The sequence below is a fragment of the Pseudogracilibacillus sp. SO30301A genome (genome assembly GCF_037072025.1).
Classification (GTDB): Bacteria; Bacillota; Bacilli; order Bacillales; family Amphibacillaceae; genus Pseudogracilibacillus.
This window is the reverse complement of record NZ_JAXHDD010000018.1, coordinates 1-57671: the sequence shown is the minus strand read 5'-3', so window position 1 is coordinate 57671 and position 57671 is coordinate 1. Positions and strand designations below refer to the sequence as shown.

51 protein-coding genes and 3 pseudogenes are annotated in these 57671 nt (G+C 34.9%); 39 read left to right on the top strand and 15 right to left on the bottom strand.

Translation table 11 applies throughout. From position 1 onward, the window contains the following. Positions 1-669 precede the first annotated feature (669 nt). Positions 670-3021, bottom strand: a complete 2352-nt coding sequence (locus SPD89_RS10785; protein ID WP_336261954.1) for a putative transposase — start codon at positions 3019-3021, stop codon at positions 670-672. Between the two features lie 409 nt (positions 3022-3430). Between SPD89_RS10785 and SPD89_RS10780 the strand changes: the two genes are divergently transcribed. The 14 genes and pseudogenes from SPD89_RS10780 (at position 3431) to fsa (ending at position 19728) form a co-directional block, all read left to right on the top strand. Then, positions 3431-4408, top strand: a complete 978-nt coding sequence (locus SPD89_RS10780; protein ID WP_336261953.1) for a VOC family protein — start codon at positions 3431-3433, stop codon at positions 4406-4408. Between the two features lie 68 nt (positions 4409-4476). Continuing rightward, positions 4477-6039, top strand: a complete 1563-nt coding sequence (gene lsrK / locus SPD89_RS10775; protein ID WP_336261952.1) for an autoinducer-2 kinase — start codon at positions 4477-4479, stop codon at positions 6037-6039. 34 nt (positions 6040-6073) lie between these two features. Further along, positions 6074-7081, top strand: coding sequence for a substrate-binding domain-containing protein (locus SPD89_RS10770; RefSeq protein ID WP_336261951.1), 1008 nt, complete (start codon positions 6074-6076; stop codon positions 7079-7081). A 115-nt stretch (positions 7082-7196) separates the two neighbouring features. Continuing rightward, positions 7197-8684 carry a sugar ABC transporter ATP-binding protein gene (locus SPD89_RS10765; RefSeq protein WP_336261950.1) on the top strand — a complete coding sequence of 496 codons (1488 nt, stop codon included), beginning with the start codon at positions 7197-7199 and terminating at the stop codon, positions 8682-8684. Between the two features lie 13 nt (positions 8685-8697). Beyond that, entirely contained in the window at positions 8698-9693 is a 996-nt protein-coding gene (locus SPD89_RS10760) for an ABC transporter permease (protein ID WP_336261949.1), read from the top strand. Between the two features lie 51 nt (positions 9694-9744). Further along, on the top strand, positions 9745-10389 hold the full coding sequence (locus SPD89_RS10755) for an L-ribulose-5-phosphate 4-epimerase (protein ID WP_336261948.1): 645 nt from the start codon (positions 9745-9747) through the stop codon (positions 10387-10389). 342 nt (positions 10390-10731) lie between these two features. Next, positions 10732-11721 carry a thiamine pyrophosphate-dependent dehydrogenase E1 component subunit alpha gene (locus SPD89_RS10750; RefSeq protein ID WP_336261947.1) on the top strand — a complete coding sequence of 330 codons (990 nt, stop codon included), beginning with the start codon at positions 10732-10734 and terminating at the stop codon, positions 11719-11721. A gap of 13 nt (positions 11722-11734) precedes the next feature. After that, entirely contained in the window at positions 11735-12718 is a 984-nt protein-coding gene (locus SPD89_RS10745) for an alpha-ketoacid dehydrogenase subunit beta (protein ID WP_336261946.1), read from the top strand. 15 nt (positions 12719-12733) lie between these two features. Next, on the top strand, positions 12734-14065 hold the full coding sequence (locus SPD89_RS10740; protein ID WP_336261945.1) for a dihydrolipoamide acetyltransferase family protein: 1332 nt from the start codon (positions 12734-12736) through the stop codon (positions 14063-14065). An 88-nt stretch (positions 14066-14153) separates the two neighbouring features. Beyond that, a complete protein-coding gene (gene lpdA, locus SPD89_RS10735) occupies positions 14154-15533 on the top strand; it encodes a dihydrolipoyl dehydrogenase (RefSeq protein WP_336261944.1) in 1380 nt (459 codons plus the stop codon). A 384-nt stretch (positions 15534-15917) separates the two neighbouring features. Further along, a pseudogene (locus SPD89_RS10730) lies at positions 15918-16870 on the top strand (IS30 family transposase). 288 nt (positions 16871-17158) lie between these two features. Next, the gene (locus SPD89_RS10725) at positions 17159-18106 is read left to right on the top strand and encodes a sugar-binding transcriptional regulator (RefSeq protein WP_336261943.1); all 948 of its coding nucleotides are present in this window, start codon (positions 17159-17161) and stop codon (positions 18104-18106) included. Positions 18107-18819: 713 nt separating this feature from the next. Next, entirely contained in the window at positions 18820-19026 is a 207-nt protein-coding gene (locus tag SPD89_RS10720; RefSeq protein WP_336261942.1) for a phosphogluconate dehydrogenase C-terminal domain-containing protein, read from the top strand. Positions 19027-19045: 19 nt separating this feature from the next. Further along, positions 19046-19728, top strand: a pseudogene (gene fsa / locus SPD89_RS10715) (fructose-6-phosphate aldolase). Here the strand turns inward: fsa and SPD89_RS10710 are convergent. Continuing rightward, a complete protein-coding gene (locus SPD89_RS10710; protein WP_336261941.1) occupies positions 19705-20619 on the bottom strand; it encodes a hypothetical protein in 915 nt (304 codons plus the stop codon). The pseudogene fsa and the gene SPD89_RS10710 sit on opposite strands and share 24 nt — an antisense overlap. A gap of 176 nt (positions 20620-20795) precedes the next feature. Between SPD89_RS10710 and SPD89_RS23055 the strand changes: the two genes are divergently transcribed. The 7 genes and pseudogenes from SPD89_RS23055 (at position 20796) to SPD89_RS10680 (ending at position 25442) form a co-directional block, all read left to right on the top strand. Further along, positions 20796-20939, top strand: a complete 144-nt coding sequence (locus tag SPD89_RS23055) for a hypothetical protein (RefSeq protein WP_442961130.1) — start codon at positions 20796-20798, stop codon at positions 20937-20939. 77 nt (positions 20940-21016) lie between these two features. After that, positions 21017-21351 (top strand): annotated as a pseudogene (locus SPD89_RS23050) (aldehyde dehydrogenase family protein); the annotation flags it as partial. Positions 21352-21444: 93 nt separating this feature from the next. After that, positions 21445-21588 carry a transposase gene (locus tag SPD89_RS23045; RefSeq protein WP_442961129.1) on the top strand — a complete coding sequence of 48 codons (144 nt, stop codon included), beginning with the start codon at positions 21445-21447 and terminating at the stop codon, positions 21586-21588. Positions 21589-22664: 1076 nt separating this feature from the next. Beyond that, entirely contained in the window at positions 22665-23393 is a 729-nt protein-coding gene (locus SPD89_RS10695; protein ID WP_336261938.1) for a GntR family transcriptional regulator, read from the top strand. Between the two features lie 71 nt (positions 23394-23464). Beyond that, positions 23465-23977: an ureidoglycolate lyase gene (locus tag SPD89_RS10690; protein WP_336261937.1), complete on the top strand. Its 513-nt coding sequence runs from the start codon at positions 23465-23467 to the stop codon at positions 23975-23977. A 60-nt stretch (positions 23978-24037) separates the two neighbouring features. Beyond that, the gene (locus SPD89_RS10685) at positions 24038-24619 is read left to right on the top strand and encodes a hypothetical protein (RefSeq protein WP_336261936.1); all 582 of its coding nucleotides are present in this window, start codon (positions 24038-24040) and stop codon (positions 24617-24619) included. A gap of 37 nt (positions 24620-24656) precedes the next feature. Continuing rightward, positions 24657-25442, top strand: a complete 786-nt coding sequence (locus SPD89_RS10680) for an energy-coupling factor transporter transmembrane component T (RefSeq protein ID WP_336261935.1) — start codon at positions 24657-24659, stop codon at positions 25440-25442. A 93-nt stretch (positions 25443-25535) separates the two neighbouring features. On the opposite strand, the gene SPD89_RS10675 is transcribed toward SPD89_RS10680, so the two are convergent. Beyond that, a complete protein-coding gene (locus SPD89_RS10675) occupies positions 25536-26270 on the bottom strand; it encodes a transposase (protein WP_336261934.1) in 735 nt (244 codons plus the stop codon). A gap of 215 nt (positions 26271-26485) precedes the next feature. Continuing rightward, the gene (locus SPD89_RS10670) at positions 26486-26788 is read right to left on the bottom strand and encodes an IS110 family transposase (protein WP_336261933.1); all 303 of its coding nucleotides are present in this window, start codon (positions 26786-26788) and stop codon (positions 26486-26488) included. Between the two features lie 300 nt (positions 26789-27088). On the opposite strand from SPD89_RS10670, the gene SPD89_RS10665 reads away from it, so the two are divergent. The 6 genes from SPD89_RS10665 (at position 27089) to SPD89_RS10640 (ending at position 32017) form a co-directional block, all read left to right on the top strand. Then, entirely contained in the window at positions 27089-27949 is an 861-nt protein-coding gene (locus SPD89_RS10665; protein ID WP_336261932.1) for an energy-coupling factor ABC transporter ATP-binding protein, read from the top strand. Then, positions 27940-28737: an energy-coupling factor ABC transporter ATP-binding protein gene (locus tag SPD89_RS10660; protein ID WP_336261931.1), complete on the top strand. Its 798-nt coding sequence runs from the start codon at positions 27940-27942 to the stop codon at positions 28735-28737. Before SPD89_RS10665 ends, SPD89_RS10660 begins: the two co-directional genes overlap by 10 nt. A gap of 65 nt (positions 28738-28802) precedes the next feature. Next, complete coding sequence (gene rbsK / locus SPD89_RS10655) at positions 28803-29741, top strand: ribokinase (RefSeq protein WP_336261930.1); 939 nt, start codon at positions 28803-28805, stop codon at positions 29739-29741. A 97-nt stretch (positions 29742-29838) separates the two neighbouring features. Further along, the gene (locus tag SPD89_RS10650; protein ID WP_336261929.1) at positions 29839-30819 is read left to right on the top strand and encodes a hypothetical protein; all 981 of its coding nucleotides are present in this window, start codon (positions 29839-29841) and stop codon (positions 30817-30819) included. Between the two features lie 10 nt (positions 30820-30829). Beyond that, positions 30830-31636 (top strand): BtpA/SgcQ family protein, encoded by an 807-nt coding sequence (locus tag SPD89_RS10645; protein ID WP_336261972.1) that lies wholly within the window; start codon positions 30830-30832, stop codon positions 31634-31636. A gap of 246 nt (positions 31637-31882) precedes the next feature. Next, positions 31883-32017, top strand: a complete 135-nt coding sequence (locus SPD89_RS10640; protein WP_336261928.1) for a hypothetical protein — start codon at positions 31883-31885, stop codon at positions 32015-32017. 549 nt (positions 32018-32566) lie between these two features. Here SPD89_RS10640 and SPD89_RS10635 read toward each other — a convergent pair. The 8 genes from SPD89_RS10635 to SPD89_RS10600 are packed head-to-tail and all read right to left on the bottom strand — an operon-like array spanning position 32567 to position 39886. Further along, positions 32567-33364 carry a carbohydrate-binding family 9-like protein gene (locus tag SPD89_RS10635; RefSeq protein ID WP_336261927.1) on the bottom strand — a complete coding sequence of 266 codons (798 nt, stop codon included), beginning with the start codon at positions 33362-33364 and terminating at the stop codon, positions 32567-32569. A gap of 57 nt (positions 33365-33421) precedes the next feature. Further along, positions 33422-34300, bottom strand: coding sequence for an SMP-30/gluconolactonase/LRE family protein (locus SPD89_RS10630; protein ID WP_336261926.1), 879 nt, complete (start codon positions 34298-34300; stop codon positions 33422-33424). Beyond that, positions 34293-34946: a bifunctional 4-hydroxy-2-oxoglutarate aldolase/2-dehydro-3-deoxy-phosphogluconate aldolase gene (locus SPD89_RS10625; protein ID WP_336261925.1), complete on the bottom strand. Its 654-nt coding sequence runs from the start codon at positions 34944-34946 to the stop codon at positions 34293-34295. The genes SPD89_RS10630 and SPD89_RS10625 overlap by 8 nt, the downstream gene beginning before the upstream one ends. Before the next feature lie 12 nt (positions 34947-34958). Further along, a complete protein-coding gene (locus SPD89_RS10620; protein WP_336261924.1) occupies positions 34959-35909 on the bottom strand; it encodes a sugar kinase in 951 nt (316 codons plus the stop codon). Positions 35910-35946: 37 nt separating this feature from the next. Then, a complete protein-coding gene (locus SPD89_RS10615; protein WP_336261923.1) occupies positions 35947-36729 on the bottom strand; it encodes an SDR family NAD(P)-dependent oxidoreductase in 783 nt (260 codons plus the stop codon). Between the two features lie 29 nt (positions 36730-36758). Next, entirely contained in the window at positions 36759-37595 is an 837-nt protein-coding gene (locus tag SPD89_RS10610; RefSeq protein WP_336261922.1) for a carbohydrate ABC transporter permease, read from the bottom strand. Next, on the bottom strand, positions 37592-38533 hold the full coding sequence (locus SPD89_RS10605) for a carbohydrate ABC transporter permease (RefSeq protein ID WP_336261921.1): 942 nt from the start codon (positions 38531-38533) through the stop codon (positions 37592-37594). Before SPD89_RS10605 ends, SPD89_RS10610 begins: the two co-directional genes overlap by 4 nt. 57 nt (positions 38534-38590) lie before the next feature. Beyond that, a complete protein-coding gene (locus SPD89_RS10600) occupies positions 38591-39886 on the bottom strand; it encodes an ABC transporter substrate-binding protein (RefSeq protein WP_336261920.1) in 1296 nt (431 codons plus the stop codon). 293 nt (positions 39887-40179) lie between these two features. Between SPD89_RS10600 and SPD89_RS10595 the strand changes: the two genes are divergently transcribed. Together SPD89_RS10595 and dgoD are read left to right on the top strand one after the other, a co-directional pair. Next, positions 40180-41421: an ROK family transcriptional regulator gene (locus tag SPD89_RS10595; RefSeq protein ID WP_336261919.1), complete on the top strand. Its 1242-nt coding sequence runs from the start codon at positions 40180-40182 to the stop codon at positions 41419-41421. Next, positions 41421-42569, top strand: coding sequence for a galactonate dehydratase (dgoD, locus tag SPD89_RS10590; protein ID WP_336261918.1), 1149 nt, complete (start codon positions 41421-41423; stop codon positions 42567-42569). The genes SPD89_RS10595 and dgoD overlap by 1 nt, the downstream gene beginning before the upstream one ends. 887 nt (positions 42570-43456) lie before the next feature. On the opposite strand, the gene SPD89_RS10585 is transcribed toward dgoD, so the two are convergent. Both SPD89_RS10585 and SPD89_RS10580 read right to left on the bottom strand, forming a co-directional pair. Then, complete coding sequence (locus SPD89_RS10585; RefSeq protein ID WP_336261917.1) at positions 43457-44140, bottom strand: RraA family protein; 684 nt, start codon at positions 44138-44140, stop codon at positions 43457-43459. Positions 44141-44194: 54 nt separating this feature from the next. Continuing rightward, positions 44195-45370 (bottom strand): pyridoxal phosphate-dependent aminotransferase, encoded by a 1176-nt coding sequence (locus SPD89_RS10580; protein WP_336261916.1) that lies wholly within the window; start codon positions 45368-45370, stop codon positions 44195-44197. Between the two features lie 368 nt (positions 45371-45738). Between SPD89_RS10580 and SPD89_RS10575 the strand changes: the two genes are divergently transcribed. After that, positions 45739-46506: a LamB/YcsF family protein gene (locus tag SPD89_RS10575; RefSeq protein WP_336261915.1), complete on the top strand. Its 768-nt coding sequence runs from the start codon at positions 45739-45741 to the stop codon at positions 46504-46506. 181 nt (positions 46507-46687) lie between these two features. Here the strand turns inward: SPD89_RS10575 and SPD89_RS10570 are convergent, their stop codons facing one another. After that, complete coding sequence (locus SPD89_RS10570; protein ID WP_336261914.1) at positions 46688-47563, bottom strand: LysR family transcriptional regulator; 876 nt, start codon at positions 47561-47563, stop codon at positions 46688-46690. A 178-nt stretch (positions 47564-47741) separates the two neighbouring features. On the opposite strand from SPD89_RS10570, the gene SPD89_RS10565 reads away from it, so the two are divergent. The 9 genes from SPD89_RS10565 to SPD89_RS10525 all read left to right on the top strand — a co-directional run bounded on the left by SPD89_RS10565 (position 47742) and on the right by SPD89_RS10525 (position 57553). Continuing rightward, positions 47742-48707: a D-2-hydroxyacid dehydrogenase gene (locus SPD89_RS10565; RefSeq protein WP_442961123.1), complete on the top strand. Its 966-nt coding sequence runs from the start codon at positions 47742-47744 to the stop codon at positions 48705-48707. A gap of 131 nt (positions 48708-48838) precedes the next feature. Beyond that, positions 48839-49603: a 5-oxoprolinase subunit PxpB gene (gene pxpB / locus SPD89_RS10560; RefSeq protein WP_336261970.1), complete on the top strand. Its 765-nt coding sequence runs from the start codon at positions 48839-48841 to the stop codon at positions 49601-49603. Further along, positions 49591-50541: a biotin-dependent carboxyltransferase family protein gene (locus tag SPD89_RS10555; protein ID WP_336261913.1), complete on the top strand. Its 951-nt coding sequence runs from the start codon at positions 49591-49593 to the stop codon at positions 50539-50541. The genes pxpB and SPD89_RS10555 overlap by 13 nt, the downstream gene beginning before the upstream one ends. Positions 50542-50634: 93 nt before the next feature. Beyond that, positions 50635-51786 (top strand): glycerate kinase, encoded by a 1152-nt coding sequence (locus SPD89_RS10550; protein WP_336261969.1) that lies wholly within the window; start codon positions 50635-50637, stop codon positions 51784-51786. A gap of 537 nt (positions 51787-52323) precedes the next feature. Next, positions 52324-53544, top strand: coding sequence for a pyridoxal phosphate-dependent aminotransferase (locus tag SPD89_RS10545; protein WP_336261912.1), 1221 nt, complete (start codon positions 52324-52326; stop codon positions 53542-53544). Beyond that, positions 53541-53957, top strand: coding sequence for a RidA family protein (locus SPD89_RS10540; RefSeq protein WP_336261911.1), 417 nt, complete (start codon positions 53541-53543; stop codon positions 53955-53957). The genes SPD89_RS10545 and SPD89_RS10540 overlap by 4 nt, the downstream gene beginning before the upstream one ends. A 625-nt stretch (positions 53958-54582) precedes the next feature. Then, positions 54583-55650 (top strand): TRAP transporter substrate-binding protein, encoded by a 1068-nt coding sequence (locus SPD89_RS10535; RefSeq protein ID WP_336261910.1) that lies wholly within the window; start codon positions 54583-54585, stop codon positions 55648-55650. A gap of 109 nt (positions 55651-55759) precedes the next feature. Continuing rightward, positions 55760-56251: a TRAP transporter small permease gene (locus tag SPD89_RS10530; RefSeq protein ID WP_336261909.1), complete on the top strand. Its 492-nt coding sequence runs from the start codon at positions 55760-55762 to the stop codon at positions 56249-56251. A gap of 27 nt (positions 56252-56278) precedes the next feature. Further along, the gene (locus SPD89_RS10525; protein ID WP_336261908.1) at positions 56279-57553 is read left to right on the top strand and encodes a TRAP transporter large permease; all 1275 of its coding nucleotides are present in this window, start codon (positions 56279-56281) and stop codon (positions 57551-57553) included. Positions 57554-57671: the final 118 nt, after the last annotated feature.

The following is a 57671-nucleotide window of genomic DNA, read 5'->3' as shown; positions in this document are numbered from 1 at the left end:
GTCACTTGAACAATTAATCATGTAGTGCTTAGCAAGCATATTTTATTTTTACTAGTAAAAATAAAATAAAAAAGCAACTTCAAAATGTAGTTTCGTTGAAACTTTATTAACTAAATATTGTAGTGATGTAGCTGATTGGGTAATAATGAAATTCGCCCAGATATGTATTTTCATTATTACTTCTTAAATACTCCGTGTTTAAATAATTTCCAAGAGGCTGCTAATCGATATTGGAATCTTTCATTTCCAGCATACATAAATTCAATAATTAATTCATCAAATAGACAGAGATAAGCATCAACAGCTTCTTCAATTTCTAAGTTTACTATATTTCCTTGTTTTTTCGCATGCTCAAATAAAGGAAATAGTAAGTTGCCTAATTCAGCAATTCGTTGATTTGTTTGAAGAAATAATTGGGACTTAAAATCGTAAGGTGGAGAATAAAGAGTTCATAGGCAAAATATAGAAACAACTTCACTTGTCAGTCGTTTCTCATAGTTGAGTAATAAATTATAAAGAGTATTCTCTACTAACATATCGTCCTTCAATTCCAATTCAAGTTGAAAAAACTCTAAATCACTTTCTAAAGCATACTTAAGGCAATAAAAAAATATCTCTTCCTTACTACAGGACTCGGGACAACCAAAATATTTTTTTATAATCCCTCTCTTAAGAGGGACTATTTTTAATCTTGAAATAAATTGTTTTTCCATTGTTCTCCATAACGTATCGACGCTTGTTCAATTCACAAAAAAGGCTTTCTGTTGCTCGGCGATGCTCTGGGATGGGTAAGGCGGTTAATTCTACAACCATTCGATCGTGATATTCCGTCACGGTTCCACCTTGAGTAGCTATTCCTCGCAAAACCTTCCGTATATCTCTCGGGTCAGAATAACAACGTTTGAATACGTCAAGCAACATTTGCTCGGCATTATGCATGACGATGCGCAACACATCGAGAAACAATTTGCGATGCAGTTCCGATTCTAATGAAGGCATATCATTGTCCTCAACCGGAACCCTTTCCGGCAATTCCTTTGCTTTTTTACTCATCTTCTGAAGTTGCTGTTCGTTTTGTTCCTTTTCCTGCACAAGCTTTTTCATGCTTTTTTGTTCCAGGATATCTTCTAATGCCTTATCTTTTTTCTTACGTTTCGTTATCCTGGAGGCAACCTTGTCATTGAGTTTGTCAATTTCCTTTTTCAATTTTTGGATCGACTTTTTTATTTCTTTGATTTCTGGGTTTGCCCGGTTTCGGGTTTCCTGACGTTCATTTGTCCGATATTCCGGATTATAATCTAATCTTTCACCAAGCTTGCTGTAACGGAAATAATTCTCCTGTCGCCAACGCTGACAGAGGATATCGATGATTTCTCCAGTTGATGGCATTTTGAAATCGGAAAATATCTCCGACTTGTTGAATCTGGCTGCATTTGTCAACAGTGTTGAAGGGGATCGATTTGGATCTTTCTTCGCTTTTGTTTCGTATAGAAAACTAATTGCTTCTGTCCTGTAACCTTGTACTGTAATGCCACGACGCCAAAAGCGATACTTCACTGAAGATTCTTGAATAGATTCCGCACTATCAGTACCCGCCTCCCAAATAATTTCCGTCAATTTATCAACAGAAACTGGCCGATCAAACTTTCGCCAGGTGATATACATCACGTTCATTTGATCCAGTTCCCTAAACAACGCTGTGTCATACAATTCTCTGTCAAACGCTACAATAAGCGGGCTGCGTTTGCCTTTTTCATTTTCTTCCCACAACGTTTTAGCGTCCTTAATCATGGATACGATGGTATCCCTGAATGATTGGGAAGTATCGTGTACGCGAAGAAAAATTGGACGTCCACTTCGGTCGTTGGCGAATACCTGCTCGATCAATTTGGCCGGGAAACGCTTAGAAGAAAGGTAGCCTTTTGGCAGATTAACGTGTCCATAATAGGGTATCTTATGTCCGTCAAAATACAACGTACCCAATTGAATAACGTCCAATTTGATATATTGCCGAACAAGTTCCAACATCCAATCGCTAATGATGTCCCCGTCCAGTACAGCCGGAAAATTCCTCCGCAATGTTTTCACGGACGGGGCCCGTTCCTTGCCGATTAGCACACCAAAATCTTTAGGTTGGGCGAATTTAAAATCCTCAACGGATGAAAAACGAAACCACAATAGGAAAAGAAGGGTATACATGAAATCTTTCAAGTTGTAAGATTTCGCCATATCATTTTCCGAAATAATTCCTTCCTTTTCCCGTACACCCTGAAATAATCCGAATGGATCAATTTGTTGCAGGAAAGGAAGCAATAGGAATCCTCCTGCATAACGGGATGACCTTGTCGCTCCTTCCGATTGAAAAATGGCTGTATCGCCCGTTTCAAGGACTGTTTCTATTTTGGCATCCTCCACCATTTCAGCGGTATCCAATACCTGAACCGTTGACGCGTCTTCGTCAGGGTTTATATCTTGATCAATATCAGATGTTTCCTCGACTTGTGTAGATTCAACTTCTTCATCATCCAAATCAAACAGGGATTCCAGCATCTCATCTTCAAACAAATGCATTTGTTCCTGATAAAGTTTGCCTCGCTTCACTGCGGAAACAGTCCAATTGGAAAGGGTAATGCCGTATTTTTCCTGAACCTGTTTTACCACTTCATTCAAGGTCAGATTCTTCGTCCGAAATATGTATTGTTGAATTTCTCCGGTTACTTTTCCGTCTTTGGGTCCTGTTTTCTTCTTTAAAAGACCGGGCATGCCTTGCTCGCGATAGGCACGCATGATCACAAACAAATTTGATTTGGAATACCCCAACAGGGAAGCAACTTCCGCATAGGTCCCCAGTTTGGTTTGAATAAGGAATACAACAGCCATGCGCCTGGAAAGGTCATCATCTTCCAAGTAGGAAACAAGCGCATAATGATCGTACCAGTAAATGGTATTTTTTCCGTTAGCTTTTTTAATGGAAAGTTTTTCTATATCATCAACATCCAGTAGTGTTAGTTGTTCAATCATTCCGACACATCCGCATCCTGTTTTAGTTACCTATATTATACCAAATCAAAACCTATATTTCAAGAATGGTGATATAAAAAATACCTCGAAAGAATGTGTGAATTACCCATTCAAATCCCTGATTTGAGGGGGCTTTAAACACGGTATTGGGATGAAGTTGATGTTTGTCCCGAGTCCTGTTTTAATTATTAAATTATAATTTCTTTTTTGTAAATGTGACGGATACATGGTTTTTCAATCCTAGAGACAAAAACGTATTCATCAAAGATTTCTTTACGAATATTGATTAATTTTAAAATAAAAATTGTATTTAAATAGTTGACAATTTACTGAAAATAGTGTTAATATGTAAACAAATGTTATAGACCATAACATTTGTTACACTTAATTAAATTAAGGGGGAATTATAATGGCTGGAACAAAAGTTACTCAGATAGGTGTTGTTGTCAGAGACTTAAACAAAGCATTAGAAGAATATTATGAAACTTTTGGTTGGGGTCCTTGGAGCGTATATGAACTTAAAAAGCCTCGGCACCATAATACTGAATTATATGGTGAACAAGTGGAATACACTTCTCGTATAGCAGAGACTCGAGTAGGAGATATTGACTTTGAATTAATAGAACCGTTAGACGGTCCTAGTATTTATAAGGAACACTTGGATAAGTACGGAGAAGGGTTACATCATATTGCTTGTATGGGGGACGGATTGAACTTTGAAGAGACTTTTAATAAATTTCGAGAATTAGGTTTTGAAAAGACTATGTCAGGCAGTATTGATGATTCTATTAATTATTATTATCTAAATACTGAATCAAGATTAAAGATTATAGTAGAGTCTGGGAGTGGTCATGCAAGATCTTTAAAGCCTGATTGGGTGTATCCAGAGAAAATGGAAAGAAGCTGCAAAGCAACAATAACTCAAATAGGTGTAGTTGTAAAAGATATAAAAGAATCTTTGAAAGAATATTCAGAAGTGTTGGGTTGGAAGCCATGGAATGTATATGAACTCAAAAGTCCAAGACATCATGGTACTAAGTTACATGGAAAAGAAGAATTTTATACATCTGTTATAGCAGAAATAGACTTAGGAAATATTGATTTTGAACTCATTGAACCTAAAGAAGGACCAAGTATATATAAAGAATATCTAGAAGAGTACGGAGAAGGACTCCATCATCTTGCATGCATGGGTACCGGAGATAACCACGAAGAGATATTTAAAGTTTTTGAAGAAAAAGGTTATGAGAAAACAATGTCCGGAAAGATCGATGAAAGTATTGAATATTATTATCTAAATACCGAATCACGATTGAAAGTTATATTTGAATCTGGAAGTGGTCATGCCCGTTCCTTAAAGCCTGATTGGGTTTACCCTAAAAGTTGATTATTTCGCTTTACTTGTAAGCGATTGCATTAATGTGTTTAGTGAGAAATTAGAAATTGGGTGAGAAGATGAATTCGGAATACATTTTGGCTATTGATGCTGGAACAGGAAGTTGTAGAGCTGTATTGTTTGATATAGAAGGAAATCAAAAAGCAATAGAACAAAAAGAATGGAGTCATGATGAACTCTCTAAATATCCAGGTTCTCAGGTCTTTGATACAAAAGAAAACTGGGAGAGTATTCGACATTGCATCCAAAAAGTAATAAGAAATAATGAGATTGACCCTGCAGCTATTAGAGCGGTGAGTTCAACGAGTATGAGAGAAGGAATGGTCTTATACAATGAAAAAGATGAAGAAATTTGGGCATGCCCAAATGTAGATGGAAGGGCAAGAGAAGAAGCAAGATTTTTAATTGAAAATAATTTTGCAGAAGAAATTTATAAAGAATCCGGGGACTGGATCTCCATTACTTCCCCTAGTAGATTTCTTTGGTTGAAAAATAATGAACCTGAAATCTATAAGAAAACTAAGAAAATGACAATGATTAGTGATTGGATCTTATTTAAGTTAAGTGGAGAGTTTGCTACAGATTGTTCAGTAGGGTCAAGCTCAGGATTATTTAATATTAGAGAGAGAGTTTGGTCATCGAATATTGCAAACTTGCTAGAATTGGCTAAAACTATTTTGCCGGAAGTATATGAATCCGGAACAGTTATAGGAACAGTTCATTCTCAAGCTGCTGAAGATACAGGTTTACTGGCTGGTACTCCGGTTGTACTTGGAGGAGCAGATACACAAATGGGATTAACGGGGATAAAGCGAATTCATCCCGGTGATCTTACGATAGTTGGCGGTAGTTTTTGGCAAACAACAGTTGTATCCGATACCCCTCTTATAGATAAGGAAAAGAGACTTAGAACTTTATGCCATTCAGTTCCGAATAAGTGGATGGTAGAAGGTATTGGGTTTTATTGCGGATTAACTATGAGATGGTTTAGAGATGCCTTTTGTGATTTAGAAATAGAGAGAGCAGAAGAACGAAAGGTTGACCCGTATGTTTTGATGGAAGAATTGGCTGCAAAAGTTCCTCCCGGATCTAATGGTGTCACAGGTATATTTTCCAATATTATGGATGCGAAGAGATGGATTCATGCTAGTCCAAGTTTCTTGCAATTTGATATTGATAACCCTTCGCACTCTGGGAAGAAAGAATGTATACGAGCAATTCAAGAAAGTGCCGCTTACATTTCAAATGGGCATTTAAAAATAATTGAGGAGTTAACGGAAAAGAATCTTAGAAATATTGTATTTACAGGAGGGGGAGCGAAAGGGCAACTATGGTCCCAAATTATAGCCGACGTTTTAGGAGCAAATGTAAGTGTTCCTAAAGTTAAAGAATCATCTTCTCTAGGGACAGCGATATATGCAGGTATCGGAGCAGGTATTTATACTAGCGTTGATAGCGCTTTTGAAGAAAAAAAAGCTATTGAAAAAGTTTACTTCCCAAATCCGGAAAATTATCAGCTATATTGTGAACTATTTGATAGATGGTTAAAAATCTATGCGCGATCGCTAGAGTTAGTAGAACAAAAACTGACAAGACCTTTATGGAGGGCAAACGGACTTTAATTTTAAAAATATTATTTATTAAGGGGACGAGAAGATGAAAAAGAAAACAAAATTATTCACTCTATTGCTTGTTATTTGTTTAGGCGTTTTAGTCGCTTGTAGTGACGGACAAGGTGAAGAATCATCTGGACCGGGAAAAGAAGGCAAGTCAAAGAATAAAGAGGATTTGAAGTTTGTTATTGTGCCTAAAGTTGTACACCCATGGTTTGATGAAGTAAACAAAGGTGCAGAAGAACAAGCAAAAATCCTAGAAGAACAGCTAGGTGTGAAGGTTACTATTGATTACATAGCCCCTTCAGTTGCGGATGTGGCAGAGCAAAACTCTATTTTAGAAAGCGCTGCTGCTACAAGACCAGATGGGATCGCTGTAGATGTTAACGATGCAGAAGGAAGTGCTCAAGTTATTGAGGAAATTAGGAATCAAGGTATTGAAGTTATATTCTTTGCCTCTCCCCCTCCAGAAGAATCAGATATTTCATTTGTGGGGAATGACGTGTATGAACAAGGAGAAATTGCTGCAAAGAGATTAGTAGAACTATTGGATGGAAAAGGGAAGGTAGCTATAATGCAAGGTGTTCCAACAGCATCCAGTCACTCAGAAAGGTACCAAGCCCATAAAGATGTGTTAGAGGAATACCCAGAAATCACAATTATTGAAGGGGGCATTAGCAATGATGATATCCAGACAGCTCAACAGCAGGCTGCTTCTACCATTGCTGCAAATCCCGATTTAGATGGTTACTTAATGAGTGATGCAGCTGCCCCTATTGGAATTTCGGCAGCGATTAAAGAAGCAGGGAAGGAAGACCAAATAATAGCAGTAGGAATTGATAGTCTAAAACCAATTTTAGAAGAAGTAAAATCTGGAGTTCTTGAATCTGCCTCAGCAACTATACCGAGAGAGCAGGGTGCGATGTCAGTTCTAATGCTGTGGCAAGCTTCTCTTGGAGTGAAGATCCCTAAAGTTATTGATACAGGAATTGATGTTGTTACTCAGGATAATGTTGATGAATTTCTTGATAATGCCGAAGATAACGAGTAATGCTAAAACTAAAAAACTGCTAAATATTTTGTGGGGGCTAGTCCCCCTTGTGTTATTAAAGTGAAATAGAAATATTTTACGAGATATATAGGATGCAACTGGGAGTGTGAGATCCATGAAAATACTAGAAGCAAAAAAAATCACAAAAAGATTTCCTGGTGTAGTAGCACTGAAAGATGTAGATATCTCTTTCTCAACCGGAAAAGTTCATTGCATTATTGGAGAAAATGGAGCAGGTAAAAGTACTTTGGTTAAAATACTTACAGGAGTCTATAAGATTGATGAAGGAACTGTTAAGATTAACGGGAAAGATATCAATGAAGATAAGGAAATCATCAAAAAAGTGTCTTATGTCCCCCAAGAATTAGATTTGTTTATGCATATGACAGTTGCTGAGAATTTATTTATGCCTTTTTCTTCTTCAGGTTTTACTAGTATGATTGTTAACAAAAAAAATCTTTATAAAAAAGCATTACCTTATCTTGAAAAATTTAAAATTACAGCACGTCCTGATGACTTAGTTGACAATATTTCTGTTTCTGAGCAACAATTACTACAGATTGCACAAGGTACCGTAAACCAATTATCGGATATTATTTTATTAGACGAACCAACCACAAGTTTGACTACAGATGACACCGTTCGATTGTTTGAAGTGATAAATCAATTGAAGTCAGAAAATAAAGCAATTGTCTTTATATCTCATAAACTAGAAGAAATTTTTTCAATTGGTGATGAGATTAGCGTTCTACGAAACGGTGAAAAAGTTGCTTATTCAGATATAAATGAAGTTGATATTCCTTGGGTTGTGAAGAAAATGACCGGAAAAGAAATTAATGAAAACATAAAGTTTCAACCAAAAGATGTCGCAGAAGAAGTAATTTTAAGCGTGAATAACTTAACTGGTGAAAAGTTCTCTAACATTTCTTTTGATTTACATAAAGGTGAAATATTAGGCTTTTCTGGTTTAGTAGGGGCAGGAAGGTCGGAAGTAATGCATGCGATTTTTGGCTATATTCCGGTCTGGAGTGGCACTGTGATATTAAAAGGACAACCTTGGAAATTAGGGGATACCAACTATTCTGTTAATAATGGGTTGATCTATATACCAGAAGAACGTAAACAGCAGGGCATATTATCTAATCTGAGTGTCCGAGAGAACGCATCTATTTCACTATTGAAAAAGTTAAAAAGCTTCTTAGCAATATCGAAGAATAAAGAAACGGTTATCGTAAACGAAATAATAAATACTTATAATGTTAAAACTGCTTCACAAAATACAAAAATAAAGTATTTAAGCGGAGGAAACCAACAGAAAATTATTATTGGTCGTTCAATGTTTTCTAATCCTCAAATTTTAATCTTTGATGAACCTACTAAGGGAATAGATGTAGGAGCAAAAGAAGAAATTTATAGGCTGATGAAAAGTTTAGCTGAAGAAGGTATTGGCATAATCCTTATATCTTCTGAATTAGAAGAAATTAAAAAATGTTCTAATAGAATAATAACTTTATATGATGGCAAAAAGGTTGGGGAGTTTCCAACCAATAAAACAAATAATTCTACTATTATCAACTCAATTATGGGAGTTAATAAAATTTGAAGGAGAAAGTATTATGGAACAAACATCTAAATTCAAGGCTACTTTAGAGGCTGTGAAAAAGAGTAATTTGACGAACATGGGCCTGGTGTTAATATTTCTGTTAGTAATTGCCTCTATTTTTTCTCCATATTTTCTGGATCCATACAACTTGCAATCGTTAGTTCGAGACTTAGCATTTATTAGTATTATTGCTTTAGCACAATCATGTTTAATGATAATTGGCGAGTTGGATTTATCAGTTGGTAAGATAGCTGCCTTTTGTGGGGTTATTGGTGGAATGCTAATGGTAACTGGTTCAATAAATCCCTATTTAGCTTTTGGGATTAGTCTTTTATTGGGTGCTGTCCTTGGTTTAATTAATGGAACAATTGTAACCCGTTTAAATTTAAATTCTATAGTGGTGACAATCGGAATGACAGGTGTCTACGGAGGGATTGTTTTAGTTTTGACAAAGGGAAAAGCTATTACGGGTATCCCTAAAGAAATATATTTCATTGGACAAGGATATATTTTAGGGATTCCGGTGCCTTTTGTAATCATGCTTGTTACATTGGTTGTTGTATTATTTATTACACAAATGACTCAATTAGGGCGGTATATGTATGCTATTGGTAATAGTCCTGAAGCAGCGAAGATTCTTGGTATAAAAGTAAATAATATTAGAACAATTGTATTTATCTTAGTAGGATTTCTCTCATCTCTTGCTGGTATGTTAATGGTCGCCAGACTAGGCACCGCTCAACCAAGTATCGGAGACACTTGGGCTCTTAACTCTATTGCAGCTGCAGTAATTGGAGGTATTGCTCTAACTGGTGGGTTGGGAAATCCTTTTGGAGCAATTATAGGTGCAGCTATAATAACTGTGATACAAAATATTATTGTTCTTTTCGGTGTCTCTCCTTATTGGCAAACTGCTGTGAGTGGGATTCTAGTTGTCCTAGCTATTTCTTTCCATTCTATTTCTACAAAAATAGGGGAAAGAAAACGTAGCAAAATAAAGGTAGTATAGAACTGATAAGTGATTAATAACTAAAATTACGTTTGAAAAGAGGGGTTTATATTGTTAAATGAATTAAAAAAAAGAGTGTGTAATTTGAATAAAGGTTTACAAAAAAATAATTTAGTAGTAATGACAAGTGGAAATGTTAGCGCAAGAGATGAAACTACAGGTTATATCGTTATTAAACCAAGCGGCATGCCATATGAACAGTTAACTCCTGAGAAAATGGTTGTTGTTGATTCGGAGGGAAATATTATTGAGGGAGATGTCGCTCCTTCTGTAGATACTGAAACACATTTATTCATTTATCGTAAACGTAAAGATATTGCTGGAATCGTTCATACTCACTCCAATTACGCAACCAGCTTTGCTGCACTCGGAAAAAGTATACCTCCCGTTATTACTTCTGTTGCTGATATTTTTGGAGGTCCTGTACCTGTAGGTCCCTATGTACCAGTAGGAGGGAAAGAAATTGGAGAAGCAATAGTAAACCATATTGGAGACTCTTCTGGAATATTGATGAAGCAACATGGAGTTTTTACAATTGGGAAAGATCCAGAGGGAGCTTTTAAATCTGCAGTAGTACTTGAAGATATAGCTAAAACTGTGCATTTGGCACTTCTAAAAGGAACCCCTGAAGAATTAACAGAAGAACAGATAGATAAAGCAAATCAGTATTATCAGCATCAATATGGACAACGTTAATTGTTCTTCTATTAACTGAGGTAAAGTATTATCGCAGTTAATAGAAATTAATATTTTTTCATTGTATAAATGGATTATTTGAAACTAAATTAATATTAGCATATGAATTTGAAAAAAATATACTAGTGGTTTAAAAAATATTTCATGTTTAATTCTGTGCATTTATTCTCTAAAACGCCTGTTTTTGAGGATAAGTGTATGTTTTTTTTATAGGTATTCACTACTTAGTAAATGTTTTAAAAGTATCTAAAGTATTTACTTTAATATAATACTACTTATTTAAAGATCTTATCTACATAATAAACTTTTAAAAAATGTATTCAAACGAAGGAAGTGCTAAGAATGAAAAATATAAATTTGGATAATTTGAAGGTATCAGTTAATAATGAAAAGTTGAAAGAATTATATAAAAAAATGTGGGATATTAGATGGTTTGAAGAAAAGGTGGATGAGTTCTTTGCCAAAGGAATGATCCATGGGACTACTCACTTATGTGTCGGTCAAGAAGCAAGTGCAGTAGGCTCGTGTGCTGTTTTACATCCAGATGATAAAATTACGAGTACACACCGGGGACATGGGCATTGTATCGCTAAGGGTGCGGAAGTCAATAAAATGATGGCTGAATTATTTGGAAGAACAACTGGTTACTGTAAAGGAAAAGGCGGTTCCATGCATATTGCTGATGTGGATAAAGGGAACCTAGGTGCCAACGGGATTGTTGGTGGAGGAATTCCTCTAGCAGTTGGTTCTGCATTAACGGCTCATATGAAAAAGTTAGACTATGTGACCGTTTGTTATTTCGGTGACGGGGCAACGAATGAAGGAAGTTTCCACGAAGCACTGAACTTAGCTGCGGTTTGGAACCTTCCAGTCGTCTTTATTTGTGAAAATAACCAGTACGGAATGTCAGGTCCAGTGAAAGATATGGTTAAAATTGAAAATATTTCAGAACGTGCAAAAGCTTATGGATTTCCGGGAGTTACGATTGATGGAAATGACATGATTGAAGTAATGAATACGACAGAAGAGGCAGTAGAACACGCTAGAAGTGGAAATGGACCGACATTAATTGAAATGAAAACATACCGCTGGAAAGGCCATTCAAAGAGTGATGCTAGATTATACCGTACTCGTGAAGAGGAAAGTGACTGGAAAGAAAAAGATCCAATCAAACGTTTCCAAGATGTATTAATTGCTGCAGAAGTTTTCACAAAAGAAGATGCAGAAGCGATTCGTCAACAATCTAAAAAAGATATTGAAGATTCAGTTGAATTTGCAAAAGAAGGACCAATGCCTACAAAAGAGGACTTATTAACAGACATATATGCATAATAGGAGGGTAATCATGAGAGAACTAACATATTTAGAAGCAGTCCGAGAAGCTATGCAACTAGAAATGAGAGAAAATGAAGACGTCTATATTTTAGGAGAAGATATTGGATTATATGGCGGAGCATTCGGTGTTACGCGCGGTATGCTGGAAGAATTTGGACCGGAGCGTATTCGAAATACACCAATTAGTGAATCAGGAATTGCTGGTGCAGCAGTCGGATCAGCTTTGACAGGAATGCGCCCAATTTTAGAACTGCAATTCTCTGATTTTATTACGATTGCAATGGATCAAATGGTTAACCAAGCAGCAAAATTACGATACATGTATGGCGGAAAAGGAAATGTGCCAATGGTGTTACGTACTCCGAGTGGTTCGGGAACAGGAGCTGCAGCGCAACATTCTCAAAGTTTAGAAGCATGGATGGCTCATATTCCAGGTTTAAAAGTTGTTCAACCTTCAACAGCTTATGATGTAAAAGGGTTATTAAAAGCAGCGATCGATGATCCAAACCCAGTTATTTTCTATGAACATAAATTATTATATGGAACTAAAGGCGATGTACCGGAAGATTTATATTCTATCCCACTTGGAGTTGCGGATATTAAACGAGAGGGTACAGATGTAACCATTGTTGCGACAGCTATCATGGTGTATAAAGCTTTAGAAGCAGCTAAAGAGTTAGAAAAAGAAGGTATCAGTGTCGAAGTAGTTGATCCGCGTACATTAGTTCCTTTAGATGAAGAAACAATTATAAAGTCTGTTTCCAAAACTGGTAAATTAGTTGTTGTTCACGAAGCAGTAAAGCGCGGTGGATATGGCGGAGAAATTGCAAGTATGATTGCAGAAAGTGAAGCATTTGATTACTTAGACGCGCCGATTAAGCGACTTGGAGGAGTAGCTGCGCCAATTCCTTATAACCCAGAATTGGAAAAGCTCGCAGTTCCACAAGTACAAGATATTATTCAGGCAGTAAAAGAAACGTTAAATAAAGCGTAAGGGAGGTTGTCTAAAGTGGCTCAAGAAATTTTTATGCCGAAACTGAGCAGTACAATGGAAGTAGGAACACTACTTCAATGGTTTAAAGAAGAAGGAGACTCGGTAGAAGTCGGAGAACCTTTATTTGAGATCATGACCGATAAAATTAATATCGAAGTGGAGTCGTATGAAGAAGGGATCTTATTAAAACGCTATTTTGATGTAGATGATGAAGTACCGATCAATACAGTCATCGGCTATATCGGGGAAGCTGACGAGCAAGTCCCGGATACCGCTCCTAGTCAAGAAGGAAAAATAGAGGAAACTCCTGCTCTTGAACAGAATGAAGAAAAAGTGGAAGCCGACCCTAGTTATGAACAAGCAGAAACGTCGGAAGAAAGTGGGAAAGTTCGCGCAACGCCTGCTGCACGAAAAATTGCCCGTGACAATGACGTTGAGCTTCAGTATGTCTCTGGTTCAGGACCAAAAGGTCGAGTTCATAAGCAAGACGTACTTGATTATGCAAAAGAAAATAAAGTTCTCATTACACCACTTGCTGAAAAAATGGCTAAAGATCATGCCCTTGATCTATCCGCTATCCAAGGTACTGGAGTAAGAGGGAAAATCGATAAACAAGATGTTGAAAATTATTTAGCTTCTCATAAAGCAACTAGTGAGGAGACGGAACGAGTTAAATTAAAAGGTCTTCGTAAAGCTATTGCTGATAAAATGTTAGAGAGTGCTAGAACGATTCCTCATGTTACATTGACAACAGAAGTAGATATGACGGCTGTGATCAATATACGAAAGCAGTTATTACCAATTGTGGAGGAACAGACAGGATTCCGCTTATCTTTTACTGAAATCATTATTAAAGCAACAGCACACACCTTAATGAAATATCCGAAGTTAAATGCTTCTTTAATAAAAGATGAAATTGTCTTCAACAGAGATGTAAACATAGGTCTTGCAGTCGCAGTAGAAAACGGATTAATTGTACCATCGATTCACAATGCAGATAAAAAAGGTCTTGCTGAACTGACAGAAGTAAGCAAAACTCTTGGTATGAAAGCAAGAGATAGTAAGTTGACACCTGAAGAAATGACAGGCAGTACATTTACGATTAGTAATTTAGGGATGTATGCGATTGACGGATTTACACCGATTATCAATCCGCCTGAAACAGCCATTTTAGGTGTTGGCCGCATTAATGAAAAACCAGTTGTCGTTGATAAGGAAATTAAGATCAAGCCTATGATGGTACTTAGTTTATCATTTGACCACCGTGCAATTGATGGTGCGCCTGCGGCAGAATTTTTAACAGCATTAAAAGAAACCTTAGAAAATCCATTTAGTATACTTGTATAAAGAATTTAGGGGGAGAAAATCCAATTCCCCCTTTTCTTTATAAACATTTTGAAACATATAACCTAAACAATCTTGGGAGGTTAATAGAATGGAACAATTTGATGTAGCAATTGTCGGAGGAGGGCCAGGGGGATATGTCGCAGCCATTCGAGCTGCAAAATCTGGTTTAACCGTAGCTTTAATAGAAGGTAATGAATTAGGTGGCACCTGCTTAAATCGTGGATGTATACCTTCGAAAACACTCTTGAAGCATGCCGAAGTATTAAAGCAAATTAAGGATAGTTCAGCTTTAGCAATCCATGTGGAAAATGTTTCAGTAGATTTAGCTACAATGATCGAGAGAAAAAATAATGTAATCAATCAATTAAAGAACGGAATTAAAGGTTTATTACGTCAAAATAAAATCAAGTATTATCAAGGATATGGATATGTTGCTGATGATGGTAAAGTAACGATCAAAAGCGAGAAATCTAATGAGAATATTCAAGCTAAACATGTCATCTTAGCAACCGGTTCACAAGTATTCATTCCGCCAATACAAGGTGCTCAAGAAGTCACGATGTATACAAGTGATACGATTTTTGACATTGAAGAAATTCCAGAGCGCCTCGTTATTGTTGGCGGGGGTGTAATTGGTTTAGAGATAGCTTGCATATTTAATAGTTTAGGAACGAAAGTAGATATCGTTGAGATGGCTGAACGAATACTACCAATGGAAGATCGTGAAGCTGGCGAGTTTTTAAAGAAAGAATTAGAAAACGATGGGATCACTTTTCATATCGATGCCCAAGTAACCGAATTTAAAAAGACAGAAACAGATAACAAAGTAATTTTTCACAAAGATGGAAAAGAAATAACGTTAGAAACGGATATCATTTTAATGAGTGTTGGCCGGAGACCAAATGTAACAGGAATAGAAGACTTAACCATTCAGTTTGATGGCCCGTTTGTGAAAGTCGACAAAAACATGCAGACATCTCAACCGAATATCTATGCGGTTGGTGATTTAATCGGCGGTTTTCAATTAGCGCATGCAGCTAGCAATGAAGGAATCCGTGCAGTAGATCATATTTTAGGGAACGAAAATAAAAAGAACGCCATTATCCCTCACTGTGTGTATACATTCCCAGAAATTGCGAGTGTAGGATTTACAGAAGAACAAGCAAAAGAAGCTGGACACCAAGTAAAAGTGAAAAAAATCGATTTAGCTGGAAATGGGAAAGCCATTTCAGCATTGGAAAACAAAGGCTTTATGAAAATTATTGCGGATAAAAAATACAATGAAGTCTTAGGTGTTGTAATGGTTGGTGCTCATGTCACTGAAATGATTAGCCAAGCTACAGCGTTTATGCATTTAGAAGGAACAGTGGAAGAAATAGAAAGTATGGTATTCCCTCATCCTACTTTAGCAGAAGGTTTATTTGAAGCAGCTAGTGCTTATTTAGGAAAAGGAATTCATTATAATTAATAAGTGGGTATATTTCAGAATTCTAGTCTTTACTGGGTAGGGGTTTCAAGGTACAAAAAAGGCAACCCTCCCCAAATCTTGTATAATGGTAGTTGATCAAAGACTGATCAATGCCTATTTAAAGGAGTTCTTTCAACTTATCAATGTCCGTTATCGGAAAGTGCGCCTAAAGTTCACTTTTATATCGTTACGTTTATTTATAATGCTTCAAAGTTGAAACGGATTGCATTAATGCATAAAAATCAAACTATTAAATTTTTAAATTTGAGTTTAAATTTTGGTTCATTGTAAAATCAAATGCAACAGCTAAATAAATAGAAAGCCATCGTGAAACCACGTATAGTTAAGGTTGACAAAACAAAAAAAATACGGAGGGAATTCACGATGACTCAGGTTGATTCTAACACAAAAAAACGCACATTTACACATTTAACGGAAATTGAAAGAGGGCAAATAGCCGCCTATATCGGTGAAGGCGTATCACTAAGGGAAATAGGAAGAAGAATGGGACGCAATGTTAGTACAATTTCCCGTGAAAAGAAACGTGGTAGAGTCCAGCAAATTGATACATTTCGGAAGCCTTATACGAAATATTTCCCGGACGTTGGTGTACGTGTTTACGAAGAAAACCGTGAAAATTGTGGAGCTCACTCTACTGTGATAACTGCCTGGGAATCCATTAATTTCGCAGAGGAGAAGATTTTAGAAGATGATTGGTCACCTGTTGCGGTTGTTGGTTATGCAAAAAGGCAGGAAAAATTTGAATAGATTCCTTCCACAAAGACTTTATATAACTGGATCGATGAAGGTAAATTATCGGTAATCAATATGGATTTGGCAATGAAACTCCGCCGTTCAACCAAGTCGACAAAATCACGGGAACATAAAAAAATACTTGGAACCAGCATTGAAGAACGTCCTGAATCGATAGAAACTAGAGAAGAATTTGTACATTGGGAAATCGATACAGTCCTTGGTCACAAATCAAATGATGATGCTTTACTGACGCTGGTAGAAAGAAAGACACGTCATAAAATTATCCGACGTATTCAAAGTAAAACGGCCTCGGCTGTCACAGATGCCCTACAAGATATTTATGCGGAATTTCCGGAAGTTCAGAATGTCTTTAAAAGCATTACAGCAGATAATGGTTCGGAATTTAGCGAGCTATCAGAGCAGGGTAAAAAGCTTCAAATTGACGTTTATTTTGCACATCCTTATGCTTCATGGGAAAGAGGATCAAACGAGCGTCACAGATGAACACACTTCCTCGGAAAATATTAGACTACCAAACACCGAGCGAAATGTTCGCGAAATTTGTAGATTGTGTGGCCTAGGCCACACAATCTACAAATTACAGAAAAACCTTATATACTGGTTTCACAAAGAGTGTTGCATTTATTATTGCAAATTAAGGAGTGGAGTTTAAATTTTAAAAAATTTCATATTTAAAATTCTGTAAGTCTTTGTATTTTTAATAATAGTAATTATGAAATTGATTCAAGTACTAAAAATTATAAAAGAATATAATAAATTATTTCACAAAAAATTATTTAAGTATGTTCGATTAAATAAAAAATAAGTAATTGAATATAGATTTTGAATAAATTTAAAAGGAGCTAACAATGGTAAATTGGGAAATGAGAAGACAGTTGGTTAAGATTGCAAACCTTTATTATAATCATAATTGGACACAAGAAAAAATCGCGAAAAAGTTTTCAGTTTCACGGCCAGTTATTTCTAAATATTTACAGAAAGCTAAAGAAATTGGTATTATTCAAGTTTATATAAATGACAAAACTTATCATACTGTTAATTTAGAAGAAACAATTGAAAAAAAATTTAACTTAGAAGATGTTTTAGTTGTTCCATCCGTTAGTGACTCGGAAGAGGAAGTGATTAATGCAGTCGCTAAAGCAGGAGCAAATTATATAGCTAAAAACCTGAATAATATAAAAAGTTTAGGTATTTCTTGGGGAAAAACTCTAGCATCTCTTGTGAGAGAGTTTCCCTATGAAGCAAGGGAAGAAATAAAAATAGTTCCTCTTGAAGGTGGTATGGGAAGAAAACAAGTGGAGATACATGCTAATCAATTAGCTTATGAGTTGTCAAATAAAGTGGGGGGAGACTGTGCTTATTTATATGTACCTGCAATAGTAGAATCCAAAGAATTATATGATAGACTAATCGGCATGGAGGATATTGATCTTGTTCTAAAAGAAGGAGAAAAAGTAGATACTGCACTTATTAGTATAGGTAATCCCTATGAAGAATCTACCTTAGAAAGGTTAGGGTATATTCAACAAGAGGATAAAGAAATAATGAAACACAAAGGAGTAACCGGAGATTTAGGCTTCCGTTTTTTTGACAAAAATGGCATCCCATTGCATGATATTTTGGATAAACAAGTAATAGGGATATCTTTAGAAAGTCTTAAAAATATTAACAGGGTTATTGCAGTTGTCTGTGGAGAAAAAAAAGCAGAGAGCTTGTTAGCAGCTTTAAAAGGGGAGTTTATAGATGTTCTGATTACGGATCAGAAAACAGCAAACAAAATTGCCAAAAATAAATAAAAACATGTTATTATACTGTAGCTCACTAGCTGTACAATGATTAGCCTTGTACTTTATAGCTTTTCGTAGCAATTAGTAATTTTAGTCTTCAAGTAAAAAAACTTTTCTTGTGCTGAGACTGGTGGTTTCCGTCTGAATCCATTGAGATCTTTATGAAGCTGTTACTCTTTTATCCGAAACTTGCAATAAAAAAAGTATTTACACTTATTAATTTAAGATACATTAGCGGAAAAACTTTGAGTGATAATAATATAGGATTCTTTATTCTCAATTTTTTGTTTGCAAGTTTCCTGGGTAATTTTCTATGTCTTACACTTACAATTGGAATAAGGGACTAGAAAAGAAGGGAAATTTATTAACTACCAAAAAGAACTGTATAAATACGATAACAATGTCTTAAAATCCGTCATTGAAAAACAAAATATGAAAGGATAAGGAAGAAAACCGTTTATAAAATTGTTTTTCGCAATTTCAAAGGAAATGTCGTTACCCTGTATCTGGAAAATAGCTTGAAAAGGCAAATGGTGGATGGAAAAAAGATATGAGCTTGCTCAAAAAGTTAGTACGGCAAGAGGTATGGAAGAAAGTACGAGGGAGCGACTGAATGTCCTAGCACTGGGAATTTGTATATCGCTAAGGGAAGATTTTACACACTTTAATCTCCATTGATATTCTAGATTAGTGGGAAATAGCATATTTACTATAATCGAACCGTGATAAAACGTGTGAATAGTCATCTGGATGTGTCTTTCATATTCGAGAAAGATACGGATTCTTGGAATGTTGAAGTAGTCACATGTATGATTGGAACTCTTCTTAAAGAAAGTTTAGATGAAGTAGTTAAAAAGGGTATACCGGAAGAAGCGGCTAAGGCGATGTTTTCACTTCGTCATCAAATATACGTTTCCAATCTGGCTTAATGATCGCTTCTTTTCCGTAATCAATGGCTACCATAGGATTAATCGCTTAGGCTTAGTTGACGGTATAACAACAAACCCTTCCATTATTGCTAAAGAAAATAGGGACTTTAAAGAAACGATCAAAGAAATTTGTAGTATTGTGGACGGACCTGTAAGCGCGGAAGTTTTGGCCTAACGGTGGAAGAAGCAAGAGATATCGCCATATGGGCATCAAATGTTGTAGTAAAAATTCCTATGACGGAAGCAGGACTTGAGGCAGTAAATATTTTACCAAAAGAAGGAATTAAAACGAATGTGACACTTGTTTTTTCAGTTTCTCAAGGATTAATAGCTGCAAAAGCAGGGGCAACATATATTAGTCCATTTGTTGGAAGAGTAGATGATATCGGGGAAGACGGAATTGAATTAATCCAAAATTTAAAAGTAACATTAGCAAACTATCAATTCGATGCAAAAATTATTATTGCTAGTATTAGAAGTATTGGACATTTGGAAAAAGCAGCTATTTCAGGTGCAGATATCGCTACAATCCCTGGGTCCCTTCTACCAAAATTATGGAAACATCCATTAACTGATAATGGAATCCAGCAGTTTTTAGAAGATTGGAAGAATGTACCGAATAAGATTAGTACGTTATCTAGTATTCAATCAGGCATTCGAACATTCATTAAAATGAGATCAATCAGAAATATAGAGATCTAGATGTTTATCTCCATAAAAGCGCAGACAAGCACGATGCTGATTCACCATGATGACCGTATCGTCCCAATGAATCAGCGACTGTGTGAGGAGATGCTTGCGCATCTCTTCCGAAAAAGGAGCTAATGTTTTGGCAGCACGTCGTTGTGGTTTAGCTAGATAGCCTTCACTTGGAACCATCTCGCTAAACGTAAATCCTTTGATCATCTCTTGTGTTTTATTAATGCTCACATTTCCTTCATTCATAAAAGTCAGTGCCATAGCTTGAACATGTGGACCATATTGATTTTCTTCTTTCAAACGAACTGGGGTGGGCGTGTGTGTTTTCTTATGACAATTCGTACACTGGTACACGGGAAAACGATGGCGTTTTTTGACAAGGACGACCTCATAGTCAAATTCATCCTTGGTTTTTCCATCAGCAATTTTTTCAACCGTTCCTTGACAATGTGGACATTCCACGACTTTATGTTCCTCATACGCATTGATTTCTTGTTCATCGAATTTCTTGAGCGTATGCTTTTTATGTCCTGGTTGACCACCTTTCTTTTTCTTTGATTGAGTAAGACTATTAGGAACGTGCTTTTTCTTTTGAATCGGAGTTTGACTGGTAGGTAAACCGCTATTGGTGCCATCCATGCCATTGATTTGATTCAAACGAGCGACTTCTTTTATGAGAGCTTCCACCTGTTTAGCTAGTTCTATATTTTCTTTTATGAGTTTGTCATTCATTTTATCTTTTTGTTCAATCTGTTTGGTTAATCGTTGCATCTCTTCCCAATCAGCTTTATGCTGTGCGGTTTGTTTTTTTAGTTCAGCGATGAGCGCTTCATATTTTTCCGTTAAAGTGACATAGTCGTTGTAAAGTTGATTGTGATAATTTCCACCAGCCATGTGTCGTACTCCTCTTCCCAAAAATCTATTTTATGTATCTTCAAAGGCTACCTTATCACATTTTCAACCCATATGCATCCACAGATTTCAATCTGCGGATAGCGAAAAAAAGGTCAAAAGTTATCCACTTGTGAATAACTTTTGGCCCAAAAAAAACGCAACATTAAATTTTGACTGTGAATAGTAACAAAAAGTTAGTTTTAAATGGTGAGAAGGAAAGTATAAAAAACAGTGTAACGATATTTAAATCAGTAGGTGTAGCTATTCTCGATGTATTGGCGACCAAATTAGTATATGAAAAATTAAAAGAAAACAGGTGATTTTACACCACCAAGGAGGTATAGGTTTAGTAATCACATACTTAAATTTTATTAATGGTCAATGGACAGAATCAGAAACGGGAGAAACAGCTCATGGAGTCGCAATATTACGTTATTACGCTGGGGAGGACTTACGTTCAGTAGGTGATGTGGCACCTTTTGCAGATAAGGATGCTCTTATGTACACAACAAGAGCCCCTTAAGAGGTTTTCGAAGTAATAACTCCTTGGAGTTTTCCGGTAGCTATTCCTTTATGGAAAATGGCTCCCGCGTTAGTTTATGGCATTACAGTAGTATTAAGCCGGCAAGTGAAGCTGCAATTCCTTGTGCAAAATTAATTCAATGTTTCCATGATGCTGAACTTCCTAAGGAAATTATTAATATGGTGACAGGTTCAGGTTCATTGATTGGATCAAAATGGTGAATCATTCTAATATAGATGGAATTACGGCACCAAGCAAAGTTTTGCAGTACCTAAAAGGTCGATCATCAAAATAATTACAGGATAAGTCACGGAACTAAAAAAAGTATTTGGGCTAAAGGATATTTTTGTGCAACCGTTGGAACAGTGACAGAAGAAATAATAAGAAATAATATTGCCAATCAATTCGCTGAAGGCAATGGTGAAAACTTCAAGATTGATGAATGAGTTTAGTCAGAACTAGGAGTAGGCTTCAGCTTATGGACTTTTGCAGGACTTCATCCTGAAGGACGACCTTAGTCGCTGACATTTATGTCGAAATCCACCTGCTCTAGCAGGCGGTAGTTTAAACATCTTAAATAAGAATTTAATGCAAGCGTCAAATAATCCCTTATTAAGTAGGGGTAATTTGACGCTTACCTTACGTGAATCGGATCTAATAAATTTACCTAATAACCCCGGCTCATATCATATTCCCTAGCAATTACTTCCTTAAAGAAAATCGTTGATGCTTTCATTGTACCCATGAATTATTCTTTGAGGAAACAGAAATCACAAGTATGTTCTAAAAAAAGAAAATCAAAAATCGCTTAAAATAGAGGATAGTAAATCTACATTTTTTAGATTGGCTAGAAGTTTTTCGGTTAGAGACCATGCTATTTATATTAGTCCCAAAACAAAAAGATGCTGAAAAGTTTAGCCGTCTCGGAGAAAGTTTATTTTATTTTTAAAAGAACTGTGGGAAAACCTTTTATCCGAATATTTAATTCCTGCTATGTATATTGAAACTAGTTATTTTTTACCGGTGTCTTTTTATAAATTTTTTAATGAAGGTTTCAAGTTTCAGTCTGCCCAGTCATATACCGTGTACTTTGCGGGATGCACGATTTTCAATGCTTGAGCTTTTGGTTTCGAAAATAATCGCCTAATGGCGATATAATTTGTGAATGACTAAGAGATCACGATATTATCCCCTTGTTGGAAGATTGGAGATGTTGTATGGAATTTTTCCACTTCAATACACCTCCATGTTCATTTTCCTATATGTAATATGTGATACCTCAATCTTTTTATAGCAATCTATTACTTCTTTTATCGTTATTAAAGATAATTGTTGCTATATCGTACTTTGCGGATGATATTTACCCTTAATTGTATGCACAATATTGGACACCGTTTTAATAGTTTATGTTGTGAAGCATCAAAAAATATTGACAACAGATAAGAAAATTGATAAAATTTGTAGTAACAACATGACATTGCGATATAGTGTCAATTGTAAAATATAGGAAAGGAATATTGCTATGTTAATAGATCGAGATAATCGACTTCCTTTGTACATTCAATTAAAAGATTTAATTATTGAAAAGATAGAGAATGGTGAATGGAAGCGCGGTGAGGTTCTACCAACGGAAATGGAATTACAAAAAACATTGGAAGTAAGTAGAACAACAGTGAGACAGGCTCTGACAGAATTAGTTTTTGAAGGGATTTTAGAGAGGAAGCAAGGAAAAGGTACCTATGTTGCTGATGAAAAGTATAAACCGACTCGACCAGGTATTACGGGTTTTACAAAGGATATTGAAATGGAAGGGCATACAACTAATTCAATAGTTATAACTGAAAAGATGGTGACAGATGCTAATGTTGCAAGACAATTGAATATTAATCCTGAACGTAAAATATTAAGGTTAGAGAGAATTCGTTTAGTGAATGGTATCCCGATTGGTTATCATGATACCTTTTTGAATATTGATCTCACACCGAAAATTAATTTGAAAAAATACAATTTTGCATCCGAGTCATTATATTCGGCTCTTGAAAGTGAGGGTGTAATTATAGGAGACTCTGCTGAAACCCTAGAGGCAGCAATTCCTAGTCAAAAGCATACAGAAATATTAAAGATAGATAACCAAACACCTGTATTAAAAATTAATAGGGTTGCTAGGTTAGAAAATGGAATAGCATATGAGTTTTCAAAAATGGTATATCGATCAGATAAATATAAGTATTCCATCAATTTAAAACAATGAACATGACTACTTCAAATGAAAGCGTTTCAAGTAAGTAATTAAGATTATAATTTGGTAGGAGAGATATTATGATGATAAATGTAGAGGTACAAGAGTTAAGTGCAAAGGAGTTTGAACCATTTGGAAAAATAGTTGACTTACCTAATACACCAGCTCCAAAGGTGGGAAAAGGATGGGAATGTTGGAATTATATTGCTATGTTGGATGTCTCCGTGCCAATTGGTATGGGATTAGTAAATACAAAAGAACGTGAATTGGTAGTTGACTCTATGGAACGACATGTAAGCAGGGAAGAACTTTTGTTAGCATTAGACAAAGAGATTATACAGCCGGTTGCAATTTGTCAAGATATAAATGATCCCAATGAAAAACCAAGACCTGACACAGTGAAAGCCTTTCGTATTAAACCAGGACAAGGAATTATTATTAATAAAGGAGTATGGCATAGCCCTTCCTATCCAGTTAATGGTGATTCTACTTATCTTTTTGCTATTGAAAAAAAGCCAGATAAATTCGGAGATGAAATGGTAAATCCTTGGGTGCCTTTTATAAATGATAGAGCAATAAATATAAAGTTAAAATAATATTAATTTTCTTAGAAAATATTTTCCGAAAATGAAAATAAACAATTGGAGGTATAATAAATGAAAAATAAAAACGTAGGTTTAATTATTTTTTTGATACCGATTGGTGTTGCGGTTAATTTCGTAGGTGGTCAGTTAGCTGTATTATTAAAACTACCGTTGTTTTTAGATACGATTGGAACATTTACTATTGCAGCAATAGCCGGTCCTGTCGCTGGTTTAATTGTTGGTTTACTTACATGTTTAAGTATTGCGATTACAAATCCCCAATCGCTTTTTTATCTATCTAACTTTTTATTAATGGGTTTTCTAGCTGGATATTTAGGTAAAAAGGGAGTATTTACAGCGGCATGGAAGGCTGGTGTAGCTGGAGCAGGTATGGGAATATTAGTAGGGATTTCAGGAAGTTTAATTTCACTTTTCTTATTTAATGGGTTTGGTGTAAGTGGTACCGGTGTGTTTGGTGGTTTATTGATGTCTGCAGGTTTTCCGGTTTGGGCAAGTGCTTTTATATCTAATATGTCTGTAGACATGATTGATAAGATCCCTACCGCATTAATTACGTTTTTAATTGTGAAAAATATACCTGAAAGAACATTAGTTAAACTTCCAAATAGTAGTGCGTATCTGAAAAATTCTTAATTTCAAATGTGCATTGTAATACAAGGAGGACAGTATGATGGATGAGGCGTTTATTAATTATTATCGGAATCCACAGAAGAGTAAAAATTGGTTTTTAAATATAAATCCTTTAAACAAATTGAATCTGTATATATTTCTAGCATTGATCCCACTTTTTCTTCAAAAGTGGGAGGTAAACATCGCGTTAACCATTGCGTATATAATGATAGCAGTCGTAGCAGGTAGATTTAAAGCATTTATTAATCCATTTTTAAAATTAGCATTGGTTATAGGGCCGTTTTTCTTTATTGTTCGGGCATTGTTTTGGCCCGGTGAGAACCTCGTTTATAAGTTAGGTTTCATCAAGATTACTCAAGAAGGTATTAATTTAGGTATTCAGTATGCAACAATTATGCTAGTTGTATGTGGTTTATTAGTGTTACTGACTGTAACAATTAAGGCGGAGGATTTCACTTATGCTTTGGAGAAAATTGGCTTTTCACATAGGATAAGTTATATTATATTATCTTCATTACAATTAGTAATGGACTTAAAAGATAAAACATCTGTAATTATGGATTCTCAAAGATCGCGGGGAATAGAAACTGAGGGAAATATATTGTTTAGAATTAAGGCATTTGTCCCTGTATTAAGTCCGTTGTTTTTAGGGGCTATTACAGGGGCGGAGGAAAGATCGATTGCAATGGATGCAAGAGCATTTTCGTCAGATAATAAAAATACACATTTAAGATTTCTTCGTCCAACTCCGGGTGTGGAAAAGGTAGCAGTGGTTGTAATCGATATTGTCATCATAAGTTATATAATTTGGGAGGTCTTAGTTTGAAAGAACACAAGCGGTCACCATAAATAAAAAAGGGCATGCGAAATAAGCCTACGTGGTAGACTGAAGATTACTAATATTATGGATATAATAACATTAAGTGATTACACGTTTATCGGGTATTTGGTAACCAAAAGTTTCTAGATATCTTATCGCCATATCTTCTGTAATCTGTGGTGCATATGGACGCTTTGGTTTTGGATGGATGTCTATTTTGTATAACTCGTCATTAAATGGCTCATTTTTATCAAGCATTTGGTAAATACAGATAATTAGCAATCGCAATAATCGATTTTTTGTGACCCCGACGTTTTTTAATTTGCTCATAGCGCATTTTGAAGTAAGGACAATCCTTACTTTTAATCGCAGCATTTGCGCATTGTACCAATAAAGGCTTGATATAAACACCAGCTCGTGAAATACGGACGGATTTTTCTTTCCAACACTTTCATTGTTTTGCGGTGTAAGTCCGGTCCAAGAGCAAATGTGTTTCTGGGAATGAAACACAGACATATCTACGCCAATTTCGCCAAGAATTGCGATAGCTTTAAAAATATCTTTAATGCCTGGTAAGGATAAGATTAATTCCACCTGTGGTAAGTAGGGTTGAACTAATTTTAAAACAACCGATTCGATATCGCTGATGTGCTTTTCAATGCTCTCCATATGGTCAAGTGATACACTCATCTTATCAGTTTGTGGTTCGGTCAGGTTTCCTTGAATGGATTTCACAATAGTTTTCGTCTTATGTTTCATGCTACCATGTAGCATCGAGGAAACATCGAAATTAGTGTCATCCGGATTATCTAGAATATGTTGAATAATATTCATGGAGCTTACACCAAATTTATCGGAGACCACACTGGAAATCATAATATTGGATACGGTAAGCGAGTTCTGTACACGGTTTATCTCACTTGTTTTAAAGTTGATGAGCTTAAATCGATATCTCATCAAATCACGGATTTGACGGATTTCTAAAGGTGGTATAAAGCTACCAGGAACTAAACCGTGTTTGTGCAAATCGTAAAGCCAAACGGAGTCTTTTATATCGTTTTTCTTACCACGGAGACCCTTAACGTATTTTGGGTAGCGACGACAATATCACAGTCATTTTCCAAAACATTAAACACAGGATGCCAGTATTTGCCAGTAGATTCCATACAGACATGGACGCAAGATTGAGATTTCAACCAATCTCGAAGATGAAGTAAATCTTCTGTAAAAGTTGAAAATTGCTTGGTTTGGTACTCGGTAACCCCCGATTGGTTCGTAGTACCTACCGTTGCCACAACAAACTTTTTGTGGACATCAATTCCACAACAAATAGGATAAACAATCCTTAGCATAAACACATCCCCTTCTAATTTTATAGTGGATAAAGCAGACATTGACTGTTTGCCACGTACTAAACTGGAATTGTTTATATAAAGATTAGTTTACGTGCTCATTGGCACACTTATTTGTACTTGAAAATGGCAAACGGCACATCTTTTTATGCGGGCAGTATTTAAACTGTCACCACTCACCTCCCCGTGCTCTGTAGTATATCTGCTTATCCAACTATATTATAGCAGTATTTAGGGTGTGGAGATTATCTTTCATTAAATATTTGTGCCTTGAGCGCAGCGAAAGGAATGATACTTTTTATGAGTTATATAGAAATGAAAGACATTTCATATAAATATCCTTTAGCCCATGACGAGACTTTAAAAAATATTAGTTATACATTTGAAAAAGGGAAACTCTACGGAATTATCGGTCCCAATGGAGGAGGGAAAACGACAATATGTAATTTAATTAAAGGTCTAATTCCAAGCTTTTATGGTGGGGAATTGACAGGTGAAGTATATATTGATGGAAAGGAAATTAGGGAATGGGATAGTGGTACTTTAGCTTCCTTAGTTGGATATATATTTCAAAATCCTTTTACACAAATCAGTGGTATAAAAGAAACTGTGTTCGAGGAAATAGCATTAGGGCTTGAGAATTTAGGTGTAAAGAGAGAAGAAATTATATCAAAAGTAATGGATGTATCAAAACGCTTGAAAATAGAACATTTAATTACCAAGAATCCGAACAGACTTTCAGGTGGTCAACGTCAAAGAGTTGCCTTTGCAGCTATTGTTGCGATGGATTGTGATATTTTTGTTATCGATGAACCTACATCACAATTGGATCCTAAGGGTACTTCAGATGTATTTGAAATCATTCATATGTTAAAGGAACAGGGTAAAACTATTTTATTGGTTGAACATAAAATAGATTTGATAGCGGAATACGCCGATGAAATATTAGCTATTAATCAAGGTGAACTGGTTGCTAAAGGTAACACAAAAAGGGTTTTAGCAGATGAAAGCTTATTAATGAAAGGTATAGGTGTACCGCAAATTGCTTTGCTTAGCCATGATATGCAAAGGGCAAATAAACCTTTTGATCGTTTTGCAATTACAAAAGATGAAGCAAAAGAACAGATTTTAAAAAAGGATAGTGAAAAGATATGTCTATAGAAGTAAAAAATGTCACTTTTTCATACCCTAATGGACATGTAGCGAACGAAGATTTAAACTTCACTATCCAAATGGGAGAAAGGGTTGCAATAGTTGGTCAAAATGGAGCAGGTAAAACGACGGCTGTTAAATTACTAAATGGTTTACACAAACCTACAAATGGAGATGTCTTAGTCGAAAATATTAATACAAAAGAAAAAACTGTTGCACAAATCTCCAGATATGTAGGGTACGTATTTCAAAATCCAGATGATCAAATATTTAATAATACTGTGGCAAAGGAACTTGAATATTCATTTAAAGGAGTCGATTTATCGCCTGAAGAAGTAAAAAAACGAATCGATAAGGCAGTTGATTTAACAGGGATAGGTAAATATATGGAGATGAAGCCATTTGATATTCCATATTCTATTAGAAAGTTTGTAACGATTGCTGTTTTTATTGCGATGGATACACCCTATTTGATATTAGATGAACCTTCAGCTGGACAAGACTTTAATGGTATTAATCAATTATCAAAAATCATGGATGTATTGCAAGATGAAGGAAAAAGTGTCATAACTATTACTCACGATATGGAATTTGTTGCGAATAACTTCAATAGAGTGATTGCCATGGCTAATAAACGCATCATTGCCGACGACACACCTAGGGAGATTTTTTGGAATGAGGAGATTGTTCAAAAGTCGAATATAAGCAAAACGGAGATTGGTGAGCTTGCAAAAAGTTTAGGAATTAAAGATCGAAATCTTTTATTTAGACATGAATTGGTCAATTATCTCTGCTAAAGATAAGACCATACGATTTATTTCGGCGAGCTACAATAATAAAAAATTATAAGGGAATGTTTTAATTGCAAAAAGAACTGGATTTAGTAGTCTATGGCAGTCTCAATATGGATTATGTGGGGTATGTTGAAAAACTTCCAAAACCGGGAGAAACTTTAGCTTCAAACGAATTTATAGTGAGTCCAGGGGGAAAGGCGGCGAATCAGGCTGTTGCGTCTGCAAAGTTAGGTGCTAAAACAGCAATGATTGGGCGCGTAGGTAATGATCAAATTGGATTGTCGATGAAAGAAGAACTTTCAAAAGCACATGTGGATAATGAATGTGTAACAATTACGGAAGACGTCCAAACTGGAATCGCAATGGTTTGGGTAAATGAAGCTGGTGGTAACTCCATAGTGACATACAAAGGTGCAAATGAAAATTTAACTAAAGACGATATTGATAAATCTGTTGAAAAGGTAACGCGATCGCAAGGGGCTATATTACAATTAGAAATGCCCAAGGATGTCGCACAATATACGATTGAGACAGTGTCAAAACAAGGAAAAAAGGTTATATTAAATCTAGCACCAATTGTGGATATCGAAAATCACTATATGAAAATGATCGATTTGCTCATTGTTAATGAACCTGAAGCCGAATTCCTAGCGGGAAATAAGGTTGATTCTATTGAATCGGCTAAAGAGGCAATTCATATCATTTCAGAATTAGGAATCGAACATATCATTATTACACTAGGTGAGCAGGGAGCTGTATTTAAAAGTGGGAATGTTATAAAACATCATGCTGCTCCAAAAGTGGAAGCTATTGATACAACTGGTGCGGGTGATTGTTTTGTTGGAGCTGTGTCTTATTTTTGGTTAAGAAGAAATAATTTAGACGAGGCGGTTAAACATGCTATTCAAGTTGCCGCGCTTGCGGTAACAAAAAAAGGGGCAATAAATTCCTTGCCTACAATAAAGGATTATGAAAATTTTCAGAAGCAAATTAATATTGACATATAGAACATCATAAAGCCTCAAAATAAATAGAATTTGTAGTTTGCATTCGGAAACACCTTTATAAGTAAATAGTTTGTCATAATTAAAAAGGATGATATAAATGATAGATTTAAATGAAGCAAGGGATGTATTAAAGGATGAAGTTAGCATAGAAGCATTTGATGATATTGTGACCCAACGAGTCCTTGGGGCAAGTAAACATATTCATATGATAGGTGAAATGATTGAATCTATTGCATTAAATGGTAGAGAGAAACAATTATCTACTGATATTGTAGTAGATAATATTATTACCCTATCTACCTTTTTTATTGAAACAAGGGGAAATGAAAGTCAAGCAGTTAGTAATGCTATAAACATTATGATTAGAAAAATAGATGATGTTAGAAATTTGAATGTCACAGAAGCTGTAGAGAGTATCATTCAAAAGAAAAATTCTTATGCAGAAAAAGCACAAGAAGATACTAAAAATGTCATTAAATATAGCACAGAAATTGCATCTTCCATGAAAAGTATCATGGTATTTGACTATTCAAGTACAGTTAATGATTTTTTGAAAAATCTGAAGAACGCAACGGAAGATTTAAGAGTATTTATACCTGAGAGTAGAGTTATAGATGGTGGCTATCCGTTTGTAAAAACTTGTCAAGATGCAGGTCATACAGTGCATTTTATCCCGGATTGTTCCATTATGTATTATTTAAAGCAATGTGACGGTGCCTTTATTGGAGCCGAAACAATTTTACCAGATGGTACTACTTATAATACTACTGGATCCGATATTGTTGGTTTAGTATGTAAAGAGTATCGTATCCCATTGTATGTTCTTACTCCTTTAATAAAAATAGATGTAAGATCATTATATGGTTATAGTAAAGAATTAAAGATAAATAATTTAGAAGATAGATTAGGGATTAATTGGGAGACAAGTGAAAAGGAAAAGATCATTTTTCAGTGTCCTGAATTATTAGGCGTCGATCCAGAACATATAACTGCCATCATAACAGAACAGGGCATTATTCCTGCTAATCAATTCTTAAATGTAAGTATAAATTTTTATAATCATTTGAAGGGAGAATAATAGATTGGATATGAAAAAATCTAATTGTATAGCTCTGTCTATGGTTCAACCCGATCCACTACCCGGAAGCTATAGACATACTGATCGAAAGATCGAGGAAATAATTGATCAATCATTAAGAGAAACAGAAATGGTACTAAAAAATGGTTTTGATGGAATAGTCTTGCAAAACATGAATGATATGCCTATTAAACAATTTGCATCACCCGAAGCTATTGCTTACATGACGAAAATAGGTGATGCAATAAAAAGAAATTATCCAGATCAAATTTTAGGTATTTTAGTGAACTGGGATGGTGTTGCAGGTTTATCAGTTGCGGATGCGATAGGCGCTGATTTTGTAAGGGTAGAACATCTTTTTACCGGTGTAGAGGTTACAAGTGCAGGTCTACTACAAGCACAATGTGTAGAAATAAATGAACTTAGAAAAAGAATTAAGAGCGAGGTTCCCATATATGCGGATGTTTATGAAGTCCATGGAGTACCGTTAGGAAGAAAACCAATAGAAGATGCAGCTTGGGAATCGGTACATGAGGCATTTGCTGATGGTTTGTTTATAGCTGGAAAAAGTCCCGCTGAAAGTATTGAATTAGTGAAAAAGGCTAAAACAAAAGTAAAAAATACGCCGATCTTTTTAGGGGGCGGGGCAACAGGTGATAATGTATATGACCTTTTACAATATTATGATGGCGTATGTGTTGCTACGTGGATTAAAAATGGTGATATGAAAAATCCAATTTATCCTGAGCGCGCCAAAATATTTATGGATGAAGTGAGACGTGCAAAAGAATCAAAGAAAAAAATAGAATCCAATTAATTAATTCAATTAACAAGGTCCACAAAGTAATGCATCTAGGGCATTATTTTAGACATTAATAAATTAATTTTTTACGTATTCTTTGAATCTGAATTATATGGCCTTTGCGGGCATGATTTTCTATACAAGAGGCCAGCTAAATTAAAAGATGAACTGGAAGAAATAAAAAAATATGTATTAGATGAACAAAGTAATGTAACTTCTTATCATAAAAAGTGGGCAGAAGAATTAAAGGGAAAATATGAGATGAAAAAGGATGTAAATCATTTCATTGAACAAGAGCTGGGCAACAAATTTATACGTATTTTAGAAGATGCTGGAGTATTTAAACAAGATCAAAATGGGGTAACAGCATTTAAACGATTTATTCATACATTATAAAAGTGAGCAGATAAACGATGTTGAAAATAAAAAAGGAAAAAATCAATAATAAATGGCATGATTCACATTAACTAGTCATTCTAGGAGTGTCAGTTTTTTAAACTTTGGAGGTATCATTACGAAAATTTTGGTACCAGATAGATTTGGTTAAAGGAAACATTGTATTGCGTTATCAAGACTACAACAATTATAAAACAACCCCATTTTATTTAAGGGCAATAATCGGAAGGGTTGCAGGAAGAATTAAGAACGCGTCGGTTCAAATTAAAAACTTCGAATATAGATTAGATCAAAATTGAGGTTTCCACCATTTACATGGCGGCGAAAAAGGGTTCCATAATGTTTTATGGAATTGTAAACATTTAGATGACTTAATTCTTGCGAAAATCAATTACGAAGATTAAGTAAAACTAAAAACATGTCATAGCAAGCCCAAGCTGATTTGAAAGATGCAGTGATGGTAAAAATAAAAGAAACAGTTAAAATTTTAATAACAAACCCTGAATTGGCAGTTACGTAACTGCCAATTCAGGGTTTTAAACGGTAGTATTAAAGTTCTTCAACAAATTTTTTAGAGAATGTCACGGGCGTAAATTTTTCCGGCTTATGGTTATCATCGGAACCAGTTGGATCCCAAGCCCATCCAACATTTTTCTCTAATGAAATTAATTTTTCGTATCGTGCAAATTGGAATTTCCATTCGTCTCCTTCTTGTGGAGGTAAGGAACGTCCATTTGCTAACCACTTCATACCTTCCCAGGGGAATGCTAATTCGACTGTCCATCCTTTATCAATATGTGTATTATCGTTTACTTTTCCATCTATATGGACTGCCGTTTTTAAACCTGGGAAGTCCCAGTCTCTAAATGCCCATCTTAATCCTCTTGGATGCGTACCGTCCCAGAAATGTTTAGAAATACGGTCATGGTTTCCGCCAAATGTATATGCATCTCTTTCATGCACATTAAATTCTGGTACATCAAATTTTCCACCTTGTTTGTAGGCATCTTTCCAAATGAAAAATATTTCATATATAGTGTTTAAAGCATTAATTTCAAATTCATAATACGTGTTGCCACCATCAATAAATAGCTCGACATTGTTTTCATTGAATAGCAATTCATCTCGTTTTTTTAAAGTAGCTAATACATAAGGTTCTTCTACCCAATAACCAACGTATAAATATTCATCATCCCATAATACAGCTACTTTCGTATCGTATAATGCGGGCTCTCCGTTGATGATATCAACAAAGCGAGGGGATTTAGGAGCTAAAGCCCATGCCTTTTCGTTTAATTTTCCGTCAACTACAATTTTTTCTTTTGTACGGTATGCAGTATAAGTCAATGGTTAACTCCTTTCCTATAGACTTTAATGGATAAATCTAATTTAAAAATGATGCATTTATTTGATTTTAAATTTATGTGAAGGCAATCCTTTTGTATTTGTCTTTATACTGAATATACTCCCCGCAAGCGGTTGATTATTCAGTTCCTCTTCACTCATTCCAATTCGTGCAGTAGTGATATAGAGAATATCTAGATTCTTTCCTCCGAAGGTACAAGAAGTAACATATTTTGCGGGAACATTAATTTCCGCAAGAAGTGATCCATCTTTAGGGTTCCATCTTGTAACTTTCCCTGCTCCCCAACCAGCAATCCACAGCATACCTTCTTTATCAATTGTCATTCCATCGGGATCTCCAAACTTTGAAGGAAAGTTTATGATATCTTTCTTACCACTTATATCACCAGTATTTATATCAAAATCGAAACTTGTAATCTTTTTTGTTGGCGTATCAATAAAGTACATTTTTTCCCTTGATTCATCCCATGCTATTCCATTCGAGATAGTAACATTGTCGATCATTTTATTAACAGTAAAATCGTTATCTAATCGATATAAACTACCTGTTGGTTGAATCGGATTCATTCCCATAGTTCCAGCCCAAAATCTCCCTCTTGGATCACACTTACCATCATTAAATCTGTTTGTAGAAATATTTTTTTCGGGATCATGGATAGGAGTTAATTTTCTTGTGTTAATTTGGAAAAATTGAAATCCTTTTTCCGTTGCTAGCAACAAATCGCCGTTACTACAAACTGAAATAGCACCAACATATTGTCCGATTTCAAAACTTCTGTTTTTATTCGTTTCAGGATGATAAATATGAATTTTTTTCGCCAATATATCTGTCCATAACAAATATTGGTTTATTTCATCCCAACAGGGACCTTCTCCTAATAGTGCTTTTTCCTGAACAACCTCCGTTACTTCACTCATTTTTATGTTCCTTTCTAGCTTCCTTTATATTAGTAACAATAGAAGAAGCATTTTCTTGTATCCTTAATAAATCGTCTGTACCGTATGTCCTTTGCTTAAATACAAGCGAACCTCCAACGCCGACACCTAATACGCCGAGGTTTATAAATTCTGTTGCATTCACACTATTAATCCCCCCAGTAGGTAAAAGTGGAATATTTGGCAGTGGGTCGCGAATCGATTTGATGAACTTAGTACCTAATATATGAGCTGGGAAGAGCTTAATAACATCTGCGCCATATTGATGAGCTTCAACTATTTCCGATGGTGTAAATGCACCAGGGATAGATATTATATCATGTTGTTTAGTAGTTTCTATCACCTTTTTATTTACATTCGGAGATAAAATAAATTGTGCACCAGCTTCAATAACCTCCTCCGCCATTCTAGAATTCAATACTGTGCCAGCACCAATAGATAAATCATTTGTATGTAACGATCTTAGTTTTTCAACTACTTCACAGACATTTGGCGTGTCGACTGTGACTTCAATGGCTCTAACACCACCTTTTTTTAAAGCTTCTACCACACTATATATATAATTAGGCTGCAATCCTCGAATAATGGCAACAACTCCTGATTCGTTTAAAGCTTGTATTACTCCCATATTACATTCTCCTTATCGAATGATATCATCTTTATTGGAATTACTTATAAAATAGTTCAATTGTTCTTCCTCAGGTAATCCCTCCACATCGCCTGAAACAGTTACAGCCAAGGCACCCATTGCGTTACCTCTTTCAACAGCTTTTTTAATTGAAAATTTATTCAACAATCCTGAAAGAAATCCTGCTGCAAAAGCATCTCCGGCTCCAACCGGATCAACTTCCTCAACAGAGAAATTTTGGGTAAATCCTTTTTCCGTATTAGTGAAATAGTAAGTTCCTTTCGAACTATTTTTAATAATAACAATAGAAGGACCTTTATTAAGCAATGAATCACCTTGTTTTTGTATATCATTGGTTTCAAGTAAAAACTGTGCCTCTGAAACACTAGGCATGACAATATCTGACTTACAAGCAATTTCTAATAAAGTTTCTTTTGCTTTTTTATCCGACCATAGCTTTTTTCTTATATTGGGGTCAAAAGATACTTTTACCCCGCGACTCTTGGCGATTTCTATTGCTGTCATGACAGTAGAATAACAATCAGTACTTAAGGCAGGTGTAATACCCGTTATGTGTAAAAACTTGGAGTTCCCTATATATTCCTCATTAAGTTCCTCTGGCTTCATATAACTTGCTGCAGAATGGTTACGGTAATAATATATTTGCACATTATGAGCACTGGTTAATTCTTTAAAAAAGACTCCAGTCGGTCTAGTTTCATCTTCTATAACATGACTTGTATCAACACCTTCTCCTCTAATAAAAGATAGAATGGTTTTTCCAAATTCATCTTTTCCTACCTTGCTAATCCAACCTACCTGATGTCCTAATCTAGATAGCCCAATTGCAACATTAGATTCAGCGCCAGCTACTTTTCTTGTAAAGCTGGAAGAATGTCGCATTAACCCCATTGAGTCAGGAGTAAACAGTACCATTGATTCTCCTAACGTTATTACATCCATATGATATCATCCTTATCTCTATTGAATTAAACTAAAGTCAGCATATTTTAGAGTTGTATAGTCTCGAACTGACACCCCCATCAATAACGATATCTGCACCTGTTACCTGGATAGAGTGTTCTGAAGCAAGATAAATGCATAACTTTGCAACATCACTCGCATTATTTATTCGTTTAGTAGCGTGTAATCCAATTACTTCTTGTTCTACTTTTGCAGGATCCTTATATTGGTTTAGCCATGTTTGATAATGAGTGGTATCGGTAAAACCAGGACAAATAGTATTGACACGAATCCCTTTCTCTCCTAAACTTAAAGCCATACTTTTACTGAATCCAATTACACCGGCCTTTGCTGCGGCATATATCTCTGAATCTGGTAAAGTTGCAATCGCATGGTTTGATGAAATATTAATGATTGATCCAGATTGCTTTTCGACCATTTTTTCTGCAACATATTTACTACATAAAAACACACCTCTTAAATCAGTGTTTATTACTTGGTTCCAATCATCTAGACTAGTTTCAATCAAAGGTTTAAAGACAGTTATACCTGCATTATTTATTAGAGTGTCTATTTTCCCATATTGATCCATTACTTCTTCAACCATGTTTTTTATGTCACTATCGGAAGTTACATCAGTTTTAATAAAATAAGAGTTACCGCCTTTTTCACTAATTTCTCTTTCTACCCGTTTTCCTTCATCGATATCCACGTCTGTAATAATCACAGTAGCTCCATTTTTTGCAAATTCTTTCGCAATCCCTTTCCCAATTCCTCGACTTGCTCCAGTTATAATTGAAACAAAATTATCCAATATCATATAAGATTCCTTCCTTTATTGAGTATTATTTACTTAACTGCACCCGCAGTCATTCCTTGTACTAAATATCGTTGTAATAGTATAAAAACTGCTACCATCGGCAATGTGATTATAATGGAACCTGCCATCGCATCTGACCAGTAGTATTGAAATTCTCCAACATACGTAAGTAAGAAACCAGGCGGAACGGTCCTCATATCCTGACTACTTGTAAGGCTTAAAGCGAATAGTAAATTATTCCATGAATTTAAAAAGGAATACACTCCAACTGCTACAATACCGGGGCTAGTCAATGGAAGGATTACTTTCCATAACGTTTTAAATCTACTTGACCCATCAATCATGGCGGCCTCTTCCAATTCAAATGGGATTGTTTCAAAGAAACCTGACATCATCCAAATTGCAAAAGGTAATGAAAAAGATGTAAAAGCTAAAATTAATCCCAAATAGGAATCTAATAAATTCAATTTCATAAAAAACGTATAAATACCTACAATCATTAAAGATTGTGGAAACATTTGAGATACAAGAATTAGAATAAATAATTTATCTTTTCCTGGGAATCGTAATCTGCTAATTGCATATCCTGCTAATATTGCAGTAATAATACTTAGTATAGTAGTACCTAATGAGACAATTATGGAGTTTACAAAGTATGTTAAAAATCCTGTTCTATCTTTTAATTGATTGATGAAATTCTCCAGAGTAGGTGTTGTTGGGATAATTTCTGGAGGTACTTTAAAAGACTCCGTATTAGGCTTAATGGAAGTTGATAACATCCAATAGATAGGTAATAGTATAAAAAGAAGCATTATTATTAAAAGAGCAAAGAGTAAATACTTTTTCTTCCTTTTTATTTTGTTCATTTTTCATCACCTCTCATGGCTCTTATGTAAATCGTTGAAAATAAAAGTAGTAAAACTAACCAAACCAAACCAATTGCAGCAGCATATCCTACATCTAATCCCACAAACGCATTACGATATACATAAACTGACAGGAGCATAGTGCTGTTTAAAGGTCCTCCTTGTGTGGTCGTCCAGACTAAATCAAAATTATTAAAATTCCAAATAACCATCAAACAAGTTACAATTAATAGCACTCCACGAATGTTAGGAAAGGTTACAAAGAAAAACTTTTCAAATGATGAAGCACCATCAATTGATGCTGCCTCGTACTGATCTTGAGGAACAGTTTGTAAACCGGCAAGAATCATTAACATATAGAAAGGGACTTGATTCCATGTATTGGAAATGATGATAGCCCATAATGAATTTTTCTGTGAACCAAACCAATCCATTAAACCATTTGTTAATCCTAGATAATTTAATGCCCAGTTAATAATTCCTACTTGTGAGTTAAACATATACAAAGCTAATAACCCAACTACTACACCAGGGACTACCCAAGGAATTAATGCTAGTCCTCTAAAAAAGTTTCTAAACGGAATGTTTTCGTTTAATAGAAGAGCCAACAAGGTACCAACTATTAACCCTACAATGACTGAACACCCTACAAAGACAATGGTGTTTTTTAAAGAAATCCAAAATACAGGATCAAAAATTAACTTTTTAAAATTATCCAAACCTATAAAAGTAGATTGGTTTAAAGTAATTAAATTTGCTTTTTGAAAACTAAGTAATAGCGCTTGCACTAAAGGATAAAAAATAACTAATCCTAAAAGGAGGATGGCTGGAGTAATCAAAGCAATTGCAAATAATGCTTCTCCTCTTCTCCTTTTACTTGCATACTCACCAAAAGTTTTAGTATTCCAAATGAAATTCAATAAACTATTATTCTTCATGTTTCGTTGCCTCCCCTCTAATAATTCAGAGCTGCCATTAGGCAGCTCCCCTTATAATTAATTGTTCAAAATTTCTTCTAAAGATTTGTTAGCTGTATCCACAATATCATCTATCGAATCTTCTGAAAGGCTTGCTTTTTGCATTGCCTCAATAATGACTTGTTGAGCTTGACCATACTCAGGACCGTAAGGACCTCCAACCATAGTATCAAATACTTCATTATAATAAGCCTCAGTAATAGGATCCGATATTTCGCTTTGTGTGGATTTCAGAGCAGGAATAACTCCAGAAGGAATTTGATATTCGTTTGTTGAAACTTCACTAGTGACTAGAAATTCAATAAACTCCCATGCTAGTTCTTGATGCTTACTTCCAGCAGAAATTCCTAATTGATGAATATCAGCCAATGTTTTTGATTCGTCATTCACACCAACTGGAATCGTCGTAACCCCAAAGTTTTCATAAAATGCATCTCCAGAATAATCTGGGTTTAAGCTTTCTATAATCCCCTTTAAATATGGTCCATCAATTCTGAATACCATTTTGTCTTTAGCAGTTAATTCTCTCAGCTCTTTAATTTGTTGACCAACCGGTGTGTAATCATTGTCTACAACTTGCCTTAACCATTCCAATGAATTTTTAACTTCGTCTGAATTGAAATTAACCTCATTATTATAAAGTGGCTCAGCACCATGTGCATATAACCATGGCCAAAATTGCACTAAAGCGTAATCAATTAAAGTAGTATCAATACCTATTGGGTATACACCTTCGGAACCTAATTCATGTTTAATCTTTTCCATTGCATCGTTAAGTTCTTCTAAAGTTTTAGGTGGGTTATCTGGATCCAATCCTGCCTCTTCCATTAATTTCTTGTTATACCAAAAGGCATGTGGAGTTAACGAAAAAGGAACTGCATATAATGCATCTTCGTATTCGCCGGCTTCTAGTCCCCCCTCCCAGTTGTCTTCTAAGTATTCATCAGGAGCAAGTGAAGATAAATCTAATAATGCTCCTTGAGCACCTAATTCTTGAGACCATGGCCCGTTTAACATGGCAATATCAGGAGGATTACCTCCGGATGTCATTGTTAATAATTGTTGTCTCATTTGATCAAATGGAATAGGCATGTTCTCAATTTTTACATTTGGATGTTCTTCTTCAAAAGAAGCAATTACTTTTTCTATTCCCTCTGCAGTTGCTTCTTCGGCGGATACCCAATTTGCAAATGTTAGGGTAACAACATCTTCTTTGCCCTTCGTTGTTTGTGTATCTTTACTACTGCAGGCAATTAATAATAAAGCAACCATGAGTAAAACAGCGTACTTTTTTAACTTTACTAAATTTTCCATCCTTCTCCCCCTTATTTGATTTATAGAACAGCAAAGAATCTTAATGAACACCCCCTTTTTATATGAATCTTTTAAAAAATCAATCTGTAAGCGTTTTATCAGATGTTGATATATATTATACTAAGTTCACTTTACTAAATCAATGTATTTTTTGGATAAAATATTATATTTCAATATTTTAATGGAATTATTAAGGGGGAAATGTTATTATTACAGTATTAAATCGAATTATATATTAATGTCAAATTATTAAAGATTAATTATTTTATTTACTTTTATGAAAGAGTGATACCATGATAAGAAATAAAAAAATGGATAAGGAAAAAATGCGCCAGTCTAATTTGTTTTTAATCTTACGTATTTTGAAGGAAAGGGGATCGTTATCTAAAACAGACTTATCAAAAATAACAAAGCTAAGTCTTCCTTCTGTAACCAGTATTATTAATGAATTGGAAGAGTATAATTTAATTAGTTTATTAGGGCAAGCTCCGATTAAAAGAGGACGTTTCCCTATTAAATATAAATTAAATTCAAATGCATTGTACATTATTGGGGTTACAATTCAGTCCGAATCTATTAAATGTGTCATTATTAATTTAAATGGAGATATACAACATTACTTATCAATACCACTGCCTACAAATCATGAACCAGCTTATGTCCTTGATAAAGTAAGTAATTTAGTTCAGAAGGTTATAGCCGAATCAGGAATAAACCAGAGTAAGATTCTAGGTATTGGTGTTGGTATGCATGGAATTGTTGATCCTATTAATGGAGTTGCTATTTATCCACCTCATTTGGGCTGGGAACACATTCCTTTAAGTGAAATTCTTGAAGACAAATTAAATCTTCCCGTTTTGGTAGATAATGATTGTAATGTTTTAACATTAGCAGAACGATGGTTTGGTAAATGTATCAATTCAGATTCATTTATTGTTATGAATGTCGATTACGGTGTTGGATCGGGAATTATGGTTTCTGGAAACCTTTTTCATGGTACTAATTATGGAGGAGGCCAAATTGGGCATTTAACTGTTAGTGAGAATGGTCCAAAGTGTTCTTGTGGAAATTTCGGATGTCTCGAAACTTTAGTGAATGAAAACGCATTATTAAATGGTATAAATAAAAAGTTAAAACAAGGGTTTAATAGTGTGCTAGTTAGTTTAATGGATAATGGCATTTCATTAAAAGATATTTATGTTGCAGCAACAAAAGAAGATCAGCTTTCTATACAAACGTTAGAAGAGGCAGGACGTTATCTAGGTGTGGGAGTTTCTTCACTAGTAAACCTGTTTAATCCACAGCAAATTATACTGACTGGAAGTGTACTTGTAGGTGAAGAGTTTATTACAATTCCATTGAAAGACACTGTTAATAAAACCGCATTAAAAACGAATACAAAAAACTTAAAAATTGAAACATCTGATTTAGGTGATAAGGCTGATGTGATTGGAGCTGCTACTTTATGGGTTGATTCCTTATTTAATGGACATTTACAGATAGATGATTACTTTTCAAAGGAGGGTATAATGTAATGAAGATACTAAACTACAAATTATATAAGGTTCCTCCCCGTTGGTTATTTCTAAAAATTGAAACTGATAATGAAATATATGGCTGGGGTGAACCAGTAATAGAGGGGAAAGCAGATACTGTTGCAGCGTGCATCCATGAATTAATGACAATGTTAAAGGGAAAAGACCCATTACGCATAGAAGATCACTGGAACATGCTCTATCGTGGAAACTTTTATCGTGGAGGACCATTTTTGATGAGTGCCATATCTGGTATCGATCAAGCGTTATGGGACATTAAAGGTAAGTATTACGAGACTCCAATATATCAACTTTTAGGTGGAAAGTGTCGTGATAAAATACGTGCTTATTCATGGGTCGGCGGTGATAGGCCAGATCAATTAATTGAAGCTGTTGAAGCTGTTGTAGACAAGGGTTTCTCTGCAATAAAAATGAATGCTACAGAAGAATTACAAATTATAGATTCTTATTTTAAGATAGAACAAGTGATAAATAGAGTTGCAACTCTTCGGGAAAAGTTTGGCTATAGTATTGATATTGCAATCGATTTTCATGGTCGTGTACACAAACCTATGGCAAAAGTTTTGATAAAAGAATTAGAACCTTTTAAACCTATGTTTATTGAAGAACCGATTTTACCCGAGAATAATGAAGCATTAAAAGAGATTGCACAATTTACAAGTACTCCAATTGCAACTGGGGAGAGGATGTATTCAAGATGGGATTTTAAACATATACTCTCTTCGGGATATGTTGATATTATCCAACCTGACTTATCTCATGCTGGTGGTATAACAGAGTGTAAAAAAATAGCATCCATGGCGGAAGCATATGATATAGCACTTGCACCGCATTGTCCACTAGGACCAATTGCATTGGCAGCATGTTTGCAAGTTGACGCTACTTCATATAATGCATTCATACAAGAACAAAGCCTTGGTATACATTACAATAAAGGCAATGACTTACTTGATTACTTACAAGATCCTTCAGATTTTCAATATGAAGAAGGTTATCTTAACATTCCTGAAAAGCCTGGTCTTGGAATTGAAATTGATGAAGAATTTGTTAAGAAAAAAGCAAAGGAAGGCCATTCATGGAAAAATCCAGTGTGGCGTCATGAAGATGGATCAATAGCAGAATGGTAATTATAAACTGCGATATTTGTGGCATGAGAGTAGGTTAATTTCGAGTAGCCTATTAGTTATTATGACAGTTTTGAGTATGCCCGTTGGTATGTTAACTCAGTATTCAAGTCATGAAGAGGTTTTGGTTATTGTGACGCTAAAAACGTACCGAAGGATGATCTTATTTTTTGTAGTTTAAAATTTATTAAGTGATTTAACAAAAAAGAAAAAAGTAATTGTGAAAGGCTAAATCTCTTTCTTGTCAATAGCATTGTAATAATATGTAGCTTAAAAAAGATAATTTCTGCATTCAACAGGAGCTATCTTTTTTTGATTGTAGTAAATCGTAGTCTTTATTGAAGGTAGGAGTTCATACACCTGGAATGCAGGTGGTAGCAGTCAAGACAAAATATTTTGGTCTACATTAGCTGCATGTTTATCCGGGGAGTGAGATTTTAGGCGAAGAAATTGGAAAAAGCCAAAAGTGCCAATGTCATCATGTTAAGGGATCATGTATTGTTTTTGATAAGAAATTTTACGAATCAAAAATGCGCCTAGAAACGTTGAAAATGACGATCAAGAAATCCGCAGTTAGTTAATTAACAATCAGTGGAAGTGGGTAACGTATTTGTAATTACGGATTTGACAGTTAAAGAAATTATGGAACTTGAATACGTGACAGCCGATGCAGTAAAAGGATTGGGACTAGCAGTAAGAAAAAGATTGCGGTTAATGATATGTAGAGACGAATGTTGAAGTAAATGATAGGAAAAACGTTGGGATAGGAATGAGAAAAAGGTTCAAAAGGTAGTTTCCCTCTGTGGTGAATCCGGACGTTTATTACAGAGGGAAATTCATTTTGTTAAAGATTGATTGTTATAAGAAACGCAACGTCTTGTAGGGCTTTTTTATTGAGAGGAATAGCCTTTTTGTTGTAATATTTCATCTACCCATTTACGTTCCCAGTTTCCTGTTTTGCACATCTTATCTATAATTGACTTTTCTTTTTCTTGAATTAACTTTGTTTGCTCTAATACATCCACGGCATCTTCTTTTGGTACTACGACCACCCCATCATCATCTCCAACGATTATATCCCCAGGATTAACAGGTACTGTGCCACAACTGATAATCGTATTAATTTCACCCGAACCTTCTTTCAAAGGCCCACGTGGTGTTGCTCCTCGTGCAAATACAGGGAAGTCCATATTGTAAATTGCATGTACATCTCGAATAGGTGAACTTGTTACTATTCCGGCAATACCTTTAATTTTGGCATAGTGAGAAATGAGTTCTCCAATAATTGCATTTTCCTTCCCACCAAACGCATCAATAACAAGTACATCACCAGGTCGCGCTAAGTCTATTGCTTTATGAACCATTAAGTTATCGGTAGGATGAATACGAATGGTAAGTGCACTTCCTACTAAATGTACTCCCAGCTTGTTCATTGATTTAACAGTATAGTCCATTGATCGAAAGCGACCCATAACATCTCCAATATTTGCTGCAGCTAAATCTTTATATTCATCGAGTAGTTCCTTTGGCAACCTTTCGAAGTCTCTTATAATTCTTATATCTGAAACAGTCATTTTATTACTTCCTTTCAAATTTTAATAAAAATTCAATTGTAATTAGTCTATTATTTAAATACTGGTGTTTAAATAAGAAATAATTTTCTCTGCGGATTGAATTAGCGCTTCATTTTTAGCAGCATAAGAGATTCTTACAAATCCACTGCCAAAGTCCCCAAAGGCTGTACCAGGAACAACGGCTACTCCAGTCTTTTCTAATAAGTCTAATACAAATTCATCAGAAGATTTACCTGAAGATTCAATATTAATAAATAGGTAAAATGCACCTTTAGGGCATTTAATATTGAAAAAGTCAGATTGATTTAGAAGATTAACTAATAAATCTCTACGTTGATTAAATATGAGCCTCATTTCTTCAACTTCTTTATGTGCTTCTAGAATTGCAGTAGTTGCTGCATGTTGGCTAAAGGCTGGTAGACACGTTACATTATATTGATGAAGTCTTACTAGTCCATTAAATAATGGCTCTGCAGCATGTAGATAACCAACTCTCCATCCAGTCATGGCGTAAGCTTTTGAGAGACCATTTATTGTAATCGTTCTTTCATACATACCAGGTAATGATCCAATACTTATATGTTTCTCTTCGTCATAAGTAATTTTTTCATAAATTTCATCAGAGATAACTATTAGATTATGTTTGATTGCAATTTGCGAAATTTGTAATAAACTTTCGTAGTCTAACATCATACCAGTAGGATTACTAGGAGAGTTAAGAATAATTAAACGTGTTCTGTCAGTAATGCGTTTCTCTATTTCATCCGAATTAATTGTAAATGAACTGTTTTCAAAGTTAATTGGAAAATTTATAGGCGTGCCTCCAGCCAAGTTACAGCATGCTTCATAATGCGGCCACGATGGTGCAGGGACTAAGGCTTCCTCTCCAGGATTGAGTATTCCAACTATTGAAGCAAAAACTGCTTCGGTAGCCCCAGTCGTAACTAAAATTTCCTCAGGGGAAGCGTTTAAATTATTTTCAGTTTTTAACTTCTGTGCAATTGCTTTACGAAGTTCTATTAAGCCAAAATTTGAAGTGTAATGTGTTTCTCCTTTATTGATAGAACTAATTCCAGATGCTGTAATTAATTTTGGTGTAGGGAAATCGGGTTCTCCCAATATTAAATTATATACATCTAATCCTTGAGACTTTACTTGATTAGCCTTTTCGTAAATCTTACGAATGTTTGAAAATCCAACTGATTCCAAACGGCTGGCGGTATTGAGCATGATAAAACACTTCCTTTTTAATATTTTCTCTTAAACTGAATATAAGGTTAGAAGGAATATTTGTAAAATGAAATAATGTGGCATATAAAATCGATAAAGTTGATATTTAGAAAATGGTTTTGGGAAGGTGTTTGCGATAAAACAAAGAGGGTTGTATAATTCTTATCTGTAATAATATCTATCTTGGGTAAAAGAAGCGTTATACAAAGTCATTGTTATAGTAGCTATTTTACAAAATGCTTAAATAAATTAATATTCATAAAACTGTTTTTATAATTCAAATAAACCTATTTTACAATATTATATTCATCAAGTATGATTAATGTAAATATATTCATACTAGTTAATCTATTGCGGGAGTGAGAATGATGCGGTCATTTATTGATATTAATTCTGATATGGGTGAAGGGTTTGGTGCCTATACAATAGCTGACGATAAGAACCTATTAAAAGTGGTAAGTTCTGCTAATATTGCTTGCGGGTTTCATGCGGGGGATCCACGTATAATGGCTTCAACGGTAGAGAAGGCAATTGAAAATGGTGTTGGTATTGGAGCTCACCCATCTTTTCCTGATCTGAATGGTTTTGGTCGTAGGGATATGGATTTGACTCCATGGGAAGTAACGACAGATGTTTTATATCAATTGGGTGCGCTTAGTGCGTTTGTTAGAAGCTCGAATTACCGATTACAGCATATTTCACCACATGGTCGATTGGGGAATCTTTCTGTTAATAATCGTAATTATGCTGAAGCCATAGCAGAAGCAGTAATGTTGTTTGATCCTTCGCTTATTGTAATGACGGAGCCAGGTCAATTAGCAACTGTTGCGCAAGAAAATGGTTTGAAAATTGCTATTCAGATGTTTGCAGACAGATCATACAAAGAGGATGGCACATTAGTTTCCCGTATAGAACCGAATGCTGTAATTTATGATCAAGATGAGGTTGTCGCCCGTTGTGTCCGTATGGCGGTTGAAGGAAAGGTCCAAACTATTACTGGTAAGGATATCGAGGTTAATGGACATACTTTATGTGTTCATGGTGATACGGAAGGCTCCGTATTATTGGCCAAAAAAGTAAAACAAGCTTTACTTGAAGAAGGGATAGAAGTTAAGAAATTAGAAGATTGGCTATGATTATGAGTTGAATGGGAGGAGGATGGTACATTCTAGTTTTTTGTACCCTTGCATACTGGGATAAAGGAATGCAAGAGTACTATAACTATTCATTAAAAAAACTGCGACTATGGACAAATAATGGGAGATTCTTAAACGTATTTAAAATAACTCGAATTAATACGAAATATTGAATGTAACTTTAAATAATTACTGAGTTTATACAATTATCAAGTAATTTCAGGCTTTCGACAGCACTAGCTCTAGGGTTACGAGAGCGGATTTGATAGCATACTCGTTCCGGTGGTGGATCTTCTAAATAGTAAATCAAAAATTCACCTGTAGATTCAAGCTTCTTTGCCATTGATAGTGGAATTATTGCCCACTTTTTGTCATTATCCATAAATGTAAGGAGTAATTGTGCTGTGTCTAAATGAACAGTTGGATAATTTCGATCGCCTATCCATCCGTCATACCAGGCTTTAAAGGATGTGTTCCAATCAAAATATAATTGATATGAGGTATCTAATTCTTTATCTTTTAATATCTTACCATTTGATAATAATTTACCTTTACTTATAACTACCATTTTTTCACTGTAAAATTTTTTAATAATCATATTGGGCATTGGTTGTTCAAGATGGGAAAAAGCGATGTCTATTTCACCGCGCTCTAATAGTAGATAGAGTTCAGATGATTGTTGAGTACGGATTCGAATGTCAATTTTTTTCGAATGGGTAGTTAATAATTCAAAAACAGGAGGTAACACATAGTTTTGAATACTATCAACTGAACCAATCGATAGAGTCATATTTTGTTTACGGGTACGAATCTGAGTAGTTTCATGTACAAGATCTGACCATCTCTTAGCAATAGTTAAAAATTCCTGACCATCTGAAGTTAAAGAGAGCGTTCTCATCCCACGCCCACGATCAATCAAAGTCATACCCACTTCTCGCTCTAGTTGCGCAAGACGATGACTTAATGTTGATTGAGAAAGATATAAAGAATTGGCAGCATCGGTTAAGCTACCATGATGTACAACGGAAAGAAAAGCTTCAATTCCTAAATTATTCAAATGATGTGCACCTCCAAGTATCTGAATGATTAAATTATATTATAATGCATTCCGTTTTACAATTAATCTTGAACACTGTGGGGATTCCGATAAGTAAGTTAGTAGATAATAGGCTTTTAAATAGTAATAATCAAAGGTTAATATTATAAAATATCGAACATGATAAATAATGAGAGGATTGATTCATATTAATATTTGTATTTTGGATGGGTTTACACTAAACCCTGGTGATTTAAGTTGGAGTAAATTGGAGCAAGTTGGAGAAGTTGATATTTACGATAGGACGCCAGAAGAGCTTGTATTGGAAAGGTCAGTAAATGCAGAAATTATTTTAACAAATAAAACTCGATTAAGTAAAGAAACACTAGAAAGCTTACCTAATCTGAAGTATATCGGAGTATTAGCCACGGGTTTTGATGTTGTAGATATTCAAGCGGCAGTAGAATTGGGGATTACTGTAACAAATATACCTACTTACGGTACAAATTCAGTCGCCCAAATGGTATTTGCATTAGTGCTTGAACATTGTCATCATACACAGCGACATAGTGAGGCTGTTAGGGAAGGAGCCTGGGGAAGAAATCCTGATTGGTGTTTTTGGAACTATCCACTTATTGAATTGGCTGATAAAACGATTGGGGTAGTTGGATTTGGCCGAATTGGACTACAAGTCACTAAGATTGCCTCAGCTTTTGGCATGCGAATATTGGCATATGATCATAACCCTCGTGACATTGATTTACCGGGCCTCCAATGGGCGGAACTTTCAGAATTGATGAGAAAGTCGGATATTGTCAGTTTACATTGTCCATTAACTTCTGAGACGGAAGAAATGATAAATTCAAAAAAATTATCGATGATGAAAGATTCTGCTATTCTTATTAATACATCGAGAGGAAAACTTGTTAATAATAAGGATTTAGCTGACGCTCTTAATGCAGGCGTTATTGCTGGTGCGGGATTGGACGTATTAGATGTAGAACCACCATTAGATACAAATCCTTTATTAAGTGCTAAGAATTGTATCATCACACCTCACATATCCTGGGCAACGAAGGAAGCGCGTAGCCGCCTTTTAAATATGGCGGTTGATAACGTTACCTCCTTTTTGGTTAAGAATCCACAGAATGTTGTACGACCATAGTGCTATTCTAACTAATATATAATTCTAGTAAGCTATATGAAACAAGATATGTTTGTATCGATTAGTAACTAAAGTGATATTGTATTTTACGAAATTCCATTATGAAAGAAGGTTTACCCGCGTTGAGTAAAATGAATAGTAATACAATAGAAAAAGCTTTAATAAGTAAGGATACTTATCCACAATATTTTCCACTTGGAGACCAAGTAGTTATCGTTCAATATGAAAAGAAAGTGTCGATTGAATTAAGTCAGAACTTATTGTCATTTGCGGAACTTATTAAAGATGCGGATATTCAGGGAGTTACTCAAATAATCCCTACTTTTTGTAGTATAGCGATTCGATACAATCCACTTAAATTAAGTTATGATGAAATACTTTCCGAGTTACAAAAATTAAATGTGAACATTAAGACAGAAAAAGAAACGATAACGAAAACAGATAAAATAGTTCATATACCTGTATTTTATGGTGAGGAGTACGGTCCAGATCTAGAATATGTATCAGAGAAAACAGGGTTAACAACGTCTGAATTGATTCGATTGCATTCTTCCAATTTATATTATATTTATATGCTAGGTGTTATTGGCAGTTTTCCTTATTGTGGTGACCTTGATAAGAAATTGTCACTGAAGCGACGTAGCAGTCCTCGTATCAAAATCGAAAAAGGTTCTATCGTTATTGCTAATGAACAAACGATTATCGTATCACTCGAATCTCCAAGTGGATGGCATATTATCGGTCGAACTCCATTTGATACTTTTAAGCCTGAACAAAATCCTCCTAGTCCATTTGTAGCAGGAGATTTTATTAAGTTTGAACCAATCAGTAAAGAAGTAATGGAGAATTGGGATGAAAATATGCAAAGTGAGTGGACTAAAAGATGGAATTCTTAGTGGTAAAAAAATCGGGTATGTTAACGACCATTCAAGATACAGGAAGAATGTCTTACCAAAAGTACGGGATTTCATCTTGTGGGGCGATGGATAGTTTATCATTAAGATTAGCAAATATATTGGTAGGTAATGATGAAGGAGAAGCTGCAATTGAAATAACATTAATGGGTCCTGTTCTACAATTTATTCAAGATGGGGTAATTGCTATAACTGGAGCAAATCTCACACCTAAAATTAATGGAAAAGAAGTGCCTTTATGGCGTTCTATCTCAATATTCGAAGGAGATGTACTTAGTTTTGGAATGGCAAAAGAAGGTTGCCGCTCTTATTTGGCTATTGCCGGGGGAATAAATGTTCCTATTGTTATGGGTAGTCGGTCAACATTCATACGGGGAGATTTTGGTGGATTTGAAGGTAGGGCGTTAAAAGCTGGAGATGCAATTTCGGTTAAAGAATCAGGACAACATCTTGATTCTGTATTAGGGAGAGTTATACCTCCCAAATATACGCCTAATTATGGAGAAAAAAGGAAAATAAGATTTGTATTAGGGCCACAAGCTAACTCATTTGCAGCGGAAGTAATTCATCAATTTAGTTCAGATATATATGAAATTTTAAGTGAGTCTGATCGTATGGGCTATCGGCTGAAAGGACCAAAAATACCACATGAATCAGCTCCAGATATTATCTCAGACTATATTACTGCTGGTTCCATACAAGTACCAGGTAATGGACAACCTATTGTGTTAATGGCAGATTGTCAAATGACTGGAGGTTATACGAAAATTGGGGTAGTTATAGGTGTAGATATTCCGTACCTTGCACAACAAAAGCCAGGTGAATTGATCCAATTTGAAAGAGTCGAAATTAACGAAGCCCAATTATTATGGAAAAAACAAGAACAGTTCTTATCTACTATTAAAATGTATAATAAATAGTCATATAAAATGGATAAGCCCATAGCAGAATGTATATAATTAATTTATTTTTAAATTCCATTATAAGTGTAGCCTGGATTGGAGGAGAACAAAATAAAAATAATAATAGCCCCAGATTCACTTAAAGGTAGTATTACAGCTATTGAAGCGGCATTTTCGATAGAGAAAGGCGTAAAAAATGCATTTCCCGAAGCTGAAACTGTATTAATACCTGTTGCAGATGGTGGAGAAGGAACGATGGATACACTCGTATCAGCGACTAATGGGCGCGAAGTATCTGTGGGTGTAACTGGACCTCTTGGTCAACCAATAAATGCCAAATATGGAGTGCTTGGAGATAAGAAAACTTGTATAATTGAAATGGCAACTGCATCAGGATTGAACCTAATTAATGATACCGAGCTCAACCCTCTTAAAACTACAACATATGGAACAGGTGAATTAATAAAAACTGCGCTTGATGAAGGTTATAGAAATTTTATCATTGCACTTGGAGGATCAGCTACAAATGATGGAGGAGCAGGCATGCTGCAAGCTCTAGGCATACAACTTTTAGATGAAACAAACATAGAAATTGGGTTTGGTGGTGGAGAGTTAAATCAAATCCAAAAAGTGAACTTAGATAATTTTGATGAACGCATTTATGATAGCCAGTTTTTAATAGCTTCTGACGTTGAAAACCCGCTTCTAGGCGCAAAAGGTGCAACCTATGTCTTTGGACCACAAAAAGGCGCTACTGAAAAGATGATCCAAACATTAGAGAACAATCTTACTCATTGGGCGGAACTTGTAGAAAACTTAACTGGAAAACGCTTGCATGACTTGGAGGGCGCCGGGGCTGCGGGTGGATTAGGTGGTTCTCTTCAGGCATTTTTTCCTTCAACTATAAAAAGAGGTGTGGATGTTGTCATTGAATATGCTAATCTTGTAGAACATCTCGATCATGCGGATTTGGTGATTACATGTGAAGGTCAAGTAGATTTTCAAACCGTGTTTGGTAAGACTCCTATGGGTGTTGCTCAAGCAGCAAATACAAGAAATGTCCCTACAATTATTTTTGCCGGAACAGTGGGGGATAACATTCAAGCGCTTTATCAATATGGTGTCATCAGTGTTCATGGTATTATTAATCGGCCAATGTCACTAGAAAAAGCTATGAATAAAGCGAGCAAATTATTGGAGCAAACTGCTGAACAAGTTTGTCGTACTTACTTTCTAGATAAAACTGTAAAGAAGGATCATTAAATGTAAATACAGTTTTATCGACTTTTAAAAGATCATTAATTTGAATTTTCTCTTGTAAAAGTTAGTAAAACAGATTAAAACAGATATAGTAAGAGAGTTTTAATAACTAAATGTTCAGAATAAAAATACAGACCACTTTTCACAAATGTTTTTCTCTATACATTATAATTTTTTGAAACACTAAGGTTTTCCAAACTGAAGCGATTACACAATTTTATTTTCATCTAGAACACTTATATAACTTTTTATAGAGAAGTTTTTTGCTGTTTTTATACTAAGTTATTGTCATAAAACTGTCTGTATAAAATAATAAAGTATCTTTTTAATATTCATATAATTGGTATTAAATCACTAATAATTTAATTTTACAATATACAAAGCTAGTGTTATTATACTACTTACTATTAGCAAACACTTAATTTTTCAAAATGAATAAATTCATTGTTAAATATGAATAAGGGGGCTATCAAAATATTTAATGATTGATTTAGATTGCTTCAATAGAGGCATTATTTTTAATAGGAAGGAGAAAGCAGTATGGATTCTTTAGATGAAAAGTTTTTAAAATTAGGTGCTAAGAATGCACCTGGACAAGAAGTACGACATAATGACAGCGCTGTTAATTATAAAGGAAAACAGCTTACTGGAACACCAGTTGATTTTTCGCACGGTGATGTCGATGCTTTTACTCCAATTCCTGATACATTAGATGCCTTCAATGATGGAGTACGAATTGGTGGAGAACAGGCCTATACTGAATACCGTGGGAGTAAAACAATTAGAGTTGATGTAGCACGAAAGCTAACGAACTTCACTGGTGTATCGACAGAGATAAATGCAGATGAAAACCTTATACTTACCCCTGGTACTCAAGGAGCGTTATTTTTGGCAATGGGATCTACCGTTACTAAAGGAGATAAAGTTGCAATCGTAGTTCCAGACTACTTCGCAAACAGAAAGTTAGTTGAATTTTTCGAAGGTGAAATTGTTCCTATTGAATTGGACTACATCAAAACGACAGAACGTGCAGGGATAAATTTAAATCAGTTAGAAGATGCATTTAAGTCAGGAGTTAAACTTTTTATATTTTCTAATCCTAATAATCCAACGGGAGTAATATATTCACAAGATGAGATTAGAGATATAGCGACACTTGCACAAAAATTTAATGTTATGGTTATTGCAGATGAATTATATTCTCGTCAAATATTTGATGGAAAAGAGTTTGTTCATTTATTCGCTCAAAATATTATAGACAGAGACAATATAATTACAATTATGGGTCCTTCTAAAACGGAGTCTCTCAGTGGCTATAGATTAGGTGTTGCATTTGGATCAGCTAAGATTATTGATAGGATGGAAAAATTACAAGCGATAGTGTCACTACGCACAGCTGGTTATAATCAAGCAGTAATGAAAAAATGGTTTGCCGAACCAGAGGGTTGGATGGATAAAAGAATCCTACAACATCAGGCAATTAGAGATGATTTAATATCAAAATTACGCTTCTCTTCCGGATTTGAGGTTAGACCTACTGAGGCAGGAAGCTATCTTTTTCCAAAACTGCCCAATATAGATATCTCTCTAGAAGAATTAGTTAAAGTTCTCCGTCTAAAAGCTAGTGTCATAGTAACACCGGGGACAGAATTTGGATCACAATTCACTAATAGTTTTCGGATAAACTTCTCACAAGACCATCAATCTGCTGTTTCTGCAATCGATCGTCTTATTAAAGTGGTAGAGGAATATCATAAATGAATAGAGACAAACAACAAACTAAAGTCTTAGCTCAAGGGAAGTATCTTCTAGCGACCCGATTCGGATCAATCGTTTATATTGCTGGAATGACCCCAAGAATAAATGGGGAGTTAATCCAAAGTGGAAAAATTAAGATGAATGAATCACTTGAAACTTATAAAGACTCAGTTAGACAGGCTACAGAGAATGCATTATTGGCAGCCGAAAACACATTAACAAAACAAGAGAAGTTAGAAAAAATACTTAATCTGAACCTTTATATAAATGCAGAGGACACATTTACATCACATTCTTTCGTAGCTGATTATGCATCCGAATACCTTTTTGAACGGTTAGGTGAAATGGGGATTGGAAGTCGGGTAGCAATTGGTGTTGCATCATTACCTAATAATGTCCGATTGAAATACAATTAGTTGCTTTGATTTCTCATAATGTTGTAGAAACCTGAGGAACAATCCAAGTTAATGAAAGCGTGTACAGCGGCGTCGTATGAAAATAAAAAAATATACACAAGGAAACTCTGAACTAAATCTAGATCCATTTAAAGTGAGCGATTACATATTTTAGACTTCATACATTACCAGTAAACATTGCTCTATCGAGTTTATAGAAAACCCAAAAAATAAGATATCATAAATTGGTTTTCTGTCTAAAGAAACATATCACTTTTTTGCAGAAAATAAAGTTTAAAGTCTCATTAGATAGTAATAATACCGGGATTCATTGGAAAAAACTAACCGCATTAATTTTTCTCCGCAACAGACATTGAATAGAGGGATTATACTAGGTTTAGTAACACCACCTGGCAAACAATTTACACCGTGGTTGAGGGGGGCGATAGGTTATCCAATAAAATCCAATGATTTAGTTCCACTCATTTAGATATAACTGGACAAATGCAACCTAACGACAACGTTCAATTTCATTTTTGTCGACAAATAGGCAGTACAAATCTATCGGCAAAGAGAGGAATATATTGATCAACTATTTTATAAAAGTTGTAGCTTAAATAACTTATAAAAAAGGGGAGAGTTATAAGTGAGATATTTATCAAAAAAGATAAGTTTAACTGTAATGTTAATTACAATTTTAGTTCTAGCAGGATGTGGTGGATTAAATGAGCCTGATGCAGCAATAAGTAAGAAGTCTAATAATAATTCAGAGGCTGTGGTTACTCTTAAACTAGGACATGTATTTGCCGAAGATGATGTAACACATAAAAGTAGTGTTAAACTTGCAGAACTAGCGGAAGAATATAGTGACGGTGAAATCAAAATTGACGTATATTCTAATAGTCAACTTGGAGAAGAAAGAGAACTAGTAGAAGGAGTCCAAATGGGAACTATTGATATAGGCCTGGCATCTAATGCAATTGTCACTAATTTTATTCCATCGCTTGTTTATTGGGATCTGCCGTATATTATCGATAGTACAGAACATTTGGAAAACCTCGAAGAAAGTGAAGTAATTGATACTCTAAACGAAGAATTTGAAGAAAATAATTTAAAGAATTTAGGAATTCAATATGGAGGATTCCGTCAAATCACTAACTCTGTGCGACCAATTGAGTCAATTGAGGATTTTAAAGGAATTAATATTAGACTTTTAGAAAGTAAAGTAATGCTTGATACATTTGAAAGTCTACCAGGGATTAGAACATCTAATATGGCATTTTCAGAGCTATATTCGGGATTACAACAAGGTGTTGTAACAGCGCAAGAAAATCCTATTAATTTAATATACAGCATGAAGTTTTTTGAAGTCCAAGATTATCTATCATTAACGAATCATTTTTACACGACGAGGTACTTTTTGATGGATTCAAATAAGTTTAATGACTTATCGGAAAAGCAACAAGAAGCGCTAACAAAAGCATCAGCTGAAGCTATGGACTATCATAAAGAAGAACTATTTAACGATGAACAAGAAATTTTACAAAAATTAAAAGATGAAGGTATGGAAGTAAATGAAGTTTCTGACGATTTCGTTAATGAGTTCAGAGAAATCATGGAGGAAGAGGTTTATCCAGAATTTTATAGCGAAATTGGAAATGGAAATGAAGAGGAAGGTAGTGAACTAGTACAGAAAATAATTGAATTAAGATAGAAATTGTACTTAATTTAAACTCACCACTTTATTTAGCTCAAAAGTGGTGAGGATTGTATATTTTTATTAAACATGAATTAAATTAAGAACGCTAAAGAAGGTGAGTGCTATGAAACAAATAGAGATTGTATTTAAGTATATTGCTGTCACATTAATGGTAGTAATAATAGTAACCGTATCATTACAAATATTATCAAGAGAACTTATCTACTTTCCTGCAAGTTGGACTCAAGAAGTAGCTAAATTTTCATTTATATGGATGACTTTAATAGGTGCGGCGTTAGGCATTAGAAATGGCTCACATGTAAGTATAGATATACTGGTAAGTAATTTAACGTTAAAACTTCGTACCATTATTTCGTATGTAATAGAATTAGGTATTATTTTTTTTATGGTCGTTCTATTGTACCAAAGTATAAAATTTATTGCAGGATCACAAGGTCAAACATCACCAACTTTGGGGGTACCTGTAACCTATATATATTCAGGTTTGATTTTATTCTCGATCTTGTCTCTCATATTTTCTATCGAAAGAATAATAAATGTTAGAAAAAATATAAATAACGATTTAATGAATGAGCAAAACGATTATTTGAATTAATTATTTAAACTATGGAGGTGAACGAATTTGATAATAATACTTCTTGTAACTTTTTTACTATTAATTATTATTAATATTCCAATAGTATTTTCATTAGCATTAGCGTGTTTATTCGCATTATTATATGATTCTGGAATACCATTAACAATCATTCCACAACGAATGTTTAATGGATTGGATTCTTTCCCGTTATTAGCAATACCATTTTTTATCCTTGCTGGAGCAATTATGGATAGAGGTGGTGTTTCGGTCAAAATTATTAATTTAGCAGATAAGCTAGTAGGACATATTCGTGGTGGATTAGCAATGATAACCGTTGTAGCATCAATGATATTCTCCTCAATGACGGGATCTTCAACTGCTGCTACAGCTGCAATAGGTAAAATCGTAGTGCCTCCTATGAATAAGAAAGGATACTCAAGAGGGTTTTCAGCAGCATTGGTGGCTGCTTCGGGTTCTTTAGGTTCCGTTATACCACCAAGTATTACCTTGATTATATTTGGAGTTGTTGCAAGTGCATCGATAGGGAAGTTGTTAATTGGTGGGCTTTTACCCGGTATTCTATTGGGAATATCTCTCATGGTAGCAAGTTATATTATTTCAGTTATTAAGAAGTATCCTGCAGAAGAGAGAAGCTCCTTGAAAGAACTTGGAAAATCCTTTGTTGATGCAATCTTAGCTTTGTTAATGCCTATCATTATGCTTGGAGGGATTATGTTAGGTATATTTACCGCTACAGAAGCAGCAGTAGTGGCAATTGTTTATGGTATGGTAGTAGGAATGTTTATATATAAAAAATTAAAAATAAAGGATTTACCGGAAATATTTTATGAGACAATATTGATCTCATCTATGGTTGTGCTAATTATTGGCGTTGCAGATCTTTTTGGGTGGTTAGTTACTTCTCAACAGTTACCACAATTAATTGGCGGATTCATAACATCACTTACGACCAATCCATATTTAATATTATTAATTATTTTATTGTTTTTACTGTTTGTTGGATTATTTATGGAAGCGGCTGCAGCTATTATTATATTAACTCCAGTTCTGTTACCTATCACTAATTCAATGGGAGTAGATCCAGTCCATTTTGGAGTAATTATGATTGCCGCTTTAGCAATTGGTGTTATAACACCTCCAATGGGAGTGAACTTGTTCGTGGCGAGCGCAATTACTAATTTAAATATAAATATAGTTATTAAGCATATTTGGCCATTTGTATTGGCATTAGTTATCGCACTGTTTGTAATTGCTTATGTACCCGTAATTACAACTTGGCTTCCATCATTTATTGAATAAATTCCGTTAATCATTTAATTATTTTTAAATGGAATATTAAAGAGAGCTTTCAATGAATACGTTAGAGGAAAAGTAGAATATTTTATTAAAAATGGATTCAATATAGTGCAGTATTTCA

Coding starts and splice junctions, on each gene's coding strand:
- SPD89_RS10725 (WP_336261943.1), top strand. CDS start 17,159: ATGGTAAATTGGGAAATGAGAAGACAGTTGGTTAAGATTGCAAACCTT.
- SPD89_RS10610 (WP_336261922.1), bottom strand. CDS start 37,595: ATGAACAAAATAAAAAGGAAGAAAAAGTATTTACTCTTTGCTCTTTTA.
- SPD89_RS10545 (WP_336261912.1), top strand. CDS start 52,324: ATGGATTCTTTAGATGAAAAGTTTTTAAAATTAGGTGCTAAGAATGCA.
- SPD89_RS10745 (WP_336261946.1), top strand. CDS start 11,735: ATGAGAGAACTAACATATTTAGAAGCAGTCCGAGAAGCTATGCAACTA.
- SPD89_RS10680 (WP_336261935.1), top strand. CDS start 24,657: ATGGATGAGGCGTTTATTAATTATTATCGGAATCCACAGAAGAGTAAA.
- SPD89_RS10690 (WP_336261937.1), top strand. CDS start 23,465: ATGATAAATGTAGAGGTACAAGAGTTAAGTGCAAAGGAGTTTGAACCA.
- SPD89_RS10645 (WP_336261972.1), top strand. CDS start 30,830: ATGAAAAAATCTAATTGTATAGCTCTGTCTATGGTTCAACCCGATCCA.
- pxpB (WP_336261970.1), top strand. CDS start 48,839: ATGAATAGTAATACAATAGAAAAAGCTTTAATAAGTAAGGATACTTAT.
- SPD89_RS10540 (WP_336261911.1), top strand. CDS start 53,541: ATGAATAGAGACAAACAACAAACTAAAGTCTTAGCTCAAGGGAAGTAT.
- dgoD (WP_336261918.1), top strand. CDS start 41,421: ATGAAGATACTAAACTACAAATTATATAAGGTTCCTCCCCGTTGGTTA.
- SPD89_RS10575 (WP_336261915.1), top strand. CDS start 45,739: ATGCGGTCATTTATTGATATTAATTCTGATATGGGTGAAGGGTTTGGT.
- SPD89_RS10580 (WP_336261916.1), bottom strand. CDS start 45,370: ATGCTCAATACCGCCAGCCGTTTGGAATCAGTTGGATTTTCAAACATT.
- SPD89_RS10780 (WP_336261953.1), top strand. CDS start 3,431: ATGGCTGGAACAAAAGTTACTCAGATAGGTGTTGTTGTCAGAGACTTA.
- SPD89_RS10785 (WP_336261954.1), bottom strand. CDS start 3,021: ATGATTGAACAACTAACACTACTGGATGTTGATGATATAGAAAAACTT.
- lpdA (WP_336261944.1), top strand. CDS start 14,154: ATGGAACAATTTGATGTAGCAATTGTCGGAGGAGGGCCAGGGGGATAT.
- SPD89_RS10600 (WP_336261920.1), bottom strand. CDS start 39,886: ATGGAAAATTTAGTAAAGTTAAAAAAGTACGCTGTTTTACTCATGGTT.
- SPD89_RS10670 (WP_336261933.1), bottom strand. CDS start 26,788: ATGCTAAGGATTGTTTATCCTATTTGTTGTGGAATTGATGTCCACAAA.
- SPD89_RS10770 (WP_336261951.1), top strand. CDS start 6,074: ATGAAAAAGAAAACAAAATTATTCACTCTATTGCTTGTTATTTGTTTA.
- SPD89_RS10630 (WP_336261926.1), bottom strand. CDS start 34,300: ATGAGTGAAGTAACGGAGGTTGTTCAGGAAAAAGCACTATTAGGAGAA.
- SPD89_RS10660 (WP_336261931.1), top strand. CDS start 27,940: ATGTCTATAGAAGTAAAAAATGTCACTTTTTCATACCCTAATGGACAT.
- SPD89_RS10585 (WP_336261917.1), bottom strand. CDS start 44,140: ATGACTGTTTCAGATATAAGAATTATAAGAGACTTCGAAAGGTTGCCA.
- SPD89_RS10675 (WP_336261934.1), bottom strand. CDS start 26,270: ATGAATATTATTCAACATATTCTAGATAATCCGGATGACACTAATTTC.
- SPD89_RS10595 (WP_336261919.1), top strand. CDS start 40,180: ATGATAAGAAATAAAAAAATGGATAAGGAAAAAATGCGCCAGTCTAAT.
- SPD89_RS10605 (WP_336261921.1), bottom strand. CDS start 38,533: ATGAAGAATAATAGTTTATTGAATTTCATTTGGAATACTAAAACTTTT.
- lsrK (WP_336261952.1), top strand. CDS start 4,477: ATGAATTCGGAATACATTTTGGCTATTGATGCTGGAACAGGAAGTTGT.
- SPD89_RS10530 (WP_336261909.1), top strand. CDS start 55,760: ATGAAACAAATAGAGATTGTATTTAAGTATATTGCTGTCACATTAATG.
- SPD89_RS10750 (WP_336261947.1), top strand. CDS start 10,732: ATGAAAAATATAAATTTGGATAATTTGAAGGTATCAGTTAATAATGAA.
- SPD89_RS10555 (WP_336261913.1), top strand. CDS start 49,591: ATGGAATTCTTAGTGGTAAAAAAATCGGGTATGTTAACGACCATTCAA.
- SPD89_RS10695 (WP_336261938.1), top strand. CDS start 22,665: ATGTTAATAGATCGAGATAATCGACTTCCTTTGTACATTCAATTAAAA.
- SPD89_RS10625 (WP_336261925.1), bottom strand. CDS start 34,946: ATGGGAGTAATACAAGCTTTAAACGAATCAGGAGTTGTTGCCATTATT.
- SPD89_RS10640 (WP_336261928.1), top strand. CDS start 31,883: ATGAAAAAGGATGTAAATCATTTCATTGAACAAGAGCTGGGCAACAAA.
- SPD89_RS10615 (WP_336261923.1), bottom strand. CDS start 36,729: ATGATATTGGATAATTTTGTTTCAATTATAACTGGAGCAAGTCGAGGA.
- SPD89_RS10620 (WP_336261924.1), bottom strand. CDS start 35,909: ATGGATGTAATAACGTTAGGAGAATCAATGGTACTGTTTACTCCTGAC.
- SPD89_RS10665 (WP_336261932.1), top strand. CDS start 27,089: ATGAGTTATATAGAAATGAAAGACATTTCATATAAATATCCTTTAGCC.
- SPD89_RS10685 (WP_336261936.1), top strand. CDS start 24,038: ATGAAAAATAAAAACGTAGGTTTAATTATTTTTTTGATACCGATTGGT.
- SPD89_RS10765 (WP_336261950.1), top strand. CDS start 7,197: ATGAAAATACTAGAAGCAAAAAAAATCACAAAAAGATTTCCTGGTGTA.
- SPD89_RS10650 (WP_336261929.1), top strand. CDS start 29,839: ATGATAGATTTAAATGAAGCAAGGGATGTATTAAAGGATGAAGTTAGC.
- SPD89_RS10710 (WP_336261941.1), bottom strand. CDS start 20,619: ATGGCTGGTGGAAATTATCACAATCAACTTTACAACGACTATGTCACT.
- SPD89_RS10760 (WP_336261949.1), top strand. CDS start 8,698: ATGGAACAAACATCTAAATTCAAGGCTACTTTAGAGGCTGTGAAAAAG.